The organism is Bradyrhizobium sp. UBA2491 (genome assembly GCF_002341725.1).
Classification (GTDB): domain Bacteria; phylum Pseudomonadota; class Alphaproteobacteria; order Rhizobiales; family Xanthobacteraceae; genus Bradyrhizobium.
This window is the reverse complement of sequence record NZ_DDOP01000103.1, coordinates 31,934-84,916: the sequence shown is the minus strand read 5'-3', so window position 1 is coordinate 84,916 and position 52,983 is coordinate 31,934. Positions and strand designations below refer to the sequence as shown.

Sequence of the window (52,983 nt, the reverse complement as noted above, 5' to 3'; positions counted from 1 at the left end):
CCCCGCAAGGGGGGAGGGAACCCGCCCACCTCCCGCACGGCCTTGGACAGAAATGAGCTCGACTGGGCCGACCGCATCGTCGCGGCGCGCAACCGCCGGCCCTTCACCTCGCTGGAGGCGTTCGCCCGCGACACCGCTCTCCCCAAGCGCGCGCTGATCCTGCTCGCCGACGCCGATGCGTTCCGCTCGCTCGGGCTCGACCGCCGCGAGGCGCTGTGGGCGGTGCGGCGGCTGCCTGACGACGTGCCACTGCCGCTGTTCGAGGCCGCCACCGCGCGCGAGCAGCCGGATGAAGGCACAAAACCATTGCCGGAGATGCCGCGCCCCGAGCAGGTGGTCGCCGACTACCAGACCATCCGCCTGTCGCTGAAGGGCCACCCGATGGAATTCCTGCGCGAGATGTTCACCAAAGAACGCGTCGTCGCCTGCCACACCATCAACCGCAGTAACGATCGCCGCCGCGTCCGTTGCGCCGGCGTCGTGCTGGTGCGGCAGCGGCCGGGCAGCGCCAAGGGCGTGGTGTTCATGACGCTGGAGGACGAGACCGGCATCGCCAACATCGTGGTGTGGCCGAAGGTGATGGAGCAGTACCGCAAGGAGGTGATGGGGGCGCGCCTGATCCTGGTCGAGGGCTATATCCAGAGCAGCCCGGAGGGTGTCACGCATCTGGTGGCGCAGCGCATGACCGACCGCTCCCACGATCTGATCGGCCTCGCCAATGAATCTCCTGTCAGCAAGCACCCGGTGCCCGCGGGTCCCGCGCTGATCGAGCCGCTCAACGACGACCGCCGCGATCACGGCGACAACTCGCCGCAGAAGATCCGTCATCCCCGCAACGTCCGCATCCTGCCGCCGTCGCGGGACTTTCATTGAGGGATACACGAATCGTAGGGCGGATTAGCCGAAGGCGTAATCCGCCGCTCAGTTCAACCAATGTGAAGCTCATGCCGAATTATCGTCGCGCATTCATCCCCGGTGGCTGTTGGTTCTTCACGGTAAACCTGCTGGACCGACGGCAAACCCTGCTCGTTGATTACATTGCGGAATTGCGCAGCGCCGTTGAGGCGACGCGTCGGGACTATTCCTTTACAATCGACGCATTCGTTGTCCTGCCCGATCATTTGCACGCGATCTGGACCTTGCCACTAGGCGATGCCGATTTCTCCACACGCTGGCGGCTGGTCAAGAACCGTTTCGCAAGAGTGCTTCCAAAGCACGAACAGCTCAGCGACGTTCGTATCTCTCGCAACGAACGCGGAATCTGGCAACGTCGGTTCTGGGAACACCTGATACGCGACGAGGCCGATTACGCGCGTCATATTGAGTACTGCTACATTAATCCGTTGAAGCATCGGCATGTCGCACGGGTATGCGATTGGCCACATTCTTCGCTTCATCGCGACGTGCGCGCAGGATTGTTCCCAGGCGACTGGGGTGGTGACGTCGCGCTGAGCGGCGACTTCGGCGAACGACAATGATCCCCGAGGGAATGGCGGATTATGCCTTCGGCTAATCCGCCCTACGATTCTCCAATCCTCACGCTATTTTCATCGCAGCCGAGCCCATACCGCGCCGCACATCGACCGCTGCCGCCTTGTACGCCGTGCGCCAATTGCTATCGTCCCGCCGCCCGGGCGATCGATCCGGGGTCTGCAACAACGACTGGGGAGGACTACATGCGTTATCTCACTGCGCTCATCGGCGCGGCATGCGTCGCGTTCGTCACCGCCACCGGCGCCTTTGCCCAGGTGCCCTCCAATCCCGACAATCCCAACGACGTCGTCCCCGATGCGCTGACGCCGCCGCCCTATGGCGAGCCGATCAACCTCGAAACCGCCAAGAAGGTCGCCGCCGCGGCGGTCGCCGAGACCCAGAAGCGGAACTGGAATGCATTCTGCATCGCGATCGTCAATCCGGCCGGCGAGCTCGTCTATTTCGAGAAGCAGGACAATTGCCAATACGCCTCGATCGGTGTCTCGCAGCACAAGGCGCGCACCGCGACCCGCTATCGCCGGCCGACGCTGACGTTCGAAAACCTGATCGGCAAGGGCGCCTATTTCAACTATCTCATGACGCTCGATGACGTGATCGCCTCGCGTGGCGGCAATCTGCTGATGGTCGACGGCAAGATCGTCGGCGCCATCGGCGTCAGCGGCGGCTCCGGCTCGCAGGACAACGTGATCTCGCTCGCCGGCCAGGCCGCGCTGAAGTGAGGTAACGCCGTGATGCTTCCGCCGCAGGATGGACCGTCCAGCCTGCGGCAGTTGCCGCAATTCATACGATTTGAGCTAAACCCCTAAGCAACCCGAAAGCGAGGCCGGATACTGATCGTCCGTCGAGCGGGCTTTCAGTACGGGTGATGCTTGCAGTTTTCGGAATCGCCGCGGAAATCGCGCGGCCTGGTCGTCGTCAGAACGCCGGATCGAAAGCCGGCCCGTATCAAGCGGCTGAATCTCTGGTTGTCGACAGGCAGCACCACCGATGGACTCTGGGTGGGCAGCCGCGAGAACAAGCCCTATCCGGGATTGCGTCGTGTCGAGCAGGCCTTGCAGCTGATCAAGGATAGCGACCCGCTCAACTATGCCCGTGTCGTGCGCAGTCTCGATCGCGTTTGGGTAGATCTGATCCCGGCGTCCGTTGCGCTTTACGATTCGTCATTGAACGCGTGCGTCATCGACGAGCGGCATGTCGTCGATCCCGCGACGACCCTCGAAAGAATCGCCTCCACGATTATTCACGAGGCGACCCATGCGCGGCTCGAAGGATGGGGCATCGCCTATGTCGAGCGGGATCGGTCGCGCATCGAGGCAATTTGCCAGCGCCGGGAGTTGAAATTCCTCGCCAGGTTGCCCGAAAGCGAGGCCTTGCGGGAGGAAATCGCGTGGTCGATCGAATGGTACGATTCCAATGTGGACGACCTTTCGGACGCGAGCTTTCGGCACCGCGATGATCAGGGCATGATCGAAGCTCTGCGCCATGTCAACGCGCCGAACTGGTTGGTCAGATTCGCTTTGTGGGTGATCTGGCGACGGCGCTTGCGTCGGTTCGCAGCGCAGGCCGCGAAATGAAGCCGCTGTGGGAGCAGCAGATGAAATCTTCCGCAGTTGCACACTATTCCACCGCGGCCCCCACCGGCGGCCCGCCGGGCGGGCGGTGCAGGAAGGTGATCGACGCATAGGCGCCGACCCACGAGCCGGCGGCGGCAAAGGCGACGTAGAGCCAGTTCTCGGTGTAGCTGATCACCGCGTAGGAGGAGAGCACATACCAGACGCTGCTCCAGGTCGCCGCCGGCACGCGCTTGCGCGCGACGACCGCCGAGGTGAACATGACATAGACGGCGTCGGTCGCCGCGGTCGCGAGGAACACGCCGCCGGCGGTGAAGGGATCGATGGCAGCCATGGCAACTCCTGCTAGGGTCCGGAGAAGGCATGATCCGGAAAGACGTGCAGCGGTTTTCCGAGGAGATCATGCCCAAACAAGATATGACGGCGAAAACGGGCGCCGCCTGTTTGTCATCATGCTCGGGCATAGGATAATCGCAACGAGGAATGCGCATGCAAGACGTCCATGAAATTCTGGCTGATATCTGGACTGGCGCCGGCGGTGCGCTGTCCGTGCTCGACGCGGTCAGGCTGACTGGCAGCGAGCCGCAGCTGCCGTCCTCGTTTCGTGTCGCGGCGGCGGCCCAGGCGCCGATCGCCGCCGCTGGCCTTGCGGCAGCCGAGATCTGGAAAGCCCGCAGCGGCGAGGCGCAGGACGTCGCGGTCGACATGCGCCATGCCGTGGTCGAATGCCGCAGCGAGCGCTATTTGCGTGTCGACGACAAGCCGCCGCCACCGGCCTGGGACAAGATCGCCGGCGTCTATCGTGTCCGCGACGGCCGCTTCGTTCGCCTCCACACCAACTTCCCGCATCACCGCGACGCCGTCTGCAAGGTGCTGGGCTGTGACGCCGAGCGCGATGCGGTCCAGGCCGCGCTGCTGCAATGGGATGGCGAGGCGTTCGAGACCGCGGCCTATGCCGCAGGCGGCGTCGTTGCCCTGATGCGCTCGCATGACGAGTGGTCGGCGACACCGCAGGCCCAGGAGCTGGCAAAACTGCCGCTGATCTCGATCGAGAAGATCGGCGAGGCCGCGCCGAAGCCGTGGCCCGCGGGCGACCGGCCGCTGGCCGGCATCCGCGTGCTCGATCTGTCGCGCGTGATCGCAGGTCCGGTCGCCGGCCGTACGCTCGCGGCGCATGGCGCCGATGTGCTGCTGATCTCGGGCCCCGATCTACCGGCGATTCCCTGGCTCACCATCGACACCGGCCGCGGCAAGCTGACCACGTTCCTCGAGCTGCGCAGCGAAGAGGGGCGGGGCGTGATGCGCGGCCTCGTGGCGCAGGCCGACATCCTGTCCCAGGGCTATCGACCGCAGGCGATCGCGCGGCTCGGCTTCTCGCCGGAAGAGGCGGCGAGCATCAACCCCGGGATCGTCTATGTGACGCTCTCGGCCTATGGGCATGCCGGGCCATGGGCGGACCGCCGCGGCTTCGATTCGCTGGTGCAGACCACGACCGGTTTCAATCATGCCGAAGGGCAGGCGGCCGGTATCGAAGGGCCGAAGGAACTGCCGGCCCAGATGCTCGACCACGCCACCGGGTATTTGATGGCATTCGGCGCCATGATGGCCAAGGCGCGCCAGGCCCGCGAGGGCGGCAGCTGGCACGTCCGGGTGTCGCTGGCGCAGACCGGGCGCTGGCTGTGGAATCTCGGCCGCCTCCAGGGCGGCCTTACGACCGAGGACCTGAAAGCGGACGCGGTGCAGCCTTTCATCGAACAGCTTCCGTCCGGCTTTGGCATGCTGAGTTCGGTTCGGCACGCCGCCGTGCTGTCGAGGACCCCGGCGCAATGGTTCCGTCCGGCCATGCCGCTCGGCAGCCATCCTCCGGAGTTTCCTGTCCCGGGGTTTCCCGGATGAGACATTCAGCCGCTGTTCACGCTACCCGAACTTTAACCACAGGCGTCATCGAAGTGCGATTTAGTGGTTGTTTAGAACGCCAATTCGGCACTATTAGCGCGCCGCTGGGGCTACCCCGCCGGAAACTGCAACGATCGACCCTGCGGACCGCATGTTGAAAGAGTTTCGCAAAAAAATGCAGACGCTTAGCCGCCCACGCCTGGTCGTGGCCGCTGCGGTGCTGGTGGCCGCCTGCGCGGGCGCCTATGGCTACACGCGTCTCGGCGCGGACAAGCAGCGGCCGTCGGAAGTCTCCAGCCAGTCCCGCAAGGGCGGGACGCGCTATGCCCCATCGCCGGCCGAGTGGGCCAGCCTGACCTTCCAGACCGTCACCGAGCACACCTTCCGCTCCGAACTCATCACCGAGGGCAAGATCGGGATCGACGAGGACCGCTCGACCCCGGTCTATTCGCCCTATACCGGACGCGTCACCCGGCTGCTGGTGCGGCCGGGCGACGCCGTGGTGAAGGGGCAGCCGCTGTTCGTGATCGAAGCGGCCGACACCGTGCAGGCGCAGAACGACTACGTCGCCGCGACGACCGGCCTCAACAAGGCGCAGTCGGCGCTCGATCTGGCGCAGATCCAGGAAAGGCGCGCCAAGGACCTGTCCGATGGCAAGGCGATCCCGCTGAAGGATTACCAGCAGGCGCAGGCGGCGCTGGTGCAGGCGCAGAACGATGCACGCTCGGCGCAGACGCTGCTGGAAGCGGCGCAGAACAAGCTGCACATCCTCGGCTTCGGCGATGACGACATCACCACGCTGCAGCAGAAGGGCCGCCTCAATCCGGAAACGACGGTGTTCGCACCGATCGGCGGCACCGTGGTCCAGCGCAAGGCCGGCCCCGGCCAGTATGTCTCGACCGGCGCCAGCGATCCGGTCTACGTGATCGGCGATCTCTCGACGGTCTGGCTGATCGCCTTCGTCCGTGAATCCGATTCCGACAATGTCGCGGTTGGGCAGGACCTCAGCTTCAGCGTGATGGCGCTGCCGGGCAAGGTGATGAATGCCCGGGTCAACTATGTCGCCGCCGCGATCGACGCGACCTCGCGCCGGCTGCTGGTCCGCGCCACCATCGACAACGTCGACAAGCGGCTGAAGCCCGAGATGTTCGCCAATGTGACGCTGTATTCGAAGGGCGACCATCCGGCGGTCGGCGTGCCGAAGCAGGCGCTGATCTACGAGGCCGACCAGGTGCGAGTCTGGGTCGCGCGGCCCGACGACAAGACGATCGAGCTGCGCCAGATCAAGCCCGGGCTCGTCAATGGCGATCTCGTCGAGGTCGCCGGCAATCTCAAGCCGGGCGAGCAGATCGTGACGAAGGGCAGTCTCTTCATCGACCGCGCCGCGTCCGGCACCTGAGAGCATGATCCGGAACAGCGGGAACCGGATTTCCGACCAGATCATGCTCAATCACCAAGTCTCTTGCAGTTGAAAGTGCCGATCTGAATGGATCGCCTCGTCGCCCTTGCCGTCAATCGCCGCTACTTGATGGTGGCCATGTTCGTCGTCGTCATGATCGGCGGCCTGCTCGCGTTCAGGCAGCTCAACATCGAGGCCTATCCCGATCCGACCCCGCCGATGGTCGATATCGTGACACAGAGCCCGGGTCTCTCGGCTGAGGAGATCGAGCGCTACATCACGATTCCGATCGAGACCCAGGTCGCCGGCATCAAGAACCTGCGCACGATCCGGACCATCTCGCTGTACGGCCTTTCCGACGTCAAACTGCAGTTCTCGTTCGACTACACCTATGACGAGGCGCTGCAACAGGTGCTCAACCGCCTGTCGCAGCTCGCGCCACTGCCCGGCAACGTGCAGCCCGGTATCTCGCCGGTCAGTCCGATCGGCGAGATCTTCCGCTATCGCTTGAAGGGGCCGCCGAACTACAGCGTGCTCGACCTCAAGACGTTGCAGGACTGGGTGCTGCAGCGCCGCTTCCGCGCGGTGCCCGGCGTGATCGACGTCACCGGCTGGGGCGGCAAGACCAAGACCTATGAGATCCAGGTCGACTTCAACAAGCTGGTGGCCAACGGACTGACCTTGCCGCAGGTGCTGCAGGCGGTCTCCAACGCCAACATCAATGTCGGCGGCAACACCGTCAATATCGGCTCGCAGTCGGCCGTCGTGCGCGGCGTTGGCCTGATCCGTTCGATCGACGACCTCGCCAACACCATGGTTTCGCAGTCCGGTGGCAATCCGGTGCTGGTCAGGGATATCGCCACCGTCACGGTCGGCGAGAAACCACGGCTCGGCATCGCCGGCATCGACAATGATGACGACATCGTGCAGGGCATCGTGCTGATGCGCCGCGGCGAGCAGAGCTCGCCGACGATCGCCCGCGTCGAGCAGCTCGTCAACCAGATCAACAACTCCTCGATCCTGCCGCCGGGCGTGAAGATCGAACGCATCTACGACCGCAAGGACCTGATCGACCTCACCACCCACACCGTGTTGCACAACATGGTGGTCGGAATCCTCTTGATCGTGCTGTTGCAGTGGATATTCCTCGGCGACCTGCGCAGTGCGCTGATCGTCGGCGCAACGATTCCGTTCGCGCTGTTCTTCGCAGTGGGCATCCTGGTGTTGCGCGGTGAATCCGCCAATTTGCTGTCGGTCGGCGCGATCGATTTCGGACTGATCGTCGATGCCACGGTCATCATGGTAGAGGCGATCTTCCGCCGGTTGTCGCAGACCACCGCGCTGTCCGACGCGGAGCAGGCGCACATCTCCGACGACACCGTGATGGGGATGAAGAGCCACGCGATCCTGTCGGCCGCGGCAGACGTCTCGCGCTCGATCTTCTTCGCCGCCACGATCATCGTCGCCGCGTTCCTGCCGCTGTTCACGCTGGGCGGCGTCGAGGGCAACATCTTCGGCCCGATGGCGAGGACGTATGCGTATGCATTGGCGGGCGGGCTGCTGGCGACGTTCACGATCACGCCGGCGCTGAGCGCGATCATCCTGCCCGCTCATATTCACGAAACCGAGACCTGGATCGTCAAGAAGCTCGACCAGATCTATCTGCCGGTCCTGAATTGGGCGATCGCCAACCGCAAGGTCGTGATGACCGGCGCCGCCGGGCTCGTGGTCATGACCATCGTGTTCGCGCGGTTCCTCGGTCTCGAATTCCTGCCCAAGCTGGAAGAGGGCAACCTGTGGATCCGCGCCACGCTGCCGCCGACCATCTCGCTGCAAGAAGGCAATGCCTATGTCAACGAGATGCGGCGCCTGATCCGCAGCCGGCCCGAGGTCGTCTCGGTGGTTTCGCAGCATGGCCGGCCCGATGACGGCACCGACGCCGCCGGATTCTTCAATGCCGAGTTCTTTGCACCGCTGAAGCCGGCGAGCGAATGGCCGAATACGCACGACAAGGACGAGCTCACCGCGCAATTGCTGGCGCAATTGCAGGATAAGTTCCCGGGCGTCGAATTCAACTTCTCGCAATATCTGCAGGACAACGTCTCGGAAGCCGTGTCCGGCGTGAAGGGCGAGAACTCGATCAAGCTCTACGGCAGCGACCTGCAGGCGCTGAGCGACACCGCCAACAAGATCAAGTCCGTGCTGTCGACCGTGCAGGGCGTCACCGATCTCGCGGTGTTCACCTCGCTCGGCCAGCCGACCATCCAGATCGACGTCGACCGTGCCCGCGCCGCGCGCTACGGCCTGTCGCCCGGCGACATCAACGCCACCATCAAGGTCGCGGTCGGCGGCGATGCCGCCGGCGACCTCTATGAATCCGGCAGCGACCGGCACTTCCCGATCATCGTCCGGCTCGCGCCGGAATTCCGCAAAAGCGCGGAGGCGATCCAGAACCTGCGGATCGGGGTCACCAACGCCAATGGTGGCATCACGCAGATCCCGCTCAGCGAAGTGGCCTCGATCAACCTGATCTCGGGCGCGGCCTACATCTACCGGGAACAGCAGGAGCGTTACCTGCCGATCAAGTTCTCGGTGCGCGACCGCGACCTCGGCAGCGCGATCCTGGAGGCGCAGCAGAAGGTCAACGAGCAGGTGCAATTGCCGCCGGGATCGCGGCTCGAATGGGTCGGCGAGTTCGGCAATCTTCAGGACGCCATCAAGCGGCTGTCGATCGTGGTGCCGATCAGCCTCGTGCTGATCGCGGCGCTGCTGTTCTTCAATTTCGGCTCGATGGTCGACACCATGCTCGCGATGAGCGTGATCCCGATGGCGATCTTCGGTGGCGTGCTCGGGCTGTTGATCTCGGGCATCCCATTCAGCGTCTCGGCCGCGATCGGCTTCATCGCGTTGTTCGGCATCGCCGTGATGGACGGCATCATCATCCTGTCGCAGTTCAACCAGCTGATCGACGAGGGCTACGACCGGATGCGCGCGGTGATCCGCACCGGCGAGCTGCAGCTTCGCCCGGTGCTGATGACCTGCGTGGTCGCCGGCATCGGCCTGCTGCCGGCCGCGGTGTCGGAGGGAATCGGCTCGCAGGTGCAGAAGCCGCTGGCGATTGTCGTCGTCACCGGCATGATGCTGGCACCGATCGTGATCCTGATCACGCTGCCGGTGCTGATCTCCTATTTCTCGCGCCGGCCGAAAGATAACGTCAGGTGAAGCCGTAGAGCCGTGCCGGATTGTCGACCAGGATGATCTTGCGGATTGCAGCGTCCGGCGCCCACACCGGAAGCTGGTTGAGGAGGCGGCCGTCGTCGATCTGGTACAGCGGCGTCACGTCGGTGACCTTCTTGCCCGCCGGCGTCACCGAATCCGGGTGTGGCCAGTCGGTACCCCAGACGATGCGCTCGGCATTGGCGGCGATCAGTGCCTGGGCTAGCGGCGCGGCGTCCGCATAGTCGGGCGCAAGCCTGGAGGCGCGGTAGGCGCCGGAAATCTTGACATGGGCCTTGCCGGATTTGACGAGGCCGAGCAGGTCGGCGAACCCGGGTTGGCCTGTGCCGAGTGCGGCCTCGGCGCCGCCGAAATGGTCGAATACGACCGGCACCGGAGCGGTGGCGACGAGGTCCTTGATTGCGGTGATCATGGCAAGGTTGGTGAACAGCTGCACATGCCAGCCGCGCGCCTTCATGCGCTCGACCGCGGCCGAGAAGCGCTGCCGTCCGACATTGGGATCGTTGACGCCGCCGGTCGCAAGGTTGAGGCGGATGCCGCGGAAGCCGGCCTTGTGCATCGCGTCGAGATCGCTCTCGCTGGTCTTGTCGTCGATCACGGCAACGCCGCGCGCCGTCGGTCCGCGCGCGGCCATGCCGAACAGCGTCGACGAATTGTCGGGGCCGTAGACGCTCGGCGTCACGATCACCACGCGCTCGATATGCAGCGCCTTGTGCAGCGCGCTCATCTCCTCCGGCGAGGCCGGTTCCGGCGTGTAGACGCGGCCGGCGAAGAACGGGAATTTGGCGGGGTCGCCGTGGATGTGGGTGTGGCAGTCGCACGCACCGGCAGGCACGTCGAAATTCACCGGCGTCGACGGTTGCGATGCCCTGGAGAATGCGCTGCTGCTGGTCATGGTCGCTCCTGCTGCGATGGAAGCTAGCATCATACCGCGTCGCGTCAGCATTGGACGTCTCCCTGCGTGCTCGGCTGTTATACGCGCACTCCGCGCGCCGGCATTGTCGGGCGCCGGCGGGGCGGAAGGTTATCGGCGGAGAGGGGTTGCGGAAAGGGCCGCTTCGGCGCGCGAGTGGTTCCGCTGGGCCTATTGTCCCGACGGCGTGCGCAGGCCGTGCCAGGCGTCGCGGACCTGGTGGTAGTGCACCTCGGGCAGGTAGTCCGGCGTCTTGAGGTTGAGCGTCTTGACGTCGAGCCGTCCGGTCGCGCTGAGCAGCGTGTAGGAGGCGATCACGCGGTCGCGCTGTGCGCCGATCAGCCGGGCCCGGGCCGTGATCAGGTCCTGCTGGGCGTTGAGCACGTCGACCGTGGTGCGCTGGCCCCCGGCGGCTTCCTTCTGCACGCCGGCGAGCGCGACCTCGGCGGCCTTCACTTCGGACTCGGAGGCCGAGACCGCGATCTTGGCGCCCTCATTGGCAACCCACGCGCTGACCACGGCGGTCTTGGCCTGGTTGCGGACCTGATCCAGCACCAGCCGGCTCTGCGTCGCCACTTCCTTGGCCTGCCGGGTCTGCGAGGCCGCGGTGCCGCCGTCATAGATCGGCTGCGTGACCTGGCCGATCACCGAGGCCTGATCGGTGCCGAAGGTGCCAAGCGTGGAATCGGTGTCACGGCTGCGACTCACGCTGCCTTGCACGCTGACATTCGGCATCAGGCTGCTTTCGGCGACGCGGATCGAGGTCGAGGCCACGTCGACGTCGTAGCCAGCCGCGGTCACCGCAGGATGCTCGCGCAACGACAGCGCGATCGCATCCTCGCGGCTGCGCGGCAGCAGCCGGTCGATGGTCTCGGCCGGCCGCAACTGGGAGGGCGAGTTGCCGATCACCTGCGCGTAGGTCGCCTGGCTGATCGCGAAATTGACCTCGGCGGCGTTGAGATCGGCGAGGCCGCGGTTGAGCCGGGCCTCGGCCTGGGCGGTATCGGTCGGCGTGACGTCGCCGGCATTGAGCCGGCGTTGCGTGATCGCCTGGGTCTCCTTCAGGGAGGCGACGTTGGCGCGCTGCGCCTCGACCAGCGTCTGGTTCGCGAGCACGTTGGTATAGGCGGTGACGGCGTCGAGCAGCACGCCCTGGCCGACATTGCGCAGCGCCTCGCGGCCGGACTGCACCTGCAACTCGGCGACGCGGACGCTGTTGGCGGTCTTGAAGCCGTTGAACAGGGTCTGGGTCACGGTGACGCCGATCTGCCACGGCTTCAGCGTCGCGGTCTGGATCACATTGCCGGGCAGCTGGTCGCGCACGGCCTGAAGGCCGACCGAGAGACCGGCGATGATCTGCGGCCGGTAGCCGGCCAGTGCCTGCGGCACATTCTCGTCGGTCGCACGCTGTCGAGCCCGCTCGGCATTGAGCTGTGGATTGGTCTGATACGCCTTCACGAGGGCTTCGGGCAGGCTCTCGGCGCGGGCAGCGGCGCTTGCCAGCACGGCACACGCGAACGCAGCAGGACCGATGCCCGACAAAAGCACGCGCCTCGCTACATCGCCGATATCGGCAGCACGCCCAACCATGTGATCCCGCAACCAAAACCCCGGCAGTCCGCTCTCGCCGACGCCATCGACACGTCTACCTGTTTACGGGGCGACGCCGCCACAGGCAAACCGCCGCACGACATCTGCACATCATTTCACGCCTTGTCTGTTGCCGGTTCGTCACAGGCGAACATGTCAGTCTGATGAAGTATAAGCTCGAACCGCCGGCCGCCGATCGGTGCCGCCAGTTGTCCACCGCCTGCTTCGGGTCCATTGTCGATGCCCAAATTCTTCTCTGACCCCGAGGCGATTGCGGAACAGATCGTTCGCGACGTTGGAACCGAACTGGTGGTCGGGCTGCCGCTCGGCCTCGGCAAGGCCAATCACATCGTCAATGCGCTGTATGCGCGCGCGGTCGCCGACCGCTCCATCAACCTGACGCTGTTCTCTGCGTTGACGCTGGAAAAGCCGAAGCCGAAAAGCCTGCTCGAACGGCGTTTCATCGGCCCGGTCATCGACCGCCTGTTCGGCGGTTACCCCGATCTCGCTTATGCGGATGCGCTGCATCGGGGGGCGCTGCCGCCCAACATCAAGGTGATCGAGTTCTTCTTTCTCGCGGGGCAGTGGTTGTATCAGCCATTCGCCCAACAGCATTACATTTCGGCCAATTATACCCACGCGGCGTCATACCTGTTGTCGCGCGGGCTGAATGTCGTGCCCCAGCTCGTTGCCAAGCGCGCGGTCGACGGCGTGCCGCGCTACAGCCTGAGCTGCAACACCGACACGACGCTCGATGTGCTGCGTGCCCGCGCGCAGGGGAGGGCGTCGTTCAAGCTGATCGCCCAGGTCAATTCCGAGCTGCCGTTCATGCCTGGACCCGGCGACCTGGCGGCGGATGAGTTCGACGCTGTGCTCGAAAGTCCCGAGACTGATTTCCCGCTGTTTGCGCCGCCGTCCGAGCCGGTCAGCGACACCAAATATGCGATCGGATTGCACGCCGCCGGCCTGGTCCGTGACGGCGGCACGCTGCAGATCGGGATCGGGCAGGTCGGCGATGCGCTGGCGCAAGGGCTCGTGGTGCGGCATCGCGACAACGCCCAATTCCACGGCATCATGCAGCGCCTTACGCCCGGTACCGAGCAGCTCGTGGCGGCCGAGACCGGGCCGTTCGAGAAGGGTCTCTATGGTGTCAGCGAGATGCTGTTCGAGGCGTTCCTGGGGTTGATCGATGCCGGCATCCTCAAGCGCGACATCGACGGCGTGATTCTGCACGGCGCGTTTTTCCTCGGGCCGCAATCGTTCTATCGGGCGCTGCGCGAGATGCCGCCGGAGCAATTGGCGCGCATCCAGATGATGCCGGTGTCGTTCACCAACGAGATCTTCGGCGACGAGGCGGGCAAGCGCCGCGCGCGGGTCGATGCGCGCTTCGTCAACAATGCGATGATGGCGACGCTGTTGGGAGCGGCGATCTCCGACGGGCTCGAGAATGGCCAGGTCGTGAGCGGCGTCGGCGGCCAGTACAATTTCGTGGCGCAGGCGTTCGCGCTCGAAGGCGCGCGCTCGGTCTTGGCGCTGGAGGCGAGCCATCAGTCCGGCAAGCAGACACAGTCGAACATTCGCTGGTCCTATGGCCACGAGACCATCCCGCGTCACCTGCGCGATATCTTCGTCACCGAGTATGGCGTTGCCGACGTCCGAGGGAAATCCGATGCCGACGTGGTCGCCGCGATGTTGCAGGTGGCGGATTCACGCTTCCAGGACGAGCTGATGCGGCAGGCCAAGGACGCCGGCAAGCTGCCGCGCAGCCATGAGATATCGGCCGCCCATCGCGAGAACTATCCCGAGCGCATCAGCGCTGCGCTGAAGCCGGCGCGCGATGCGGGCCTGCTGCCGTCATTCCCGTTCGGCAGCGATTTCACCGACGTCGAGCAGCGCTTGATTCCCGCCTTGCAGATCTTGCAGCAGGCGCAGCGGACACCGCTGCAACTCGCAGGGTTGCTGTGGCAGGGCATGCGGCAACCGCCCGATGCTGCCGACCGTGAATGCCTGGCGCGGCTCGGCCTCGACAAGCCGACGCATGTCGCCGAGCGCGCCTATCGCGCGCTCGTCACCGCGGCATTGCAGAGAAGTCGGATGGCTTAGCGGTTCTTGTTGACCGGCTTGCGCTTCTCGATGAAGGCCGCCATGCCCTCGGCGCGATCCTCGAGCGCGAAGGTCGAGTGAAACAGGTTGCGCTCGACATTCATGCCTTCCGACAGCGGCGTCTCGAAGGCGCGGTTGATGGCTTCCTTGGCCATCGCGGCCGTCGGGCGCGACATCGAGGCGATCTTCTCCGCCGCGGCGAGCGCCTCTTCCATCAGCTTGTCGGCCGGAACGATCCGCGACACCAGGCCCGAGCGCTCGGCCTCGGCGGCGTCCATCATCCGCCCGGTAAGACAGAGGTCCATCGCCTTCGACTTGCCGATCGCACGCGTCAGGCGCTGGGTGCCGCCGATGCCGGGAATGGTGCCGAGCGTGATCTCCGGCTGGCCGAACTTGGCGGTGTCGGCGGCGATGATGATGTCGCACATCATCGCCAGCTCGCAGCCGCCGCCGAGCGCGTAGCCCGCGACCGCCGCAATGGTCGGCTTGCGGCAACGGGCAATGCGATCGCCGCCGATCGCGGCGAAATCGCTGGTGAACATGTCGATGAAGCCCTTCGGCTGCATCTCCTTGATGTCGGCGCCGGCGGCAAAGGCCTTCTCGCTGCCGGTGACCAGCAGGCAGCCGATCTTGTCGTCGGCCTCGAGATCGTCGACCGCCGCCGCGATCTCGCGGAACACGCCGAACGACAGTGCATTCAGCATTTTCGGCCGGTTCAGCGTGATGACGCCGACCGGTCCCTTGCTTTCGACGATGATGAATTCGAACGTAGCCATGGACGCAAACCCCGTGCCTGATTTGGCCGGCAATGTGCCCGCTGGCGGGATGCGCTTCAAGAGGCTGAAACGAGGCTTTGGGCCGCGGCGCGGCGCTCCCGGCGCCGCAAGCCGCGAATGACCGGTCAGGCCATGAACATGCGTGCGGCGGAGGCCACCGTGAGCAGCGCGCCGAAGCCGATGAAGATCTTGCCGATCAGCGACGTCTGGTCCCAGCTCGCGCTGTCGCTGCTCGCCAGCACCGGCTTGGGTGGTGCCGGTGCCGGTGCGACGGCCGGCGCCTGGGCCGGCGGCGCCCCCTGTTGGGCGGCCATCGGTTGGGCCGGTTGCGGCTGTTCCGCAGGCTGCCCCTGTTGCAGGGCACGGTCGACGTCGTTGAGCTGGTCGGATGCCACCACATTACCGTCAGCCTGCGCGTCGGCAGGCTTGTCGGAAGCGGCCATCATTGAATTGGTGCTGGCGGGTGGGGGGCTCGCATTGCCGTCGCTAGCGGTCAGCTCCGCATTGGCGTTGGCGACCGTGGCAGGCATGCCTGCCGACGTCACGCTGCCGGCATCCTTGCTGCTGGCCTTGCTGTCGGATTTGTCGGCCGACCTGTCGGCGGTCTTGGACGAACCGTGGCGCGCATGGCGGCGGCCATGCCGCGAAGTCTGCTGAGCCGACTTGTCGGTCGTTGCGCTGTCGGATTTCGATGCCGACGTGTCCGAACCGGCCGCCTGGGCCGGCAACGGGCCGGCGAGAGCCACAAACAATCCTGTCAGCCCTGTCGCAACCATCAAGGCCAAGCGCCCACTGGCTTTGATCTTCATTCTGATGATCTCCCCATTTCGCCCGCCCGACGGCGAAATGAGACCCCGCTGCGTGTCCACACCGGGGCAAAAAAAGGGAATCTTCGGGCCTCTGGGGGCGAAAGCTGGGCAATTTCCGTCGTGGCGGATCATCGATGGCAGCATCGCCGATGCTTGTCGGACCGATCGGTGTTATGAGCCGTTACGTCTGGAACCCCCGCCGGAGCGATTCCTTGAGGCCCGGTCTTGCTGGAGCATTGCGATCACGAATTCGTGAGCTCTGGACTTGCCGCGTAACGAATTGAAAGATCGGCCGAATTGCAAATCAGGAGCCTGCGTGCGCGAACGTGAGGATGAATGGACCGACCTGATGCGGTCGGCCATTTCGGGTGATGATGCCGCCTATCATCGCCTGCTCAAGGCCATCACGCCGGTGCTCCGTGCCGCGGCGCGACGTGGCCTGGCGCGCGCGGGACAACCGGTCGATCAGTCCGAGGACATCGTGCAGGACATCTTGCTTGCAGTGCATTTGAAGCGACAGACCTGGGACACGAGCGCGCCGTTCGCGCCGTGGCTGTTCGCGATCGCGCGCAACAAGCTGATCGATGCGCTGCGCCGCCGCGGCAGGCGCATCTTCGTCAATATCGATGACTTCGCCGAGACGCTGCCGGGGGAGACGCCGGAGCCGACGGCGTCGCCCGGCGAGGTCACCGCCCAGTTGCAGGCGCTGCCGGCCCGGCAACGTGATGTCCTGCAGTCGATCGCGGTCGACAGCGCCTCGATCAAGGATACGGCGACGAAATTCTCGATGAGCGAAGGCGCCGTGCGGGTGGCGCTGCATCGCGGGCTTGCGAGCCTCACGGCAAAACTGCGGGACCGGTGAGCATGGATACCGATCAACTCATTCGAACCCTTGCCGCCGACAATGCCTATCGAGCGCGGCCGGTCGGTCTTGCGCTGATGCTGGCGCTGCTGGCGGCGGCGCCGGTTTCGCTGCTGATCTTCTTCGCCGAGCTTGGTGTGCGGCCGGACGTGATGACGGCGATGCACAATCCGTTCTTCGACCTGAAATTCGCGGTCACGCTGGCGCTTGCCGCCTCGGCGATTGCCGTCAGCCTGCATCTGTCGCGGCCGGAGGCCTCGCTGCGCGGCTTCGGCTGGTGGTTGCTGATCCCGGCCGGCATCCTCGTGGCCGCCATCAGCGGCGAGATGATGATGCCGCAGCGGACGCCGATGATGACGCGGCTGATCGGCAAGAATTCGATGGCGTGCATGTCCGCCATCCCCGCGATGTCGCTGCCGCTGCTGGTCGGCGCGATCTACGGGCTGCGGCAGGGTGCGCCGTCGCGGCCGGCGGTCGCGGGCGCCGTCGCGGGGTTGCTGTCGGCGGGCCTGGCGGCGACCATCTACGCGTCACACTGCACCGATGACTCGCCGCTGTTCGTCGCCACCTGGTACACGCTGGCGACCGCGATCGTCGCGAGCGTCGGTGCGCTGATGGGAAAGCGGGCGCTACGCTATTAGCCTGTAGCCCGCATCAGCGAAACGACATGCGGGGCAGTCGTATCGGCCGGTGGTGCCGGCCCCGGATGCCGCTTCGCTCATCCGGGCTACATCAATAATCAGGCAGCGGGCGCGGATTGCTGCATGCGATGGAAGCGCAGCACCTGTTGTGCGGTGGACGGCCGCAGCCGCTCGTAGGTGTCCTTGCAGGCCTGCAGGTCGGTCGGCTCGCCGCCCGAGATGTCGTCGCGCAGGTTGATGATCGCCCGCACCGTCGACCATGACAGGCCCGAGACCTTGGCCAGGATCATCACGCCCTCGGCACGGGTTTCGATCATCATGTTCTCGGCGACACCGACCGAAACGTTGGCGAGCGCAGCCAGCGAAGCATTGGTCTCGTCGAACTTGCCGGCCTCGGCAAAGGCTGCGAGCTGGAATTCGTCGAGCCGGCCGTCCTGGTAGAGCGACTTGACCAGCGCATGCGCGATCGTGGTATCGGGCGTCACGGCGGCGGGCGCCGAGCGTGCCCGCCGGGTCGCTTCCTTGACCGCAATCGGGATCTCCTTGGCCTGCTGCGGATTGGCCGCCTCGAGCCGCTGCCTGACCGCGTCCGACGCCTTGGCGACCAGCTTGAGATAGAGATGCCGCGGGATGTTCGGGCGCAGGCCGACGCAGGTCGACAGGTTGTCGTCGCCTTCGGCGCGGCTGACCAGCCGGGTGAAGCCGCGCTCGGTGAATTCCGCGCCGGGATTGTTGACGGCGCTCTGGATCACCTCGTCATTGCCGCGCAGCACCAATACGTCGGTGACGGCGCCGCTCAGCGTCTTCCGGTTGGAGATCGCGAGCAGGTGGGCCTGGCTCTTGCTGCGCGCCGTCTCGATCAGGGTGTCGTCGTCGAGTCGCGGCGACAGGGTCAGCACGGGGCCCGCGACCTCGATCAGGTCGTCGAATGCCAGGGTCCGGATGGTTTGCGGCGGGGCGGTGTCGACGGGGGCGAGGCGGTTGGCAAGCAGCGACTTGGCCGAGCTCTCGATGTGCTCGAGCAGGCACTGGAAGACATCGTCGAACAGGACGATCTGCTCGTCCGAATAGTTCACCGAACCGTTGATGAAGAGGTCGGTCACGCGGCGCAGCGTCTCGACACGGCGTGCGACGGTGCCGTGGGCAAGGGTCGTCTGCAACTCGTCGAGCAGACTTTCTGGGGCGGTCGCGGGCTTCGAACTCATGACTCTGTCCTGGAGCAATGGCGACGGATTCTCCGGCGCCGAACTTGGAAAAAATGAAAGGATCAGGCGCTGGCGATGCGGTTGCGTCCCTTCGCCTTGGCTGTGTAAAGCGCGCCATCGGCGCGTGCGAGCAACGTGTCGGAGTTTTCGCGCGGCTTGAGTGTCGTGACGCCGGCGGAGATCGTTACCTGCATCCCTGGCGAGAATGCGCTCCAGTCGAGATCGGCGATGATGGCGCGCAGCCGTTCGAGCGCGCGGATCGCCTGGTCCTGCGACAGATCGGGCAGCACCAGCAGGAATTCCTCGCCGCCATAGCGGCCGAAGCGGTCGATGCTGCGCAGATTGGCGAACATGCCGATCGCGAAGGTGCGCAGCGCCTCGTCGCCGATCGGATGACCGTAGACGTCGTTGATCCGCTTGAAATGGTCGAGGTCGATCAGCGCGACCGCGCAGGAGCTGCCGTTGCGGGCGCAGCGCGCGATCTCCTCTTCGAGCGTGCGCATGATGCTGCGGCGATTGGAGGTACCGGTCAGTTCATCGAGCTCGGCGAGCTCCTCGATGCGCCGGTAGGCCTCCTTCAGCTTCACGCCGCTCTGATACAGCGATTGCTGCATCGAGCTCGAAACGATGCCGAGATACATGCAGCGCCCGATCGTCAGCGCGAACACCAGCATGGTGGCGAGGCGGTCGACCTTTGTAGCTGTCGGCATCCCGATCGCCTTGTCGGTGCCGAGGAACAGCGCGGCCAGACCCAACACCATGACGGTCCAGACGACAGCACTCTGTCGCGCCGAGGTGCGCAGCGCGCCGAAGCCGAACACCACGAACAGGTTGCAGAGGAACAGCACGCCGACTTCCGGCGCGATGTAGGTGAACATCAGCAGGTTCACCATGTTGATGGCCGATTGCGGCGCGACCAGATAGTGATCGTGGAAACGCTCGTGAAAACCTCGCTCCGAGAGCAGCACATAGATGGCCACCAGCGAGAGACCGGTCAGGGCATAGCCGGCGGCGACCAGAACCGACGTGGTGCCGGCCTGTGCGTAGATCAGCAGCACGACGGCATCGAGCAGGAAGCAGGAGGCGATCATCGATTGGATCTGGCGGCGCTGCCTGGCGCGGCGCGCCAGACGCTCGATCGTCAGCTTGGGACGGCCGCTTTCCGATGCGCCCGCGATCGGGCTCAGAAGTGACGACGCAGCGCTGCCCATGGTCTCGCCATTGGTGGAATCCGGCGAAAATCTACGTGGGAAAGCCTTTAGGTTTGGTATCTTTTGGAACCGAATCTGCTCCGGTGTAATCCAGTCATCACCCTTGTTTCGTAAGGGGAATCCGTGCACCGGAACGGGATGGGAGCGATCATGCCGCGCGTCTCTTGCCGCTGCTCGCTTCGTGGTGGTGCTGGCTTGCCGCCAAAGCCTTGATATGGTCCGCCGACGGCGGGCGTTTGTGAGAGTTCTTAGTGCTATGATACCGTTAGACGAACCTTCGGCGATTCTTCCTTATTTGGATCGTCGACTGTGTCATAGATCACACATGCAGCCACGGCATTGCCGTAATGTGAAGAATCTTGGCTCTCGCGTCGAACCACGCACCACCCCCCTCAGACCAACTTTGCGAGACGGCCATTGAGCGCGACACAGGCGGCTTCAGACGAGGTTCTGATCGCTCGGATCGCTCAAGGCGACCGGCTTGCCATGCAGGTGCTGTATGGACGGCACCATGTCAGGGTGTACCGCTTCGGGCTTCGGCTGGTGCGGAACGAACAGGTGGCAGAGGACCTCATCAGCGAGGTCTTTCTGGACGTTTGGCGTCAGGCGGGGAAATTCGAGGGACGATCCGCCGTTTCAACCTGGCTCCTGGCGATTACCCGGTTCAAGGCGTTGTCTTCGCTGCGGCGACGGAAAGACGCCGAACTGGACGATGAGGCCGCGAACGCGATCGAGGACACGTCCGACGATCCGGAAACGGTGGTGCAGAAAAAGGACACGGGTGACACGCTGCGGAAGTGCCTGGCGGGACTGTCGGCGGAACACCGGGAAATTGTCGATCTTGTCTACTATCACGAGAAATCCGTCGAAGACGTCGCAGGAATCGTGGGGATTCCGGAGAATACCGTGAAGACGCGCTTGTTCTATGCGCGCAAGAAACTTGCCGAGTTGCTCAAGGCAGCCGGCGTCGAGCGAGGTTGGCCATGACGGCTGCGAGCAAGAAGGTGCTGGGTCAAGAGCCTGATGATGTCGAGATGCTGCTGCCCTGGCATGCGGCCGGCACGTTGAGCGCGCGCGACGCGCGCCGTGTCGAGGACGCGCTGGCGAGCGATCCGGAACTGGCACGGCAATATGCCGTGATCCGCGAGGAATATGCCGAGACCATCGGCCTCAACGAGAGTCTCGGTGCGCCCTCGGCACGCGCCATGCAGAAGCTTTTTGCGGCGATCGATGCCGAGCCTGAACGCAAGCCGTCTGTGGGGACGCGGATGTCGGCCCGCATCTCGGAGTTCTTTTCGAGATTGTCGCCGCGGACGCTGGCCTGGTCGTCCAGCCTCGGTGCGGTCCTGGTGTTGCTGCAGGCGGGCGTGATCGGCGCGGTGCTGATGCGCAGCGAGCCGGCCGCATTCCAGACGGCGTCGTTCGATGCCACTGAACAACGCAGCGCGCCGAGCGCAGCCGTTGCACGCTCCAGCCCGGCACCGAGTGCGCCGATCACCCGTGACCTCGGCGGCGGCGTGGCGGCGGCGCCGACGCGGATCCTGGTACGTTTCACACCGGATGCCAGGATCGCCGACATCACTGCGCTGCTCGACAATTACCAGGGCTCGATCGTCGACGGGAAGGGCGGCATGTTCCGCTTGCAGTTCCGTGCCATGGACAAGGACAGCGTCGCTTCGCTGATCGCCCGTTTGCAGCGGGAGAAGATCGTCAGCCTCGCGGTCGAAACGCCGTAGCCGGCGCCCGGACAACTCCGCGTCGACGTCGCCGTGACGACGTCTACCGCAGTGGCAACGGACAATCCGTCGCAGCCTCGTTCACACCGGACGGCAATAACACTTCCGTGAGCCGCCCGTGGGGCGATACCGCAGCGCCGGCTGCATTGAACGATTTCCTTGCAAATCACCGTGCTCCACAGCGATTTTCGGCATCGATTGCCTGCAATGGTGCGATGAAACCGCGTGGCGAAATCGTTAAAAAAGATCGCCGGCGATTTGAACGTCCGCCTGTCTCTCACGACTTATGTGTGTGGGAGCGGTTTATCCCTCCCCGGCTATATCAGGCGCGAGCGCCCATCCACCCCAAGCGCCCATATGGCTTTGACCCGTCCGGTTGTCCCCCCGGACGGGTCTTTCATTTTGGGGGTACCCCAGCATGACTGGCTCGCTGAACCCGACCAATGACGGGGAGCGCGGCGGGGTGGCGAGCGTCGGCTTTCAGAGTTTACTGTGGATCGTTTCGCCACGCCGGGGCCGGCAAGCACCGCGCATCGCTTCCATGCAACTCGATGACTTGACGAGGGTTCGGGCGAGAAACTCCGTATTCAAGCGGACTTCTTTCATCGCCCGTCGGCGATTGAGAATTTAGTTAGACTTTATTTACCTTTTCCACAGAATATCGATGTCACGTCCAGTTGATTCGGTTCGGTTGCGTCTGCGTCCGTTTCTCTCTTGCGGGCAAGTTGAATGACACATCGGACTGACGTGGCCAGGGGCCAGGAGATCGTTGCGCGCTGGTGCAACCTTGCCGAGCAAAGGCTGGAGCATCTCACCGAACTATTCGAGACTGGACGCTGGCGCCGCTATCACAGCGAGCAGGCCTTTCTCGAGAACATCAGGGAAGCACGGGCCGCGGTCGATATCTGGCGCGAGCTGCTGACCCGCGAAGCCTCGCTCGACAATTCGCCGATCGACCTGTCCTGGCTCGGCCGTGGCAAATCGATCCTGCCGCCGCGCCGCCTCTCGCTGACGCCGGAGCGCCGGTCGGAGGCCACGGCATTGGCGCAGGCTGCGATGACCGCGGTCGCGGCCGCGCTGGAGACCGCGGCAGACGTGCTGGAAGATCCGCCGATCGTAGCCGACGCGCCGCCGCTGGAGATGCCTCCTCCGGCGCGGCCGCCGGTGCTCGATCTCGACACCATCCAGCGGCGCTATCCGCTGCTGCGCAACGCGCTGTAAGCGGAAGGCTATGCGCCCCTCCGTCGCAGTGGCCGGGTGTTTTCTCAAAAGTGAGGCTTTCTCAACGGCGGATTGTTAAGCGCCGTTGCGGATAGTCCGCCTGGTCGCCAGATCGACCAGCGCGGTTTCTGTCATGCCTTACGCCATTCTTGTTGCCGTCCTGGGCGGCATCGTCTCAACGGGCTTCGCACTCGTTGTCTTGCGCTCATCTTCAGCGACGGTGATAGCACCGCTTCTTGGTGCCATTTTGGGTCTGCTGGTGGGGACTGCATCAGTCAGGCAGCGTGGTCTGTCACTTGGCGCTAGCCTCGAAGAATATCGACGTGCCGCAGGCGTTCGTTCCCTCAATCAAGTCGCTACACGTTTCATCGGTATCGCGCTTGGCGCGGCCGCAATCGTATCTATCGTGGAACTGCTTGGTCTGCTGTCAGGGCCGGGTCTTGTGATCGCCATGGTGCCGGCAGGCTGCGTTCTTGTTGTCGTCTATACGCTCTGTCGATGCTGGCAGGTTTCCGATTCGGGGCAGTTCGGCAAACTTGACGTGATCCAGGCGACTGGCGGCGTCATGGGCATGCTGTTGGTTGGTCTCATGCTGTATCCTTTCATCACAAGAGTACCTGATGGAGACATGGCGGTGCCGGATGTTGTCCGCTTCGTATTCGTTGCGAACGCGACAGCTGCACTGGAAGCCGCGATGGTCGCCGCTCTGGGTCTCAGCCTTGTCTACCGGATGCTGGATTTGCTCGCACCGCGGCGCTAGCGCCGGACCGCGTTCGCGCCGACCACGAGCTGCGTATATTGCTGGGCGCCACCGGCCGACAGGTCCGATGTGACCGGGCGGGCGTGATCGAGGCCGACCACCGCGCCACGCGGGGTTTCCGCGATCATGTTGTTGTTGATCAGCGCCGAGCCCGCGCCGGGCACGACCGAGACGCCGATGCCGATCAGGGCGTTGCGGATCACATTGCCTGATATCGCGACGTCGCGCAGATATTTACCCCAGCCGGCGACGATGCCGAAGCTCGGCGCGTTCTCGATCACATTGCCGGTCACTGAGGTGTCGGCCTCGACATAGATGCCGATGCCAGCGCCGTCGTTCGGGTCGGTGCCGACGGGACGCTTCGGCAACAAATTGCGGATGATGTTGCTTTGAACCACCGCGATGCGGCCGCCTTCGTTGAAATTGCAGACGGAGACACCGAGGGCCGCGCCGTCGACGCTGTTGTTGGCGATCACGGCGGCCTCGAACGAGAACTCCGAGTAGAGCGCGACCTCGCGGACATTGCTGACGCTGTTATCGGTGATGTGGATGTTGGAGGCCGAATTGCCGCGCACCGCAGAGAAGTCGCAATTGCTGATGCGGTTGCCGCGCACGATCACATTGCCGGCCCGGAACGTGTTGATGGCGTTGCCATACTGTCCGGAGCCGCCAGGGCCGGCCTTGATGTCCTCGATCCGGTTGTCGGCGACGATCGATCCGTCGTCGCCGATCGCGGTGCGCAGGATCTCGATGCCGTTGTCGTTGGTGCCCTTGATAGTGTTGCGCGAGACGATCAGGCCGAGCGCATCGAACGACACCAGCGCTGTGGTCGCGATGCCGGTGAAGACATTGTTGCTGACGTCGCCCGACATCTGCTCGAACCAGATGCCGCTGCCGCCGCTTGCGGTGAACTGGCAATCGGTGATGCGGATGTCGCGGCCGGACAGGCAATGGACGAGGCCGCGCCGCGTCGGTAGCGGAACATTGCCGCCGTCGAAGGAAAGGCCCATCAGCACGATGCCGCCGGCGCCTTCGCCTTCCAGCAGTGAGGCGCCGCCATTGAACACCAGCCGGCTGGCGCCGCGCACGCCGATCAACTGGCTGCCGGGCGCAAGCCGCAGCAGCCCGGTGCGGTAGACGCCGGGCGGGAATGCCAGCGGCACCTGCGCGCGTGCCGCATCGTCGATCGCACGTTGCAGGTTGCGGGTCTGGTCGTCGGGGCTGCCGGGGCGGACGCCATATTGCGTGACGTCGCGGCCGAGCGAGCCGGTAGATTGCGCGGCGCGCGCCGCGTCCGGCGACATCGCAATCGCGCCTGCGACGCCGGCGGCGGATGCTCCGATCAGATGGCGGCGGTTGACGTCCATGGGCATTGCCCTCGCAAAATACTCGCGAGCGGTTGCGTTCGCGCCCGATCAGTAGCGCGAAAGGCGGCGCAGCATGGTGAACACGCCGACGCAGCCCTGCGATTGTTGGCGGTAGGGTTAACCCCGGGTGCAGCCGCTTCACGCCGTCAAAGCCATGCAGGAGACGCAGCGCGCCGCGCGGACACGAACTGTCTTGCGCGGTTGCCATGGGCCGCGCCCCGGCCGATGATGCGCAAAACAAGTCAAAGCCAATCGAGAGGAAACGAATGCGCGGGCGTCGTGTACTGATGGAATCGTTCGTGTCGCACGGCGTGCGTCATATCTTCGGAAATCCCGGTACCACCGAAACACCGCTGCTCGACAGCCTGCCGGCATTTCCGCAACTCGAATACATCATGGCGCTGCATGAAGGTGTCGCGGTCAGCGCGGCCAGTTTCTACGCGCAGGCGGCGGGGCGCGTCACCGTCGCCAATCTGCACGTCGCTCCCGGCCTCGGCAACGGCATCGGCTCGCTCTACGGCGCGCTGAAGGCAGGTTCGCCCGTGGTGGTGACCGCCGGCCAGCAGGACACGCGGATGCGGCTCAAGAACCCGCTGCTCGGGCACGACCTCGTTGCGATGGCGGCGCCGGTGACGAAGTGGAGCGTGCAGATCGAGCGCGCCGACGAGATCGCACCGATCATGCGACGCGCGTTCAAGGTCGCAACCGACGCGCCGCAGGGGCCGGTGTTCGTGTCGCTGCCGATCGACGTCCTGGAACAGGAGACCGCGGTCGATGCCGCGACGCCGGACAATCTGTGGCGATCGACACGTCCCGACCCGGCAGGCATCGACGCGCTGGCTGCGTTGCTGCTGAAGTCGAAAAATCCTGCCATCATCGCCGGCGACGACGTGGCGAGATCGGGCGGCGAGCAGGCACTGGTGGCGCTGACGGAGGTGATCGGCGCCACGGTGTGGTTCGAGGGCCTGCGCCATCACGCGCCGTTTCCGACCAGCCATCCAAGTTACCGGCAGTCGCTCCCGGGCGACGCCCGACAGGTGCGGAAGGCGCTCGGCGACACCGATCTCGTGCTGCTGATCGGCGGTCCGTTCTTCGAGGACATCTGGTTCGCACCCGGCGGCCACATCCCCGACGGCGCGGTCTTGCTGCAGATCGAAGCCTCCGCCGAGCGCCTCGCGCTCAACAACCGGATCGATGCCGGCGTCGTCGGCGACATCGCCGTCAGCCTCGGTGCGTTGACGGACGCGCTGCACGCAACGGCGGATGCGGAGTTCAGGCAGGCCGCGCAAGGCCGCAATGCCATCCTGGCCGAATTGCAGCGGAAAGAGAAGGAAGCCTACCGCGCCCGCGTCGAGAAAGGCTGGGACCGCGAGCCGAGCTCGATGCCGCGCGTCACCGCCGAGCTTCGTCGCGGGCTGCCCGACGATGTGGTGATCGTCGATGAGAGCATCACGGCGAGCCTCGACCTCGCGCGGGCCTTCGATTATAGCGGCTTCGGCGATTATTTCGGCGGCCGCGGCGGCGGCATCGGGCAGGGCCTCGCCGGCGCGATCGGCGTCAAGGTCGCGATGCCGGATCGTCCGGTCGTCGCCATCTCCGGCGACGGCTCGGCGATGTACGCGATCCAGGCGCTGTGGACCGCCGCGCACCACAAGCTGGCGATCGTGTTCGTGGTGCTTGCGAACCGTGAATACCGTATCCTCAAGCATAACGTGGATGTCTGGCGGCAGAATTTCGAAGCCGGCACCCAGCACCCGTATCAGAACATGGATATCACCGGTCCCGCGCTCGATTTCGTGCATCTCGCGGCCGGGATGGGCGTCGAGGCCGTCAGGGTCGAGAAGGCCGACGAGATCGCCGGCGCGGTTGCGAAAGCTGTCGCGACCGGGCGGCCATACCTCGTCGAGATCGCAATCGAAGGAAAGCGCTAAAGCATGATCCGGAAAAGTGCGAAGCGGTTTTCCGAGAAGATCGTGCTCAAACAGAGAACAATGAAGTAGTCACGATTCGATCTATTCTCTTTGCGCTCTAAAGGAGCTTCTGATGACGGGCATTCTGGACGGCAAGGCCGCATTGGTGACGGGCGGCGGCTCCGGCATCGGCCGGGCCACGGCGATTGCGATGGTGCGCGAAGGCGCGCGCGTGGCGGTGTCCGACCTCTCGAAAGACGGCATCGACCAGACGGTTGCGCTGATCAACGCCGCCGGCGGCCAGTCGATCGCGATCCAGGGCGACGTCACCGATGAGGCAGATGTCGCGAACATGGTGGCGTGCACGGTGTCGGCGTTCGGGCGCATCGATTGCGCATTCAACAATGCAGGCGTTGCCGGACGCTCGGTCGGGCCGCCCGGCCAGCGCATTCATGAACTCACCCAGCCCTCCGTCGCGAAGATGTTCTCGGTGAATCTGATGGGCGTGTTCCTGTGCCTGAAATACGAGATCGCGCAGATGCTCAAGCAGGGCGGCGGCGGCGCGATCGTCAACACGGCTTCGATCGCAGGGCTGGTCGGCCTCGCGACGTCCGCCCATTATGTCGCGACCAAGCACGGTGTCGTCGGACTGACCAAGTCCGCGGCGATCGAATATGCCGAGGACGGCATCCGGGTGAACTGCGTCAATCCCGGCTACATCAAGACGCCCATGACCAAGGAGACGATGGACGAACGTCATGACGAGATCATCGCCAAGGTGCCGGTGCGGCGCCTCGGCGTGCCCGAGGAGATCGCCGAAGCGGTGGTCTGGATGTGCTCGGACAAGGCCTCCTTCATGACCGGCGCATCGCATGTGATCGACGGCGGCTACAGCGCCGCTTGAAGAGCCTTGCTCGGCACGGCACCTCAAAGTAGATTGTAGCGGTGTAGGCACGCTTGGGGCGTCTCGGATACACCAAGTCATGAGAGTACTGATCCTCACCGCTGCGCTGGCTCTGGTCTCGCCTATGGTGCTCGCCGAAGACGGCAAGGATAGTAACCTCTGCAATGCGGCCGACGATACACCGGAAGCCGCCGTTATTTCCGACTGCACGCGGCTGCTCGATAGCGGCAAACCGGATCAGGTTGAGCGCGCCAACCTTTATTATAGTCGCGGAGCCGCGCACTGGCGCAATCGTGAGTACGATGCGGCAATCAATGACGAAAACGAAGCCCTCAGAATCAATCCGATCCTATCGGACGCCTATATGCGACGCGGCGCAGCATATTTTGGAAAGGGCGACTACGACCGGTCAATAGCCGATAGTACCAAAGCCATCGAAATCGACCCTGTCAACGTGCGCGCTTTTTCCAACCGCGCCATCGCGCGTCAGAGAAAGGGAGACCGTCTCGGTGCAATCGCCGACGAGACCAAGGCGATCGAAATAGACCCGCAGTTCGTGGCTGCTTATCTCATCCGGCAGGAAAACTACGGCGCGTTCGGTGAGTGGAAACTTGCGCTAGCGGACCGTGAGGCGGCGGCTCGAATTGAGCCGCGAGGTGGTTACGAAGGTTACCGTCTTCGGGCCATCGCCTATCTGCAAAGGGGTGATTATGATAGCGCAGTCGCCGATATCGACCGCTGGATTGCGGTCAACCCAGACAGCGCGCTCGCATATGAGCTTCGTGCCGACGCGTATTTGAACAAAAGAGACGCTGCGCAAGCTATCGCCGACGCCAGCAATGCGATTAGGCTAAGTCCTAAGCATGCCTATGCGTATCGACTTCGCGGCCGTGCGTATGCGCTGAGCGACGACCTCGATCATGCAATCGCCGACTTCACAACGCTGATTGCACTCGATCCCGAGAACGAACAGGCCTATCGCTCGCGTGGCGCCGTGTACGAGAAAAGGAAGGACCATGCTGCGGCGAGTGCCGACTATGCCGCAGCGATGGCTATATCCATGCAGCGACAGCCAGCCTCCAGCCCCTTACCCCCTGACGTTGCGAGAGCGCTCGATAAGAGGCGCCAGCGGCTTCCAGATGCGAATGACGCGAAGTAGTCGCGCGTCGCGGATTTGGGCGCGGGAACGACCTAATACCACTGCCCGACGAATGGCTTGTCGTCACGGATGAATTTCCGCGCGAGATCGTCAGGATATTCAGGCAACGTCCTTTCAACTAGCTTGGCTCCTCTGAGGCGTGCCTCCCGTCCAGGCTTCCGGAACACGGAATCAATCCGCAGCGCTCTCGCGCGCAGCCTGCCGGGTGAGCTTGACCAGCTCCAGCAGCATGGCCTCGCCGGCGTCGACGAGCTGCTCGAGGGTAATCGACGATTTTCCGCGTGCGGCCGTTCCATCATGGGCGAGCGGTGGAACATGGACGAACTGTGCCAGACGGAGGCTGTCGTCGCCATCCATAGTTTCGATCGCGCGCCAGCTCAGATAGTTGCAGAGATAGCTGCCGGCATCGCGTGACATCCGCGCATCGATGCCCGTCGCCAACGCAGCGCGCAGCAGCCTTTCGCTGTGCGGCCCGAACCTGCGCGCATCGGCGCCGTCGACAATCGATCCTTTGCGCGCATGCTGGCGGCCGGCGTCGGGAAAGCGCGTCGTCACCGCGTTGCGGGCGCGGCTTTCGATCCGCAAATGCGCGGTGCGGCCGGCGAGGCCGAACATCAGCAATGCCTGCGGGCGATGCTGCGCGATCAGCTCCGGCAGCTCGCGATCGACGGTCGTATAGGTGACGTCGAAGACGTGGCTCGTCAGCGCGACGTCGTCGAAGGCAGGCCGGCGCAACGTAGACAGCCGCTTCAACAGTGGCATGGTGGGGTTGTACGGCGCACCCGGAAACGGTCCGAAGCCGGTGAGCAGGATGCGCAGGCGGCCGTTCAATGCAGCATCTCCGCGATCTGCTCAGCGGCGACCGCGGGCGAGATGCGGCCGGCGGCGACTTCGGCCTCCATCTTCTTCACTCTGGCGCGGATCGCTGAGTCCGAACGCAGCCGCGCCATCATCCGGCTCTCCAGCATCGACCACATCCACTTCACCTGCTGGTCGCGGCGCCGCGCCGCGAACTCGCCCGAGGCGTTCATCGCGGTGCGGTGATCGAGGATCTTCTGCCACAACTGCTCGAGCCCCGTGCCGGTCAGCGCGGAATAGGTCACGACCGGCGGATGCCAGTGCTCGGAGCGTGGCGCGAGGATGTGCAGCGCGCTGCGATAGTCGGCCGCTGCATGGTTGGCGCGCTTCACGTTGTCGCCGTCGGCCTTGTTGATCGCGATCATGTCGGCGAGTTCGACGAGGCCCTTCTTGATGCCCTGCAACTCGTCACCGGCGCCGGGCAGCATCAGTGCCAGGAAGAAATCGGTCATGTCACAGACCGCGGTCTCGGACTGGCCGATGCCGACGGTCTCGACCAGCACGACATCGAAGCCGGCCGCCTCGCACAGCAGCATCGCCTCGCGGGTCTTCGCCGCGACGCCGCCGAGTGTGCCCGAGGACGGCGAGGGCCGGATGAAGGCTTGATCGGAGACGGCAAGCCGCGCCATCCGCGTCTTGTCGCCGAGGATCGAGCCGCCGGTGCGCGCCGACGACGGATCGACCGCCAGCACCGCGACCTTGTGGCCGCGCTCGATCAGGAACATGCCCAGCGCATCGATGGTGGTCGATTTTCCGACGCCGGGCGAGCCGGTGATGCCGACCCGCACCGCCGTGCCGGTGTCGGGCAGCAGCGCCTGCACCAGCTCGCGCGCCGCGGCCTGGTGATCGCCACGCCGGCTCTCGACCAGCGTGATCGCCCGCGCCAGCGCGGCGCGGTGACCGGCACGGAGGTCACGGGCGAGGGCGGCGGTGTCAGGAGAGGCAGGCTTCGGTGAGGTCATGGTCTTGGTTCTACATCGGCTGTCCGTGACAGGCGATAGCGGAATGCCCTGCCACGCTCTCCTCGGCCGCTTGCCAAATGCGGTATCGCCCGTGATCGTTCGGACTGGCGACCGCCTAACCTGGATTGGTGCAAAGGCCTCTGGCATTCAACTTCGCATATACGTCCGAAGACGTGTCATGGCATGCTGCCGATGCGATCTCCCTGGCCTCACCAGCGCGATGTTCGTCGAGCAGGATGATTGCAAGGGTACCCTGCAGGGCAAGCCTCACGGAGGAGGGAAGTGATTCCTCCAGCGCCCGCTTCTGATCAAGCGCGGTCCGCAACTCGCCCTCGGCACCAGCCAGGTCGGACTTCCTCGCCAGGTAGATCGCCTTGTAGAGGTGTGAGCGCGGATCAGACGGGTATTTGGCCACGTACCACCACGCCGAAGCTTCATGGATGTCCGAATCCCGCTGCGGAAGATATTCGGAAGGGATCAGGACGATCTGGTTCGCTACGGCTATTTCCTGGTTGCGGGCGTCAGCAATTCCTTTTCCGCCAACGGCCACACCCAGCAGGCCAAGCGCCGCGACGGAGGCGGCTGCCCAGCGCAGGCCTGGTTGCGTCTCTTCCTCGCGCCACAGGCCGACGAGCAACAGGCCGACAACAATGCCACCGCCTGCGCCGGCGATGTGGGCCGCGAAATCGACCTTGCCGGAATGCAACGCCGACGCCAACGGCAACATTGATGGAATCAAGACCCCAAAGGCTCGCTTTTGAAGCGAAGCGCGGACCTGCGGATTGGTGTAGTGGGTGCTCACTGCCAGCATCGCTGCGAACAGCCCCATGATGCCGCCGGACGCCCCCACTGAAACCAGCGAATGCGGATTGAAAAGCAGCGAGCCGCAGGCGCCGGCCAGCGCGCTGATCACGAAGATGGCGGCGAGCCAGAGCCGCCCCACGATGCGTTCCAAAACGCTGCCGGCGAGCAGCAGCACGAAACAGTTGATCGCGAGGTGAAACGGGCTGCCGTGCAACAGAGGGCCAGTGAACAGACGCCACCATTGGCCTTGGCCGGCGACAAGAAGCTGTTGCAAGCCGCCAAGCGAAATCAGCGTCTTGATGCCGGGCTCGAACGCCTTGCCGGAAGCCTCGACGCTGAACAGAACTTCGCCGACGAAGATCAAGGTCAGTGCCGCAATGATGCCGACCGTCAGATAGGGGAACACCGCGGGCGGCAGCTCGGCCAATGGGTTGAGCTCGGCGGCGTGTTGTCGTTGAATCCGCAGCAGTCCCGCGACAAATGCCCGGTCGAAGCCGTCTTCAAGATCGGCCTCCCGCAGGATCTGGTTTTGCGCGGTGTCGATCACCAGCGCGATCGTTCGATATTCGGCATCCCGCGGCGAGTTGAGGCGCCGCAACTCCCCCAATCGCTGGTCAGTCGTCGGTCCCACTTCGATCACGCGAATCACAACCGAAGATGTGGGGCCGCCAAATGGCGCGGCGGCCTGCGAGTATTTCGCGCAGTCACGACCGACGCGTTCCAGCTCCTGATGCGAGAGGTTGAAGGTTCGTTCAGGATGGCTCTCTCGATCGATCAGGCACAGTATTGTGAAGGGCGCACCGACCCGGTTGAGGGTCAAAACGATATCGCAGGCAGCGGCCAACTCTGCCGCTTCCGGCACGGGACCGACCGCAAAACCCTGCATCGCGCATAATTGTCGGGCAAGGTACTGACAGTAGGTATCGGTCGAATTGGAAGCGTCGGCGGGGGCGGAGCCTTCTTGGGCAATCGTCGTTTCGGACATGGCTGCTGACTGTGGCGCGGCGCTCGACCATAGCGGCGGTCACCACACCTCGCAAGCCAGCTCTACCTCCGGTTTACTCCGCCGCATGCCGCTTCGCTCGTGCGGGCCGCGAGCTTGGTTTGCTTCGCCGGCCGGTTGCGGGAGAGGACGGAGTCCGCGAGATCGGAAATCGGGTGGGCATACCCGACGTCATACGGTTGATCAGGGCGCGTTCCACATCACAGCCGAACAGCATTTCGGAGCCTGCCATGACCGTTGCCTACTATAGCGCCGTCCTCGACCATCCGCTCGATACCGTGTGGTCCTTGATCCGCGACTTCAACAACTATCCAGCCTATATCGATGGCGTCAGCGAAAGTGTGATCGAGGACGACAGGCGTGGCGACGAGGTCGGTGCGATCAGGCGGTTCTGCTATCTTGGCCTCTGGGTTCGCCAACGCCTGGCCGGCCATTCGGACCGGCAGCACTCGCTGACTTATGCCGGCATCGAGCCGCTGCCGTTTCCGCAGGATGGCGGTTCGCAGGTGCCGCAGCCGACCCAGTACGAAGGCACCATGCATCTGCTGCCGGTCGTCGAGGGCAACCGAACCTTCATCGAGTGGTCGGTCAAGCTCGACACCGCGCCTGACGATGCCGATCGCTGGCAGGTCCAGTTTCAGCAGTGGATTCCGGACTGGACCAACTCGCTGGTGAGGGCGCTGGCGCGTCATGACACCGCGGCGCGTTGAAACCCGCGACTACGGATCGTCGGCATCGCCCTTCGGACGTGCGCCGCCGAAGATTTTCGCGCCCTCTGCCGTGAGATATGGCTTCAGCGTTTCCCAGGGCACGAAGATCACGTACTGGCCTTCGGCATAGGGGCCGACGGCGTAGGGCGGATAGTGAAAGGTGAGGCCGGAGCTTTTGCCGGCTTCGGTCGATGGCGCCAGGGTCACCGCGCCGATCCGGAGCAGGGTCGGCTTCAGCTCCTTGTACCAGTCGGCGTTCGCGGTCTCGCCGGCGCCGCGCCGCTTCTTCTCGACGTTCAACGCGCTGACGATGGCCTTGCGCAGTGCGGTCAGGGTCGGGCCGTTGTCGGCGGTCTCGGTGAAGAACGGACGGATGCTGATGCGTTTGTGGTCCGTCGTGTCCCACAGGATGGTGTTGACGTCGGTGTTCGGATGGGCGCCGTGGGTGTCCATGTAGTCGTCGCGCAGCACGCTGACATAGCGGCCGTCGACGACCGACCGCACCGAATATCTGCGCTCGATCGAATAGCCGCCGCGGTCCTTGAACAGCACAGGCTCCTGCTTGCGGTCGGTCGCTGCCTCGGCGGCCTGCGTGTCGATCCATTTCCTGCCTTCGGCCAGGCAATTGGCCGCCAGCGCGCTATCGGCCTTGATCTTGTCGTCGAGATAGACGCCCGCCTCGATGCTGGCGTTCTTGATCGCAGCGTCGGGCTTGGGATCGGCGGCGCGCGCCGGCAGGCAGAGGCAGGCCAGCAGGCCGGCGAGGCCCATGATGCGGCCAGGCGTCATCGAGCGTGCGGCGCGCATGGAAAACTCCAGATGGGAGGAGACGACGACGGCGGCGTTACTCCGCCGCCGCCTCGCTGTGGCCGAGCCGGGCATTGAGCTTGTGGATCAGCTCCTCGGCGGCATCCGAGATCACCGTGCCGGGCGGGAAGATCGCCTCGGCGCCGGCCTTGTACAGCGCGTCGTAATCCTGCGGCGGCACCACGCCGCCGATGATGATCATGATGTCCTCGCGGCCATGCTTCTTCAGCGCCGCCTTCAATTCCGGCACCGCGGTGAGATGGGCGGCGGCGAGCGAGGAGACGCCGAGGATATGGACGTCGTTCTCGACCGCCTGGCGGGCGGCCTCGTCGGCGGTTGCGAACAGCGGCCCGATGTCGACGTCGAAGCCGACATCGGCGAACGCCGATGCGATCACCTTCTGGCCGCGGTCGTGGCCGTCCTGGCCGATCTTGGCGACCAGGATACGCGGGCGGCGGCCCTCGGCCTCCTCGAACGCGTCGATCAGCTCCTGCACCTTCTCGACCCGGTTGGACATGGTCGCTGCCTCTCGCTTGTAGACGCCGGTGATCGACTTGATCTCGGCGCGGTGACGGCCGAACACCTTCTCCATCGCGTCCGAAATCTCGCCGACGGTGGCCTTGGCGCGCGCGGCGTCGATCGCCAGCGCCAGCAGATTGCCGTTGCCTTCGCCGGCTGACCGGGTCAGCGCGGCCAGCGCCGCATCGACGTCCTTCTGGTTGCGTTCCTTCTTCAGGCGGCCGAGCTTGTCGATCTGCAAGCGCCGCACGGTGGAGTTCTCCACTTTCAGCACGTCGATCGGTTTCTCGCTCGCAGGCTTGTATTTATTGACGCCGATCACCGCCTGGCGGCCGGCATCGATCCGCGCCTGGGTCTTGGCGGAGGCCTCCTCGATGCGCAGCTTCGGCACGCCGGCCTCGATCGCCTTGGCCATGCCGCCGAGCTCCTCGACCTCCTGGATATGACCCCACGCCTTGGCCGCGAGATCGCGGGTCAGCCGTTCGACATAATAGGAGCCGCCCCAGGGATCGATGATGCGGTTGGTGCCGCTCTCCTGTTGCAGGAAAAGCTGGGTGTTGCGGGCGATGCGCGCCGAGAAATCGGTCGGCAGTGCCAGCGCCTCGTCGAGCGCGTTGGTGTGCAGCGACTGGGTGTGGCCCTGGGTCGCCGCCATCGCCTCGATCGTGGTGCGCATCACGTTGTTGAACACGTCCTGCGCGGTCAGCGACCAGCCCGAGGTCTGGCAATGCGTGCGCAGGCTGAGCGACCGCGGGTCCTTCGGATTGAACTGCTTCAAGAGCTTGGCCCACAAGAGCCGCGCGGCGCGCATCTTGGCGACTTCCATGAAGAAGTTCATACCGATCGCCCAGAAGAACGAGAGGCGGGGAGCAAAACGATCGACGTCGAGGCCGGCGGCAAGGCCCGCGCGCAGGTATTCGACGCCGTCGGCCAGCGTATAGGCGAGCTCGAGGTCCTGCGTCGCGCCGGCTTCCTGCATGTGATAGCCGGAGATCGAAATGGAATTGTACTTCGGCATCCGCTGCGAGGTGTAGGCGAAGATGTCGGAGATGATCCGCATCGAGGGGCTAGGTGGATAGATGTAGGTGTTGCGCACCATGAACTCTTTCAGAATGTCGTTCTGAATGGTGCCCGACAGTTTTTCCGGTGGCACGCCCTGTTCCTCGGCGGCGGCGACGAACAGTGCGAGGATCGGCAGCACCGCGCCGTTCATGGTCATCGACACGCTCATCTGGTCGAGCGGGATGCCGGCGAACAGCGTGCGCATGTCGTAGATGGAATCGATCGCGACACCAGCCATGCCGACGTCGCCGGAGACGCGCGGATGATCCGAGTCATAGCCGCGGTGGGTGGCGAGGTCGAACGCGACCGACAGGCCCTTCTGTCCCGCCGCGAGGTTGCGGCGATAGAAGGCGTTGGAATCCTCCGCCGTGGAGAACCCGGCATATTGCCTGATCGTCCAGGGCTGGTTGACATACATGGTCGGGTAGGGGCCGCGCAGATAGGGCGCAATGCCCGGCCAGGTATCGAGGAAGTCGATGCCGGCGAGATCGGCCTCGCCATAGATGGATTTCACCGGAATGCCTTCGGGCGTCAGCCACGGCTCGGCGCTCGCAGCTTGTGCCGCGACGGCGGTGGGCTGGAAGGCGACATCGGCGAAATTGGGAATGCGGGTCATTCCTTGGCTTCCTTAATCATGGTCCGGATGCTGGTGGCTGGCGATCGCCGCCATCTGCTCCGGTCCGTAATTCTGCATCGTGGTCTGGCTTGGCAAATTGGCGATGCCGACCACCCAGCCGAGCCGGGATTCGGTTCCATATTGCCGCGTCGGCACCACCCGGTCGGGCCGGTCGAAGGTGCCGGTCATGATCTCGATGCGGGGGCCGTCGATCCGGCGGAAGCTCAGCGGCGTGCCGCAGGCGGCGCAGAAGTCGCGCTCGGCGATCGAGGAGGATTTGAACGCCGCGGGCTTGCCGCGGGTCCAGGCAAAATGCTCCTTGTTGATGTCGGCGAACGACGCGAATGGCGCGCCGGACGCCTTCTGGCACATCCGACAGTGGCAGATGCTGACCCGGTTCGGTGCCGCGGACACCGCGAAGCGGACGGCGCCGCATTGGCAGCCGCCGGTCAGAACGGGGGTTGATGGGGTGTCTGCCGTCATGTCTGCTCCGTCAGCCGATAGGCGTCGCGCAATGTCGCCAGCGCGTCACCGCCGGCGAAGACGAACTCACCGATGCCGGCCGCCCGCAGCGCCGCTTCCTGATCGCCGGGCCGCCCTGCCAGATAGATATGCCTTGCGCCGGCGCCGTGAAGGGCCTTGGCGGCGTCCGCCGCGCTCACGGCATAGACCTTGTCCGAGGAACAGATGCAGGCCATCGCGGCGCCCGAGGCCTTGAAGGCCGCGGCAAGCGCCGCCGGATCGGCAAAGCCCTCGCTGTCGATAGCCTCGATTCCGCCGGTCTCGAAGAAGCTCTTCGCGAAGGTCGCGCGGGCCGTGAAGTCCGCGGGCGTGCCGAGGTTGGCGAGGAAGATCCTTGGCCGCGCGCCATGCGCCTTCAGCGCCGCATCCGACTTGTCGCGCAACGCCTCGAACGGCTCGGCGAGCCGCATCGGCGACAGCGCATCGAACTTGATCTTGGCATCGGCCGGTGACACCGGCGCCGCGGGCTTCACGTCCAATACCGCGAGGTCGGCCTCGTGCAGGTTAGGGAATTCGCTGGCGCCGGTCAGCACGTCGCGGCGCTTCGCGACATTGGTTTCGCGCTGCGCCCGCGTCGCGGCGACTTTCTCTTGCAGCAGGCCTTGCTCGAGCGCGGCGAAGACGCCGCCGGCCTTTTCGATCTCCTGGAACAAGGTCCACGCCGCGTCGCAGAGCTGCGAGGTCAGCGTCTCGATGCCGCCTGAGCCCGCCGCGGGATCGGACACCTTGGCCAGATTGGACTCATCGAGCAGCACCAGTTGGGTGTTACGCGCAACGCGGCGGGCGAAGTCATCGGGCAGACCGAGCGCCAGCGTGTGCGGCAGCACGGTGATCGCGTTGGCGCCGCCGAGCCCGGCCGCGAATGTCGCGATGGTCGCGCGCAGCATGTTCACATTGGGGTCACGCTGGGTCAGCATCCGCCAGGCGGTCTGTGCATTGATGAAGATCGGCTTCGGCGCCAGCCCGCAGGCCTCTTCGACCTGTGCCCACAGCCGGCGCAGCGCGCGGAATTTCGCCATGGTCAGGAACTGGTCGGCATCGGCGCTGAGGCGGAACGAGATGCCGGTGCGCGCTGCGTCGAGATCGATCCCGGCGGCTTCCAGCATACGCAGATAGGCCAGCGCCAGCGCCAGCGTGAAGGCGAGTTCCTGCACCTCGGAGCCGCCGGCGTCATGCACCGGCCGGCCATCGGCCAGCACGAACGGTCCCTTGAAGCCGCGCTTGATCAGGCCGTTGACCACCTGGCCGAACGGCTTCTCGTAGTCGGCCCAGGTGATGGCCGCAGCACCCCGCACGGCGATGGTGCTGAGCGCCTGGTAGTTGAAATGAAGATCGAGCTTGGCAGGATCGAGCTTCTGGGCCTCGATCATGTCGGCAAACGTCTCGCCGGCGTTCTCGCGTCCGATCACCGGGTTGAGCGCGATCATGATGCCTGCATCGAGATAGATGCCGTCGCAGACCTTTGCCAAGGTTTCCTTGCTGGCGTTCGCAAGGCCGAAGCCGCGCGTGCCCGGACCGCCGGCGAACTCGAATTCGAGGCCGGTCGCGCCGTTCTCGAGATCATGCAGCGCCTGCGCATTGGCCTGCGCGGCGTCCGGATGGTCGACCCGTTGCAGGATCTGCCACGGGGTGGCGGCGGCGCGGCCCGGAAGCGGGCTCGCATTGGTGGCGCGACGGTAGATCGGATCGATCTTCAGGCCATCATAGGTCTTGCCGACCAGCTTCTCGAACGGCGCGCCTTTGAGCACGCCGTCGACCAGCTTGCGCCAGTCGTCGTAGGTCGCAGCCGGAAAATCCGAAGCCAGGGTGAGATCGTCAGTCGAGGTCGTCATCCGCCCAAATCGTCCTTCATCGGCCCCCGTGTGGGGCACCTTGATTTGGCCGGAAATTGCCACGGGCGGGCGGCCAAGCCAAACTTTTGTTTGCGGCCGCTGGGCTTTTAATCGAGGTCCGCTAGACGGAAAATACCGTCTGTCGAGACCCCTGCCAGCGCGTCAGCGACGCGGCGCCCGGCGATGACGCGGTCGGGAACGATCTCGGCCAGCGGCACCAGCACGAAGGCGCGCTCGAACAGCCGCGGATGCGGCAGCGTCAGTTCCGGCTTGTCGAGTGTGACGTCGTCATAGGCGATCAGGTCGAGATCGAGGGTGCGCGGGCCGTAGCGCGTTTGCCTGGCGCGATCGCGGCCGAATTTGGTTTCGATCTTGTGCAGCGTGAACAGCAGCGCATGCGGATCGAGACTGGTCTCGACCTCGATACAGGCATTGATGAAACTGTCCTGCTGTTCGTCGCCCCAGGGCGGCGTCGAATAATCCGACGAGCGCGCCAGCAGCGCCGCCTGGGTCATGCCCAAGATATTGGCGATCGCCTTGCGAAAGGTGCTGCGGACGTCGCCGACATTGCCGCCGAGCGCGATCAGGACGTCGGCCATCGGCGCTCAGCCCTGCGACGTCGGATGGCGCGAGCGCGTCAGCACCACGCCAACATCGTCGAAGATCGCGGCGATCGGCGCGTGCGGCTTGTGCACGGTGACCTTGACCGCCCTGACGCGCGGAAAGCTCGTCAGGATGTCCTCGGCCACCGCGCCGGCGGCGCGCTCCAGCAGCTTGTAATTGGTGTTCTTGAAGGCCGACGTCGCGGTCGCCACCACGTTGGAATAGGAGACGGTGTCGGAGAGGCGATCGGTGCGCGAAGACTCCGAGAGGTCGGTGTAGAGCTCGAGGTCGATGACGAAGCGCTGCCCGACCTCGGTCTCATGTTCCATCACGCCATGGCGGGCATGGATGACGATCCCGGTGATGAAGATCGTATCGGTCATTGCTGTTCCTCGATTGCTGCGGCCACGCGCAGCGCCTGGACGGTCTCCGCGACGTCGTGGGCGCGGATGATGCGGGCGCCATTCTGCGCGGCGATCAGATGCGCCGCGAGCGAGCCGCCGATCCGCTGTTGCGGTTCCGACGGCACCACCGTGCTGATGAAGCGCTTGCGTGAGGCACCGACCAGCACCGGCAGGCGGAATGCGTCGAGCTCGGCGAGCCGCGCCAGCGCCATCATGCTCTGCTCCGGCGTCTTGCCGAAGCCGATACCGGGATCTAGCACGATCTGGTCGGACGCAATGCCGGCGCACGCGGCGATCTCGAGCGAGCGTTCGAAGAACGTCGTGATGTCCCGCATGATGTCGATCGAAGCATCGGCCCGCTCGCGATTATGCATGATGATCACGGGCACGCCGCGCGCGGCGATCAACGGCGCCATGCCCGCATCACGGTGCAGGCCCCAGACGTCGTTGGCGATCGCTGCGCCCCGGTCGAGCGCCCACGCCACGACCTCCGATTTCATGCTGTCGATCGACACCGGCACGCCGAGTGCGATCACCTCCGCCAGCACCGGCTTCAGCCGCGCCAATTCGTCGTCGGCCGTGACCGGCAGCGAACCGTAGGGGCGGGTCGATTCCGCGCCGATATCGATGATGTCGGCGCCGTCGGCGATCAGCTTGCGGGCCTGCGCCAGCGCCTGCTCGGGCGTGATGAACTGGCCGCCATCGGAGAATGAATCGGGCGTCACGTTCAGGACGCCCATCACGGCCGGATATGGCCTCGACAGCAGTCCCGGCAGCACCGTGCGTCCGGCTGAGCCGGCCACCCTCGATGCTATGGGCTGGGTCGCCATCATGCGCTGCCTTTGCGCTGACCGTAACGGCAAGTCAAGATGTGGCGATGACGGCTTGGCGCCGGCGCCGCGGATTGCCGTTAAGACAGGCTAATAGGGGCGCTAATAGGTGATCTTCGGGGGCAGCTTGCGTGCCTGTTCGATAAGCAGTTCGACCGATTTCTCCGACGGCATCACCCGGACGAGCTTGCGCCGTACATTGGCGTCCTTCATGCTCTGGGCCAGCCGCGACGGGTTGCGGTGCGCGAGTTCTCGCACGGTGGTGACGCCGGCGGCGCGGACCAGGCCGACCTTCGCCTTGCCCATGCCGGGAATCCGCATGTAGTCGGAGATGTTGGCCCATTCGAGCAATTGTTGTTCGCTGATCCCGGTCTTGGCGGCGAGCGCCTTGCGTCCCTTGACGGTGCGGGCGGCTTCAAGCAGCGCGTCGGTCGTGCGGATACCCTGCGATTTCAGTTTGGTGGCGCAATAGGCGGACAGGCCTTCGATCTCGGAGAGGGGGTATGTCATGATACTCGTATGCAGGTAGAAGGGAGCGCGCGTGCAGGGGCGTGGGGAGAAGCGCTTCAGGCAAACTGGCTGAGGCCCGGCGTCCCCGAGATGATCTCGCCCATTTGATCCGCTCCGATTTTGTCGCGGCCAAACCTGAAAAGTTCACGCGCCACGTTCTGAATTTCACTCATGCTCAATCCAAGCGCCATCAGCCGGGTGCCGACAGCCATCAGCCCGCCGCCCATCAACCGCGACAGACCACCGCTGTTGCTGGACGCGGCGATTGCCGCTTCGGCGCCGGGGATTTGGTCGATCAGAGCCTGGACTTTGTCGGAAGGGCCCTCGTTACGGAGGAAACCCAGAACGATGCCGACGGTTTTTTCAGCGACAGCACCATCGATGCCGGCCTTCGCAGCCAGCTGTCCAACCAATTCGTCCATATTGCCCCGCCTCAACCGGTTTTTGCCGGGTCGTTCTTGAAGATTTATCTTGAGCGCCTGTGTCACGAAATACAAGCGATCCGCGCATTTCAGTTCGTTTTCTTTTGCGATCGCGTTGTGACTGTTGCACCTCTGCAAGAGTGAGCGGCGGATTCACACCATCTTCTCGCAATGCGCAATGCCTTTCGTCACTTGGCTGGGAAAAAAGTATGAGGAACCAGTTGGGGCGACAATACGCATCAGTATCCGGCAATGGTTTCAATCGACCTGCAACATGCAATATGATGGCATCGGTTCGAACGATGGATGCCGGATTTCGATATTCGAACTGATCCAATCTGCGCGAAGAGGCGATGCGATGACGACCTCCGACAACAAGTTGGCCGACACGGACGAGAAAATTTTTATCGGCAAGGGCGAGGAGACGGCCTGGCTGACGCTGGCGCTGGCCAATCGGCATGGCCTTGTCACCGGTGCGACCGGAACCGGCAAGACCGTCTCGCTTCAAGTCATGGCAGAAGGATTTGCGCGCGCCGGCGTTCCGGTTTTCGCAGCCGATATCAAGGGCGATCTCTCCGGCATCTCCGAAGTCGGCGAGGCCAAGGATTTCATCGTCAAGCGCGCCAAGGAGATGGGGCTGACCTTCCAGCCGGATCAGTTCTCGACCGTGTTCTGGGACGTGTTCGGCGAGCAGGGCCATCCGGTGCGCGCCACTATCACCGAGATGGGACCGCTGTTGCTGTCGCGGATGCTCGACCTGAACGATGTGCAGGAGGGCGTGCTCAATGTTGCCTTCCGCGTTGCCGACGAGAATGGCCTCGCGCTGATCGACATGAAGGATCTGCGCGCCCTGCTGGATGCGATCGCGCCCGACAGCAGCAAGAAGGGGGCGGACGAGGGCGAAGATCCGCTGGCCTCGATCCGCAAGGCCGCGCAGAGCTACGGCAACGTGTCCAAGGCGACGGTCGGAACCATTCAGCGTCAGCTGCTGGTGCTCGAGAACCAGGGCGGCACGAAGTTCTTCGGCGAACCGGCGCTGACGCTGAAGGATTTCATGCGTACCGACCGCGACGGTCGCGGCATGGTTAATATTCTCGTCGCCGACAAGCTGATGCAGAGCCCGCGGCTTTACGCCACGTTCCTGCTCTGGATGCTGTCGGAACTGTTCGAGGAATTGCCGGAGGCCGGCGACCTGCCGAAGCCGAAGCTGGTGTTCTTCTTCGACGAAGCGCATCTGTTGTTCAACGATGCGCCGAAGGCGCTGATGGACAAGATCGAGCAGGTGGTGCGCCTGATCCGCTCCAAGGGCGTCGGCGTCTATTTTGTCACGCAGAATCCGATCGACGTGCCGGACAAGGTGTTGGCGCAGCTTGGCAACCGCGTGCAGCACGCGTTGCGCGCCTTCACGCCGCGTGATCAGAAGGCGGTCGCGGCGGCCGCACAGACCTTCCGGCCCAATCCGAAGCTCGATACCGCGCGGGTGATCATGGAGCTCGGCAAGGGCGAGGCGTTGGTGTCGTTCCTCGAGGGCGCCGGCACACCGTCGATGGTCGAGCGGATCCTGGTGCGTCCGCCGTCGGCGCGGATCGGGCCGATCACACCCGAGGAGCGCAAGGCGATCATGGATGCGAGCCCGGTGAAGGGCAAGTACGACACCGCCATCGACGCCGAGTCGGCTTACGAGATCATCCAGAAGCGGCTTGCCGGGGCGGCGGCACCGGCCGATGGTGGTGATGGCGGTAGCGGTGGCGGCGGCATCCTCGGCCAGATCGGCGCGATCGCCGCTACGATCTTCGGGACCAATGTCAAGCGCGGTCGGCTCTCCACCGGGCAGGTGATCGCGCGCAACGTCACGCGCTCGGTGACGGACAAGGTGGTCGGCGGCGTGGTGGCTGACCTCGGCAAATCGGTCGGTGGCTCGGTCGGCGGCTCGATCGGCCGTGCGCTGGTGCGGGGCGCGCTCGGCGGAATTCTGCGCAGGTAGATCGCCGCGGTTCGTCGGGAACGGGCAAGCGGCTTTGCCGCGGGCGGCCGGCCGCGCTACAACCTGCGGCAACGTCCAACGAAACAGGATATCCGCGATGTCCAATGCCAAGCTGCAATCCGTCCTCGACCGCATCGATGCCGATTTCGACAACAGCCTCGAGCGGCTGTTCGTGCTGCTGCGGATCAAATCGATCTCGGCCGATCCGGCATTTGCCGATGACTGCAAGGCGGCTGCCAATCACCTCGCCAAGGACATCGCGACGCTCGGCTTCAAGACCGAGGTGCGGCCGACCGCCGGCCATCCCGCCGTGGTCGGCAAGCTGAACGGCTCGACCGACGGGCGCCCGCACGTGCTGTTCTATGGCCACTACGACGTGCAGCCGGTCGATCCCCTGAGTCTCTGGCATCGTCCGCCGTTCGAGCCTGTCGTGACCGACCATGCCGACGGGCGCAAGATTATCGTCGCGCGCGGGGCCGAGGACGACAAGGGACAGTTGATGACCTTCGTCGAAGCCTGCCGCGCCTGGAAGAATGTCACGGGATCGCTGCCGGTCGACATCACCATCATCATCGAGGGCGAGGAGGAGGTCGGCTCGAAGAATTTCGTGCCGTTCCTGGAGGCGAACAAGGCCGAGTTCAAGGCCGACTTCGCGCTGGTCTGCGACACCGGCATGTGGGACCCCAACACGCCCGCGATCACCACCGCGCTGCGCGGCTTGGTCTATGACGAGGTCAAGATCAAGGCCGCCAATCGCGACCTGCATTCCGGCGTGTTTGGCGGCGGCGCGCAGAATCCGATCCGCGTGCTGACGCGGATCCTCGGCGGCCTGCATGATGACAACGGCCACATCACCATTCCCGGCTTCTATGACGGCGTGAAGGATCTTCCGCCGGATATTCTGGCGCAGTGGAAGCAGCTCAATCTGACGCCGGAGAGCTTCCTCAAGCCGATCGGCCTCTCGGTGCCGGCCGGCGAGAAGGACCGGCTCCTCATCGAGCAGGTCTCCTCGCGTCCGACCTGCGACATCAACGGCATCGTCGGCGGTTACACTGGCGAGGGCTCGAAGACCGTGATCCCGGCCGAGGCGTCGGCGAAGGTCTCGTTCCGCCTGGTCGAAGGTCAGGATCCCGAGACAATCCGCAAGTCGTTCCGCGACTATGTGAGGGCGCGCGTGCCGGCGGACTGCAAGGCCGAGTTCATCGATCATTCCGGCGCGCCGGCGATCGCGCTCGACTGGAACATGAAGCCGCTCGCGGCGGCCAGGCAGGCGCTGACCGACGAGTGGGGCAAGGAGGCGCTGCTGGTCGGCTCCGGCGCCTCGATCCCGATCGTTGCCGACTTCAAGCGCACGCTCGGCCTCGACAGCGTGCTGGTCGGCTTCGGGCTCGACGACGACAACATCCATTCGCCGAACGAGAAGTACGACCTCAAGAGCTACCACAAGGGCATCCGCTCCTGGGCACGGATCCTCGCGGCCTTCGCCGAGGCCAAATAAGCGAGAGGCCCCGAACGTGAAAACGTCGCCCGGAATTGGGCGGCGTTTTGTTTGAGTGTAGGATGGGTAGAGCGCAGCGAAGCCCATCACTTCTTCTTGCGATCAGTATGGTCACTTACCGTCGCAATTTTATTGCTGGAGGCAGTTTCTTCTTCACGGTCAACCTGGAGAACCGTCGCCTGCGATTGCTCACGGAGCACATTGATCAACTGCGCGCGGCTTTTCGCGAAACGCGCCGAAAGGCATCCTTTCTTTCAGGACCGAGGCGATTGTCATTCTTCCCGACCACCTCCACGCAGTCTGGAGCTTGCCGGAAGGCGACGGTGACTTCGCAACCCGCTGGCGACAGATCAAATCGGCCTTCTCGCGGCGTCTACCGATCGGTGAGCCGGTCTCGGGTAGCCGTGCCGCAAAAGGAGAGCGCGGCATTTGGCAGCGGCGGTATTGGGAGCATACGATCCAGAATGAGGACGATTTCTCCCGTCACATCGATTACGTGCATATCAACCCGCTCAAGCACCGCCTTGTGAACCGGGTGAGAGATTGGCCGCATTCATCGTTTCACCGCATGGTCGAGCTCGGAATCTATCCCGAGGATTGGGCTGGCGATGGGACGACGCTGGATGGAGCGTTCGGCGAGCGGTCTTGATGCGGAGGCGTGATGGGTTTCGCTGCGCTCTACCCATCCTACAGAAGCCCACCAGCTTCCCGGACGTGAAAACGCCGCCCGGAATTGGGCGGCGTTTTGATTCAGGCCGTGTAGAGGGTGTTGGCGGTTAGCTTACCCCAGGATTGTGTAATTTCAATCACGGTAGCCGGGATTGACCCGGTCGAGCTTGCGCAGCAGCGGCGGCCAGACCAACTGGGTCGAGCGCAGCTCGGCGCGGTCCGGGTTGGAGAGCAGCTCGGTGTTCTTGTCGATCGCGTGCTGGTCGACCGGATAGGCGGTGCCGCCGAGCGCGCGGGTTGCCACCTGCATCGAGCAGGCGCGCTCCAGATGGTACATCCGCTCGAAGGCGGAGGCGACCGAGCGGCCGACCGTCAGCGTGCCGTGATTGCGCAGCAGCATGTGGTTCTTGCTGCCGAGGTCGCGTTGCAGGCGCGGGCGCTCGTCGTGGTCGAGCGCGATGCCTTCGTAGTCGTGATAGGCGAGATCGTGGGTGACGAGCTGCGCGGTCTGGTTCAGCGGCAGCAGCCCGTCGGGGCCGCTCGACACCGCGGTGCCGTCGACGGTGTGCAGATGAAGCACGCAGCCGGCGTCCTCGCGCACCTCGTGGATTGCCGAGTGGATGGTGAAGCCGGCCGGGTTGATGCTGTAGTCGCTCTGCGAGAGCTGGTTGCCGTCGAGGTCGACCTTGACCAGGCTCGACGCGGTGATCTCGTCGAACATCAGCCCGTAGGGGTTGATCAGGAAGTGATGCTCGGGTCCCGGCACGCGGGCGGAAATGTGGGTATCGACCAGATCGTCCCAGCCGTAGAGCGCGACCAGCCGGTAGCAGGCAGCGAGATTGATCCGCTGCTCCCATTCCGCCGCACTCATGTTCGACGGCACTTCCTTCAGACGCGCTTCCGCGGGCGACATGGCCGATTGCTCCGTTGATCGTTGTTGCTTGGAACCAAGCCTAGCCCTGCGGCCCGGTCGCAGCAAGGCAGCGTAACGGCGTGACAGTCATGCCGGCATGCGGCCCACGATCCGAAAGCTGATGGTCGGTGGGCAACCGCGCGGTGGATGTTCCGGCGCTACGGCGCGGGAATCGAGAGCAGGCTCGAGATGCTGCGGCCGCGGATGTCGTAGACGCGGGCGAACACGACGTCGTCGCGCTTGATCTCGACCATCACGGGCGCGGCCAGGCCCTTGCAGTAGAACTCGCCGAGCGTCATCGCGAAATCGGCCGCGTTGCTGTCCCAGCCGATCGTGAAGTCGGGGCCGAGCGCGACTTGCGCGGGACGCTGTGGTCCGCACACCGCGACCTTCCACTTGCGATGCTGCGGCGGCACTTCCTGCCGCTCCGCCAACTGCTCGCGCAGCCCGTCGGATGCCTGCTTCAGCGCCAGACCCCAATAGTCCAGCATGAAGAAATTGTCGGCGGTCCGCACCGTGCCGGCGATGTGGTTGAAATGCGTATACTGATATGGATGCAGTCGGATCATCTCGCTGAGCGGCAGCAAGAGGCCGAATGCGAACACCGCGAGCGCCGCGGGCTGCCAGACGCGGCGGTTCTCGCCGAGCCAGTCCATGCCGCGGGCAAAGGCGACGCCGGCGAGCACCGTCATCGGCGGGATCACGAAGATGAAGTGGCGGATGCCGTTGTAGAGCGCCGGCCGCTTCACCATCGCGATCACCAGCGGCAGCATCGCCGCCAGCGTCAGCATCAGCATGATCGACTTGCGCTTGGCGGTGACGTCGGTGCGCGACAGCGACATGAAGGTGGCGATGACGGCAGCGGCCAGCAACGCCAGCAGCACTTCGGGGAGTTGCAGCGCGAACAAAGTGGGCAGATAGGACCACGGCATGTCCGGCACCGACACCAGGGCGCCGTCGAACATTTCCTTCCAGGGCTTCTCGAAGAAGTGCGAGAAATAGGTCACCGCTTCCAGCGGATGTCCGGGCTCCATGATCGACCACGGCCAGATCAGGCCCATCACGAGATAGCCGAACGCAAGTCCCGGCAGCAGCACATAGGCGACATGGGCAAAGCGGTGGATCGCCTCGCGCGCTCCCTGCTTGCGGAATTCCTCGATCCAGAGCGGGATGAAGCCGATCACCGCATAGATCAGCGCAAGCCCGCCGAGAACGCGGCAGCCGAGCGACAGGCCGGCGCCGAAGCCGACGAGCAGGATGGTGCGCGGCGAGGGGGCCGGATATTCCTCGATCAGACGGACCAGGCCCATGATCAGGACCATCATCGCCACGGCGAACGGCGCGTCCTTTGGATTCATGAACATGTGGCCGTAGAAGGTCGGGCACAGTGCCAACAGCAGCAGCGCCGCCAGTCCCGCCAGCGGGCCGCCAATACGGCGCGCCAGGCGCCAGGTTATGGCCAGCCCGATGACGCCGACGATCGCACCGAGCAGCCGGCGCGTCTCGAACAATTCGAGCGGAATGACCTTGTGCAGCAGGGCCGCAGCCATGTCGAAGCCGCCGCCGTACATATACAGGTTGGCAAACGACAGCGCGCCGGTGTCCTTGAACCCGGATTCGTACATCCGCAGCAGGAGATCGGCATATTCAGCGTGGGTGTAGTCGTCCCAGCCCAGGCCGTAATCGCGGAAGGTGAGGCCGGCGACGATGGCGACCACGCCGAGGACGAGGAAGGCGAGATCGTCGCAGGTCTTCTCCACCGAGCGCCGCGCAGGCGCCTCGAGGGCAGACGTCGTAATCGATGACATGGCTAGTGATACCGGCGTGCCTGTGGCCCAGATTGGCGCTTTAGGGCCTCATTCCCCGGCATCCATAGCGCAGTTCCATTTCTGAGTAATTGGGAATTGTGGCGTAATTTCCCAGATGCGTTGCAATAAATTGGCAGCAATTCGTCGTCAGTAAATCTACGGGAGCCAGGTTTCCACGCGTGTTGCGAGTGCGACGAAACGGCCCCACGCCCGGTTAATCGGGATTTTAGGGAACTCCGCTTACAATTGGCGGTTGGCGGTGTGGGCAATATGACGGTATCGTGGCAACGGTGGCTCGCGCGCCGATTTTCGGTTGGGTCTCCCGGGGGTTAGTTCGATGATGGTTGGTCTGATGGTCGTCGGCGTGGGCCTGGTCTTGGCGGGCCTTGCCGCGCTCGGCCTTGGAATCCCCAATAAGGAATTCAGCGTCGGCGGCACGTTGATCATGGCGGGCGTGACCGGGATATGCACCGGCGCGATCGTGCTGGCGCTCGCTGCGATCCTGCGGGAACTGCAGGTCATCGCCGGGCGGCTCGAGTCCGTCGGCACGGGCGCCCGGTTCGACGTCCCGTCGCCGTCCGCAACTTCGCCGCGCGGCGTGCCTGACGATGTGGCGGCGTTTCCGCCGCCTCGCGAGCCGAAGCTCGCCGTGCCGCCTCCGCCGGTCCCGCCATCGGCACCCGCAGCGGCGCCGCCCTGGCACGATGAAATCGCCCAGCGTGGCGTATCTGGCGAGGCGCCGCCCACCGTGCCGGGCGTCGCGCCGCCGGATGCCGCGGCGCCAGCCAAGCGGCGCAACCTGCTGTTTTCCTCGTCGCGGAAGGAGCGTGAGCGCAGCCAGACGCGCGCCGCCGAGCCTCTGACGCCGGACCTGTTGTCGCCCGAGTTGCGCCCGAACCCGTCCGCGGCGGCGGAGCCGGCACCGCCGGCGTTCGACGAGGCCTGGCCGAAGGCCGAGCGGCCGAAATCTGTCGATGTCGCCCCGCGGCGCGGAGTTCCGCGGACGCCGTCGACCTTCAGTGAGGGGCAGTCGGCCGCGGCGCCGTCGTCGTCAGGCCATCCGCCGCCGCCGCAGGAGCAGCCGCCGGTGACCGTGCTCAAATCGGGCGTCGTCGACGGCATGGCCTATTCGCTCTATTCGGACGGATCGATCGAGGCGCAGATGCCCGAGGGCATGATGCGCTTCGCCTCGATCGACGAGCTCAGGTCGCATCTGGAGCAGCGGCCGTAGATCCACGCCAATACTTGCGTGCGGCCGGTGTGGGGCCACAAACGCCGGCGTTCTTGTCAGGTTTGCTGTAATCCGATCATATTCGCGAAGTAGTACGCGATTCTGCTAATGTATTGCGACGCCCGGATACTGTCCGAGCGGTCCGCAACGGCGCGCCGTCGAGCGCGCGGGGAAGGTTGTGTGATGTCCGATCCGTCAGGCAAAACGCCGGTCGAGCTGACCGCAAACATCGTTTCGGCCTATCTCAGCAACAATCCGACGCCGGCCTCGGATATTCCGGGCCTGATCAGTCAGGTCCACGCCGCGCTGCTACGTGTGTCGAGCGGGCGCGCCGACATGCCGAGTGAGCCGGCCAAGCCCGCGGTGTCGATGAAGAAGTCGATCACGCCCGAATATCTGGTGTGTCTCGAGGACGGCAAGCGCTTCAAGTCGCTCAAGCGACATTTGCGCACCCAGTACAACATGACGCCGGAGCAATACCGCGACAAATGGGGACTGCCGGCCGACTATCCGATGGTGGCGCCGAACTACGCGGTGGCGCGCTCGCAGCTCGCCAAGAAGATGGGCCTCGGCCAGCAGGCACGGAAGCGGAAGTAGAGAGCGTTTTCCAGCGAAGTGGACACCGGTTCGCGTGAAGAAAACGCGTCAAGCAAGAAAGCTCTACGCGGCCGACGCCAGCGCCTCGCGCGCATCATTGTGGATGCGATCGACCATCGAGCGCAGTCCGTTGGAGCGCTGCGGCGTGAGATGGTCGCGGAAGCCGAATTCGTCGAACAGCGCGAGCGCATCGGTGGCGAGGATTTCCTTCGGCGTGTGCCCGGAGAACAGCGTCAGCACGATCGCAACCAGGCCGCGCACGATGTGGGCGTCGCTGTCGCCGAGATAGATCAGGCGCGGTTCGCCATTGCCGTCGCGCTCGACCCGCTTCGTCAGCCAGACCTGGCTGACGCAGCCCTGCACCTTGTTCTCGGCCGAATGTTCCGCCTCCGACAACGGCTCGAGCGTGCGGCCGAGTTCGATGACGTAGCGATAGCGGTCGTCCCACTCGTCGAGCAGCGCAAAATTGTCCCTGATTTCGTCGATCGTCGTCATCGTGGCCCGCGTCCTGTCCTTGACGGCTTATATAGGAAGGTGGGCCGCGAAAGCGACGAAAATGGAACCGGTTCCCTGTCGTTTTGAAGCGTTTTCTTGGCGCGAACCAGTGCCCACTTCAGGTGAAAGCGCCCTGGCTGGCGCTCACGGCGTCGGCGGCGGGCGGAATTCGATCGACTGATCGTCCGCCGTCAGCGTGTCGCGGGACGCGACAGCCGACGTATCGACCCCGCCGATCGAGCTGGTGTGATCGGGCTTCTTGTCGGTGATCATCTGGTACAGCTTGCGCGCGCCGTCGGTCGCGCGCTGGCCGATCGCGGTCGCAGCCTGGCCGCCGACTTCGCAGGCCGAGGGCTGACGCTTGCAGAACTGACCCATGTCGTTGATCGTCGCGGTCGCGGCCGATACCGCGTCCGATGCGCTGACCTGCGGCGTGTTGTCCGCTTCAGGTGTCTTGTCTCTGGGCAGCAGCACGAGCACAAGCCCGAGCCAGAATGCCAAACGCAACAGGAAGAACATGGCGCGATCCCGGTCGTCTATCTGGTCTTTTGCTTCTTGAGCGGTCGATGCCGCCGTTGCCCTCGGCTTAGCATCGGTCGATAAACCGGACGTATCCGCATTGAAGTAAATCCGCCGAAAAATCGCGGAAAATCCGCCTGAATTGATTCGCCGTAAATTTTCGATTGATGGCGGCTGACGGCTCTCACATGCGCTTGATGCACCGCGTCCACCATTTCGAAACCATAGATCGCCGCATCCGGAAACCAGCCGTTCACCATCCCGGACAAATGCCCGGTGAATAGCCGCGTCGATACCTCGGCAATGCACGGTGTTTGGCAGCAGGCCGGCCCGCCTTAGCGTTCGCTTAAGTTCGCTCTGACACGTTGACCTGCAATCACGAAGGAGGCGTTCCGGCGCGTCTGTCCGACGATCGAGCCGAAGCGCGAGTGCTGTGAATAGTTTGAGTTTGTTCCGCGATTGCCTGGATGCGCTGCTGCATCCGTCGGCGCAATATGATGCGCTGACGCGTGCGCGGCATCGTGCCTTCATGGCGCCGCGGCTGCTCGGTAGCCTGGCGGCGCTGGCATCCTTCCCGGCCTTCCTGGCGATGCGCGGCGCGCCGTCGGCGATCGAGGTCGCGGCATTCGCCTGGCTGATCGCACCGATCCTGTTGTCCTGGTTCCTGTCGCGCACCGGCCGCTACGAAGGCGCGCATGTGCTGTCGTCGCTGGCGCTCGCCGGTCTCGTGATGATGATCGCGGCAACCACCGGCGGCATCACGTCGTTCGCCGCGGTCTGGCTCGTCGTGATTCCGATCGAGGCGGCGCTGTCGGCCTCGCGGCGCGTGGTCGCCTTCGCGTTCGCGCTGGCGATGACCTGCGCGGCGCTGCTGAGCGTGCTCGGCCACTACCATGTGCTGCCGCTGGTCGATCCCGCGGTTGCGTCAAACACCACGCTGGTCGGTTTCGGCCTGGTGTCGGCGGTGTTCTACGCGGCCGGGCTCGCCTTCGGCGCGGAGTCGCTGGCGCGCACCAGCGTCGCGCTGCTCTATGTCGAGGAAGAGCGTTACCGCCTGCTCGCGCATAACATGAGCGACGTGCTGTCGCGGCACCGCCGCAACGGCGCCGTGCGCTTCATTTCACCCGCCGCCGAGATCATGCTCGGCGTGCCGGCCTCGCGGCTGCTGGGCCACGGCCTGTTCGACCGCGTTCATGTCGCCGATCGCCCGGCCTATCTCACCGCGCTGTCGGACGCGGCTCGCGGCGAGCCCCGCAGCGTCGAGTTCCGCGTGCGCCGGGATGCTGCGCGGGGCGAGAGCGCGGCCGAATTCATCTGGGCCGAGATGCGCTGCCGCGCGCTCGATCAGGCCTCGGCCGATGCCGAGGTGGTTGCCGTGATCCGCGACGTCACCGATCGCAAGGTGCAGGAGCAGGCGCTCGAACAGGCCCGCAACGCGGCCGAGCAGGCCGACGCGTCGAAGACCCGCTTCCTCGCCACCATGAGCCACGAGCTGCGCACGCCGCTCAATGCCATCATCGGCTTCTCCGAGATGATCGCGCAGGAGGACGTGCTCGGGCTCGACGTCGCCCGCCGCAAGGAGTACGCGCAGCTCATCAACGATTCCGGCCAGCACCTGCTGTCGGTGGTCAACGGCATCCTCGACATGTCGAAGATGGAGTCCGGCAATTTCGAGATTTCGCCGGAGCCGTTCGCGCCGCGGCCGGCGCTGCTGAATTGCTGCAACCTGGTGGCGCTGAAGGCGCGCGAGGTCGGCGTCGACCTCGTCACCCGCGTGCCCGACGACCTCCCGATCGTGAACGGCGATCCGCGCGCGTTCAAGCAGATCGTGCTCAATCTGGTCTCCAACGCCATCAAGTTCACCGAGCGCGGCGGCAAGGTGACGGTGTCGGCCAGTGCCGAGGGATCGCGGCTGGTGCTGCGCGTCTCGGACACGGGCGTCGGCATCGCCGCCGACGACCTGAAGCGGATCGGCGATCCGTTCTTCCAGGCCGGCAAGACCTATCAGCGCCGCCACGAAGGCACCGGCCTCGGCCTGTCC

General features: G+C 64.7%; 47 protein-coding genes and 1 pseudogene. 24 read left to right on the top strand and 24 right to left on the bottom strand.

What is annotated here, in order from left to right; translation table 11 throughout:
* The 4 genes from B2W55_RS33735 to B2W55_RS33720 all read left to right on the top strand — a co-directional run.
* On the top strand, positions 1-873 hold an 873-nt coding region (locus B2W55_RS33735), incomplete at its 5' end, for an OB-fold nucleic acid binding domain-containing protein (protein ID WP_291532741.1).
* A 71-nt stretch (positions 874-944) separates the two neighbouring features.
* Positions 945-1,478, top strand: coding sequence for an REP-associated tyrosine transposase (locus B2W55_RS33730; RefSeq protein ID WP_080891054.1), 534 nt, complete (start codon positions 945-947; stop codon positions 1,476-1,478).
* 198 nt (positions 1,479-1,676) lie between these two features.
* Positions 1,677-2,213 (top strand): GlcG/HbpS family heme-binding protein, encoded by a 537-nt coding sequence (locus B2W55_RS33725; protein ID WP_024579474.1) that lies wholly within the window; start codon positions 1,677-1,679, stop codon positions 2,211-2,213.
* Positions 2,214-2,363: 150 nt separating this feature from the next.
* A complete protein-coding gene (locus B2W55_RS33720) occupies positions 2,364-3,068 on the top strand; it encodes a hypothetical protein (RefSeq protein ID WP_024579475.1) in 705 nt (234 codons plus the stop codon).
* Positions 3,069-3,111: 43 nt separating this feature from the next.
* Here the strand turns inward: B2W55_RS33720 and B2W55_RS33715 are convergent, their stop codons facing one another.
* The gene (locus tag B2W55_RS33715; RefSeq protein WP_024579476.1) at positions 3,112-3,399 is read right to left on the bottom strand and encodes a hypothetical protein; all 288 of its coding nucleotides are present in this window, start codon (positions 3,397-3,399) and stop codon (positions 3,112-3,114) included.
* A gap of 155 nt (positions 3,400-3,554) precedes the next feature.
* On the opposite strand from B2W55_RS33715, the gene B2W55_RS33710 reads away from it, so the two are divergent.
* From B2W55_RS33710 to B2W55_RS33700, 3 genes are all read left to right on the top strand, one after another.
* Positions 3,555-4,961 (top strand): CoA transferase, encoded by a 1,407-nt coding sequence (locus B2W55_RS33710; protein ID WP_024579477.1) that lies wholly within the window; start codon positions 3,555-3,557, stop codon positions 4,959-4,961.
* A gap of 151 nt (positions 4,962-5,112) precedes the next feature.
* Positions 5,113-6,360 (top strand): efflux RND transporter periplasmic adaptor subunit, encoded by a 1,248-nt coding sequence (locus tag B2W55_RS33705; protein WP_024579478.1) that lies wholly within the window; start codon positions 5,113-5,115, stop codon positions 6,358-6,360.
* Between the two features lie 87 nt (positions 6,361-6,447).
* Complete coding sequence (locus B2W55_RS33700; RefSeq protein ID WP_024579479.1) at positions 6,448-9,582, top strand: efflux RND transporter permease subunit; 3,135 nt, start codon at positions 6,448-6,450, stop codon at positions 9,580-9,582.
* On the opposite strand, the gene B2W55_RS33695 is transcribed toward B2W55_RS33700, so the two are convergent.
* Together B2W55_RS33695 and B2W55_RS33690 are read right to left on the bottom strand one after the other, a co-directional pair.
* Positions 9,575-10,543 carry an amidohydrolase family protein gene (locus B2W55_RS33695; protein WP_024579480.1) on the bottom strand — a complete coding sequence of 323 codons (969 nt, stop codon included), beginning with the start codon at positions 10,541-10,543 and terminating at the stop codon, positions 9,575-9,577. The two genes, B2W55_RS33700 and B2W55_RS33695, sit on opposite strands and share 8 nt — an antisense overlap.
* Positions 10,544-10,681: 138 nt before the next feature.
* A complete protein-coding gene (locus tag B2W55_RS33690) occupies positions 10,682-12,100 on the bottom strand; it encodes a TolC family outer membrane protein (RefSeq protein WP_024579481.1) in 1,419 nt (472 codons plus the stop codon).
* A gap of 240 nt (positions 12,101-12,340) precedes the next feature.
* Here B2W55_RS33690 and B2W55_RS33685 point away from each other — a divergent pair, with 240 nt between their 5' ends.
* On the top strand, positions 12,341-14,203 hold the full coding sequence (locus B2W55_RS33685) for an acetyl-CoA hydrolase/transferase C-terminal domain-containing protein (RefSeq protein WP_024579482.1): 1,863 nt from the start codon (positions 12,341-12,343) through the stop codon (positions 14,201-14,203).
* Here B2W55_RS33685 and B2W55_RS33680 read toward each other — a convergent pair.
* Positions 14,200-14,979: an enoyl-CoA hydratase gene (locus B2W55_RS33680; RefSeq protein ID WP_024579483.1), complete on the bottom strand. Its 780-nt coding sequence runs from the start codon at positions 14,977-14,979 to the stop codon at positions 14,200-14,202. The two genes, B2W55_RS33685 and B2W55_RS33680, sit on opposite strands and share 4 nt — an antisense overlap.
* A 125-nt stretch (positions 14,980-15,104) precedes the next feature.
* Positions 15,105-15,932: a hypothetical protein gene (locus B2W55_RS33675; RefSeq protein ID WP_244442133.1), complete on the bottom strand. Its 828-nt coding sequence runs from the start codon at positions 15,930-15,932 to the stop codon at positions 15,105-15,107.
* 172 nt (positions 15,933-16,104) lie between these two features.
* Here B2W55_RS33675 and B2W55_RS33670 point away from each other — a divergent pair, with 172 nt between their 5' ends.
* Positions 16,105-16,650 (top strand): sigma-70 family RNA polymerase sigma factor, encoded by a 546-nt coding sequence (locus tag B2W55_RS33670; protein ID WP_024579485.1) that lies wholly within the window; start codon positions 16,105-16,107, stop codon positions 16,648-16,650.
* Positions 16,651-16,652: 2 nt separating this feature from the next.
* A complete protein-coding gene (locus B2W55_RS33665) occupies positions 16,653-17,291 on the top strand; it encodes an NrsF family protein (protein ID WP_024579486.1) in 639 nt (212 codons plus the stop codon).
* Positions 17,292-17,389: 98 nt separating this feature from the next.
* On the opposite strand, the gene B2W55_RS33660 is transcribed toward B2W55_RS33665, so the two are convergent.
* Together B2W55_RS33660 and B2W55_RS33655 are read right to left on the bottom strand one after the other, a co-directional pair.
* Entirely contained in the window at positions 17,390-18,496 is a 1,107-nt protein-coding gene (locus tag B2W55_RS33660; RefSeq protein ID WP_024579487.1) for a DUF2336 domain-containing protein, read from the bottom strand.
* A gap of 62 nt (positions 18,497-18,558) precedes the next feature.
* Entirely contained in the window at positions 18,559-19,707 is a 1,149-nt protein-coding gene (locus B2W55_RS33655) for a GGDEF domain-containing protein (protein ID WP_024579488.1), read from the bottom strand.
* A gap of 417 nt (positions 19,708-20,124) precedes the next feature.
* On the opposite strand from B2W55_RS33655, the gene B2W55_RS33650 reads away from it, so the two are divergent.
* From B2W55_RS33650 to B2W55_RS33635, 4 genes are all read left to right on the top strand, one after another.
* On the top strand, positions 20,125-20,694 hold the full coding sequence (locus B2W55_RS33650) for a sigma-70 family RNA polymerase sigma factor (protein WP_024579489.1): 570 nt from the start codon (positions 20,125-20,127) through the stop codon (positions 20,692-20,694).
* Positions 20,691-21,443, top strand: coding sequence for a hypothetical protein (locus B2W55_RS33645; RefSeq protein ID WP_024579490.1), 753 nt, complete (start codon positions 20,691-20,693; stop codon positions 21,441-21,443). The genes B2W55_RS33650 and B2W55_RS33645 overlap by 4 nt, the downstream gene beginning before the upstream one ends.
* Before the next feature lie 729 nt (positions 21,444-22,172).
* A complete protein-coding gene (locus B2W55_RS33640) occupies positions 22,173-22,664 on the top strand; it encodes a TIGR03809 family protein (RefSeq protein ID WP_024579491.1) in 492 nt (163 codons plus the stop codon).
* Positions 22,665-22,797: 133 nt separating this feature from the next.
* Positions 22,798-23,424, top strand: a complete 627-nt coding sequence (locus tag B2W55_RS33635; protein ID WP_024579492.1) for a hypothetical protein — start codon at positions 22,798-22,800, stop codon at positions 23,422-23,424.
* Here B2W55_RS33635 and B2W55_RS33630 read toward each other — a convergent pair.
* Positions 23,421-24,791, bottom strand: coding sequence for a TIGR03808 family TAT-translocated repetitive protein (locus B2W55_RS33630; protein WP_024579493.1), 1,371 nt, complete (start codon positions 24,789-24,791; stop codon positions 23,421-23,423). The two genes, B2W55_RS33635 and B2W55_RS33630, sit on opposite strands and share 4 nt — an antisense overlap.
* A gap of 266 nt (positions 24,792-25,057) precedes the next feature.
* Between B2W55_RS33630 and B2W55_RS33625 the strand changes: the two genes are divergently transcribed.
* From B2W55_RS33625 to B2W55_RS33615, 3 genes are all read left to right on the top strand, one after another.
* Complete coding sequence (locus B2W55_RS33625) at positions 25,058-26,722, top strand: thiamine pyrophosphate-binding protein (protein WP_080891055.1); 1,665 nt, start codon at positions 25,058-25,060, stop codon at positions 26,720-26,722.
* Positions 26,723-26,834: 112 nt separating this feature from the next.
* A complete protein-coding gene (locus B2W55_RS33620) occupies positions 26,835-27,605 on the top strand; it encodes an SDR family NAD(P)-dependent oxidoreductase (protein ID WP_024579495.1) in 771 nt (256 codons plus the stop codon).
* Between the two features lie 79 nt (positions 27,606-27,684).
* Complete coding sequence (locus B2W55_RS33615; protein ID WP_024579496.1) at positions 27,685-28,764, top strand: tetratricopeptide repeat protein; 1,080 nt, start codon at positions 27,685-27,687, stop codon at positions 28,762-28,764.
* A gap of 171 nt (positions 28,765-28,935) precedes the next feature.
* Here B2W55_RS33615 and B2W55_RS33610 read toward each other — a convergent pair whose 3' ends face one another.
* The 3 genes from B2W55_RS33610 to B2W55_RS33600 form a co-directional block, all read right to left on the bottom strand.
* Positions 28,936-29,595: a pyroglutamyl-peptidase I gene (locus B2W55_RS33610; protein ID WP_024579497.1), complete on the bottom strand. Its 660-nt coding sequence runs from the start codon at positions 29,593-29,595 to the stop codon at positions 28,936-28,938.
* Positions 29,592-30,584 (bottom strand): methylmalonyl Co-A mutase-associated GTPase MeaB, encoded by a 993-nt coding sequence (meaB, locus tag B2W55_RS33605; RefSeq protein ID WP_024579498.1) that lies wholly within the window; start codon positions 30,582-30,584, stop codon positions 29,592-29,594. The genes B2W55_RS33610 and meaB overlap by 4 nt, the downstream gene beginning before the upstream one ends.
* Before the next feature lie 115 nt (positions 30,585-30,699).
* Positions 30,700-32,373, bottom strand: a complete 1,674-nt coding sequence (locus tag B2W55_RS33600; protein WP_080891056.1) for a rhomboid family intramembrane serine protease — start codon at positions 32,371-32,373, stop codon at positions 30,700-30,702.
* A gap of 248 nt (positions 32,374-32,621) precedes the next feature.
* Here B2W55_RS33600 and B2W55_RS33595 point away from each other — a divergent pair, with 248 nt between their 5' ends.
* Positions 32,622-33,101, top strand: a complete 480-nt coding sequence (locus tag B2W55_RS33595) for an SRPBCC family protein (protein ID WP_024579500.1) — start codon at positions 32,622-32,624, stop codon at positions 33,099-33,101.
* 9 nt (positions 33,102-33,110) lie between these two features.
* Here the strand turns inward: B2W55_RS33595 and B2W55_RS33590 are convergent, their stop codons facing one another.
* The 9 genes from B2W55_RS33590 to B2W55_RS33550 all read right to left on the bottom strand — a co-directional run bounded on the left by B2W55_RS33590 (position 33,111) and on the right by B2W55_RS33550 (position 41,228).
* Positions 33,111-33,908: an RsiV family protein gene (locus B2W55_RS33590; protein WP_024579501.1), complete on the bottom strand. Its 798-nt coding sequence runs from the start codon at positions 33,906-33,908 to the stop codon at positions 33,111-33,113.
* Between the two features lie 37 nt (positions 33,909-33,945).
* Positions 33,946-36,105, bottom strand: coding sequence for a methylmalonyl-CoA mutase (gene scpA / locus B2W55_RS33585; protein WP_024579502.1), 2,160 nt, complete (start codon positions 36,103-36,105; stop codon positions 33,946-33,948).
* 12 nt (positions 36,106-36,117) lie between these two features.
* The gene (locus B2W55_RS33580) at positions 36,118-36,588 is read right to left on the bottom strand and encodes a GFA family protein (RefSeq protein WP_024579503.1); all 471 of its coding nucleotides are present in this window, start codon (positions 36,586-36,588) and stop codon (positions 36,118-36,120) included.
* Positions 36,585-38,459, bottom strand: a complete 1,875-nt coding sequence (locus tag B2W55_RS33575; protein ID WP_024579504.1) for a methylmalonyl-CoA mutase family protein — start codon at positions 38,457-38,459, stop codon at positions 36,585-36,587. Before B2W55_RS33575 ends, B2W55_RS33580 begins: the two co-directional genes overlap by 4 nt.
* Before the next feature lie 107 nt (positions 38,460-38,566).
* A complete protein-coding gene (folK, locus tag B2W55_RS33570; protein WP_024579505.1) occupies positions 38,567-39,058 on the bottom strand; it encodes a 2-amino-4-hydroxy-6-hydroxymethyldihydropteridine diphosphokinase in 492 nt (163 codons plus the stop codon).
* A gap of 6 nt (positions 39,059-39,064) precedes the next feature.
* Positions 39,065-39,445 carry a dihydroneopterin aldolase gene (folB, locus tag B2W55_RS33565; protein ID WP_024579506.1) on the bottom strand — a complete coding sequence of 127 codons (381 nt, stop codon included), beginning with the start codon at positions 39,443-39,445 and terminating at the stop codon, positions 39,065-39,067.
* Complete coding sequence (gene folP / locus B2W55_RS33560; protein WP_192827260.1) at positions 39,442-40,296, bottom strand: dihydropteroate synthase; 855 nt, start codon at positions 40,294-40,296, stop codon at positions 39,442-39,444. Before folP ends, folB begins: the two co-directional genes overlap by 4 nt.
* A gap of 102 nt (positions 40,297-40,398) precedes the next feature.
* Positions 40,399-40,806 (bottom strand): DUF4332 domain-containing protein, encoded by a 408-nt coding sequence (locus B2W55_RS33555; RefSeq protein ID WP_024579508.1) that lies wholly within the window; start codon positions 40,804-40,806, stop codon positions 40,399-40,401.
* Positions 40,807-40,862: 56 nt separating this feature from the next.
* Entirely contained in the window at positions 40,863-41,228 is a 366-nt protein-coding gene (locus tag B2W55_RS33550; protein WP_024579509.1) for a hypothetical protein, read from the bottom strand.
* 358 nt (positions 41,229-41,586) lie between these two features.
* Between B2W55_RS33550 and B2W55_RS33545 the strand changes: the two genes are divergently transcribed.
* The 3 genes and pseudogenes from B2W55_RS33545 (at position 41,587) to B2W55_RS33535 (ending at position 45,359) form a co-directional block, all read left to right on the top strand.
* A complete protein-coding gene (locus tag B2W55_RS33545) occupies positions 41,587-43,212 on the top strand; it encodes a helicase HerA-like domain-containing protein (RefSeq protein WP_024579510.1) in 1,626 nt (541 codons plus the stop codon).
* A gap of 97 nt (positions 43,213-43,309) precedes the next feature.
* A complete protein-coding gene (locus B2W55_RS33540) occupies positions 43,310-44,710 on the top strand; it encodes a M20/M25/M40 family metallo-hydrolase (RefSeq protein ID WP_024579511.1) in 1,401 nt (466 codons plus the stop codon).
* Between the two features lie 107 nt (positions 44,711-44,817).
* A pseudogene (locus B2W55_RS33535) lies at positions 44,818-45,359 on the top strand (REP-associated tyrosine transposase).
* Between the two features lie 153 nt (positions 45,360-45,512).
* On the opposite strand, the gene B2W55_RS33530 reads toward B2W55_RS33535, so the two are convergent.
* Positions 45,513-46,292, bottom strand: a complete 780-nt coding sequence (locus B2W55_RS33530) for a class II aldolase/adducin family protein (protein WP_024579512.1) — start codon at positions 46,290-46,292, stop codon at positions 45,513-45,515.
* A gap of 158 nt (positions 46,293-46,450) precedes the next feature.
* Positions 46,451-48,100: a glycosyltransferase family 39 protein gene (locus B2W55_RS33525; protein ID WP_024579513.1), complete on the bottom strand. Its 1,650-nt coding sequence runs from the start codon at positions 48,098-48,100 to the stop codon at positions 46,451-46,453.
* A gap of 337 nt (positions 48,101-48,437) precedes the next feature.
* On the opposite strand from B2W55_RS33525, the gene B2W55_RS33520 reads away from it, so the two are divergent.
* Positions 48,438-49,331, top strand: coding sequence for a hypothetical protein (locus B2W55_RS33520; protein WP_024579514.1), 894 nt, complete (start codon positions 48,438-48,440; stop codon positions 49,329-49,331).
* Positions 49,332-49,514: 183 nt separating this feature from the next.
* Positions 49,515-49,928 carry a MucR family transcriptional regulator gene (locus B2W55_RS33515; protein WP_024579515.1) on the top strand — a complete coding sequence of 138 codons (414 nt, stop codon included), beginning with the start codon at positions 49,515-49,517 and terminating at the stop codon, positions 49,926-49,928.
* 63 nt (positions 49,929-49,991) lie between these two features.
* On the opposite strand, the gene B2W55_RS33510 is transcribed toward B2W55_RS33515, so the two are convergent.
* Both B2W55_RS33510 and B2W55_RS33505 read right to left on the bottom strand, forming a co-directional pair.
* A complete protein-coding gene (locus tag B2W55_RS33510) occupies positions 49,992-50,423 on the bottom strand; it encodes a SufE family protein (RefSeq protein WP_024579516.1) in 432 nt (143 codons plus the stop codon).
* Between the two features lie 144 nt (positions 50,424-50,567).
* Positions 50,568-50,942 (bottom strand): DUF5330 domain-containing protein, encoded by a 375-nt coding sequence (locus B2W55_RS33505; RefSeq protein ID WP_024579517.1) that lies wholly within the window; start codon positions 50,940-50,942, stop codon positions 50,568-50,570.
* 442 nt (positions 50,943-51,384) lie between these two features.
* On the opposite strand from B2W55_RS33505, the gene B2W55_RS33500 reads away from it, so the two are divergent.
* Positions 51,385-52,983, top strand: a 1,599-nt coding sequence (locus B2W55_RS33500) for a PAS domain-containing sensor histidine kinase (RefSeq protein WP_291532740.1), incomplete at its 3' end; no start/stop codon positions are given.

Excerpts from the sequence above, each read along its gene's own strand:
- B2W55_RS33730 (WP_080891054.1), top strand. The coding sequence starts at position 945 with ATGCCGAATTATCGTCGCGCATTCATCCCCGGTGGCTGTTGGTTCTTC.
- B2W55_RS33725 (WP_024579474.1), top strand. The coding sequence starts at position 1,677 with ATGCGTTATCTCACTGCGCTCATCGGCGCGGCATGCGTCGCGTTCGTC.
- B2W55_RS33715 (WP_024579476.1), bottom strand. The coding sequence starts at position 3,399 with ATGGCTGCCATCGATCCCTTCACCGCCGGCGGCGTGTTCCTCGCGACC.
- B2W55_RS33710 (WP_024579477.1), top strand. The coding sequence starts at position 3,555 with ATGCAAGACGTCCATGAAATTCTGGCTGATATCTGGACTGGCGCCGGC.
- B2W55_RS33705 (WP_024579478.1), top strand. The coding sequence starts at position 5,113 with ATGTTGAAAGAGTTTCGCAAAAAAATGCAGACGCTTAGCCGCCCACGC.
- B2W55_RS33700 (WP_024579479.1), top strand. The coding sequence starts at position 6,448 with ATGGATCGCCTCGTCGCCCTTGCCGTCAATCGCCGCTACTTGATGGTG.
- B2W55_RS33695 (WP_024579480.1), bottom strand. The coding sequence starts at position 10,543 with ATGCTGACGCGACGCGGTATGATGCTAGCTTCCATCGCAGCAGGAGCG.
- B2W55_RS33690 (WP_024579481.1), bottom strand. The coding sequence starts at position 12,100 with ATGGTTGGGCGTGCTGCCGATATCGGCGATGTAGCGAGGCGCGTGCTT.
- B2W55_RS33685 (WP_024579482.1), top strand. The coding sequence starts at position 12,341 with ATGCCCAAATTCTTCTCTGACCCCGAGGCGATTGCGGAACAGATCGTT.
- B2W55_RS33680 (WP_024579483.1), bottom strand. The coding sequence starts at position 14,979 with ATGGCTACGTTCGAATTCATCATCGTCGAAAGCAAGGGACCGGTCGGC.
- B2W55_RS33675 (WP_244442133.1), bottom strand. The coding sequence starts at position 15,932 with ATGCTGCCATCGATGATCCGCCACGACGGAAATTGCCCAGCTTTCGCC.
- B2W55_RS33665 (WP_024579486.1), top strand. The coding sequence starts at position 16,653 with ATGGATACCGATCAACTCATTCGAACCCTTGCCGCCGACAATGCCTAT.
- B2W55_RS33660 (WP_024579487.1), bottom strand. The coding sequence starts at position 18,496 with ATGAGTTCGAAGCCCGCGACCGCCCCAGAAAGTCTGCTCGACGAGTTG.
- B2W55_RS33655 (WP_024579488.1), bottom strand. The coding sequence starts at position 19,707 with ATGGGCAGCGCTGCGTCGTCACTTCTGAGCCCGATCGCGGGCGCATCG.
- B2W55_RS33645 (WP_024579490.1), top strand. The coding sequence starts at position 20,691 with ATGACGGCTGCGAGCAAGAAGGTGCTGGGTCAAGAGCCTGATGATGTC.
- B2W55_RS33640 (WP_024579491.1), top strand. The coding sequence starts at position 22,173 with ATGACACATCGGACTGACGTGGCCAGGGGCCAGGAGATCGTTGCGCGC.
- B2W55_RS33635 (WP_024579492.1), top strand. The coding sequence starts at position 22,798 with ATGCCTTACGCCATTCTTGTTGCCGTCCTGGGCGGCATCGTCTCAACG.
- B2W55_RS33630 (WP_024579493.1), bottom strand. The coding sequence starts at position 24,791 with ATGGACGTCAACCGCCGCCATCTGATCGGAGCATCCGCCGCCGGCGTC.
- B2W55_RS33625 (WP_080891055.1), top strand. The coding sequence starts at position 25,058 with ATGCGCGGGCGTCGTGTACTGATGGAATCGTTCGTGTCGCACGGCGTG.
- B2W55_RS33620 (WP_024579495.1), top strand. The coding sequence starts at position 26,835 with ATGACGGGCATTCTGGACGGCAAGGCCGCATTGGTGACGGGCGGCGGC.
- B2W55_RS33615 (WP_024579496.1), top strand. The coding sequence starts at position 27,685 with ATGAGAGTACTGATCCTCACCGCTGCGCTGGCTCTGGTCTCGCCTATG.
- meaB (WP_024579498.1), bottom strand. The coding sequence starts at position 30,584 with ATGACCTCACCGAAGCCTGCCTCTCCTGACACCGCCGCCCTCGCCCGT.
- B2W55_RS33600 (WP_080891056.1), bottom strand. The coding sequence starts at position 32,373 with ATGTCCGAAACGACGATTGCCCAAGAAGGCTCCGCCCCCGCCGACGCT.
- B2W55_RS33595 (WP_024579500.1), top strand. The coding sequence starts at position 32,622 with ATGACCGTTGCCTACTATAGCGCCGTCCTCGACCATCCGCTCGATACC.
- B2W55_RS33590 (WP_024579501.1), bottom strand. The coding sequence starts at position 33,908 with ATGCGCGCCGCACGCTCGATGACGCCTGGCCGCATCATGGGCCTCGCC.
- scpA (WP_024579502.1), bottom strand. The coding sequence starts at position 36,105 with ATGACCCGCATTCCCAATTTCGCCGATGTCGCCTTCCAGCCCACCGCC.
- B2W55_RS33580 (WP_024579503.1), bottom strand. The coding sequence starts at position 36,588 with ATGACGGCAGACACCCCATCAACCCCCGTTCTGACCGGCGGCTGCCAA.
- B2W55_RS33575 (WP_024579504.1), bottom strand. The coding sequence starts at position 38,459 with ATGACGACCTCGACTGACGATCTCACCCTGGCTTCGGATTTTCCGGCT.
- folK (WP_024579505.1), bottom strand. The coding sequence starts at position 39,058 with ATGGCCGACGTCCTGATCGCGCTCGGCGGCAATGTCGGCGACGTCCGC.
- folB (WP_024579506.1), bottom strand. The coding sequence starts at position 39,445 with ATGACCGATACGATCTTCATCACCGGGATCGTCATCCATGCCCGCCAT.
- folP (WP_192827260.1), bottom strand. The coding sequence starts at position 40,296 with ATGGCGACCCAGCCCATAGCATCGAGGGTGGCCGGCTCAGCCGGACGC.
- B2W55_RS33555 (WP_024579508.1), bottom strand. The coding sequence starts at position 40,806 with ATGACATACCCCCTCTCCGAGATCGAAGGCCTGTCCGCCTATTGCGCC.
- B2W55_RS33550 (WP_024579509.1), bottom strand. The coding sequence starts at position 41,228 with ATGGACGAATTGGTTGGACAGCTGGCTGCGAAGGCCGGCATCGATGGT.
- B2W55_RS33545 (WP_024579510.1), top strand. The coding sequence starts at position 41,587 with ATGACGACCTCCGACAACAAGTTGGCCGACACGGACGAGAAAATTTTT.
- B2W55_RS33540 (WP_024579511.1), top strand. The coding sequence starts at position 43,310 with ATGTCCAATGCCAAGCTGCAATCCGTCCTCGACCGCATCGATGCCGAT.
- B2W55_RS33530 (WP_024579512.1), bottom strand. The coding sequence starts at position 46,292 with ATGTCGCCCGCGGAAGCGCGTCTGAAGGAAGTGCCGTCGAACATGAGT.
- B2W55_RS33525 (WP_024579513.1), bottom strand. The coding sequence starts at position 48,100 with ATGTCATCGATTACGACGTCTGCCCTCGAGGCGCCTGCGCGGCGCTCG.
- B2W55_RS33520 (WP_024579514.1), top strand. The coding sequence starts at position 48,438 with ATGATGGTTGGTCTGATGGTCGTCGGCGTGGGCCTGGTCTTGGCGGGC.
- B2W55_RS33515 (WP_024579515.1), top strand. The coding sequence starts at position 49,515 with ATGTCCGATCCGTCAGGCAAAACGCCGGTCGAGCTGACCGCAAACATC.
- B2W55_RS33510 (WP_024579516.1), bottom strand. The coding sequence starts at position 50,423 with ATGACGACGATCGACGAAATCAGGGACAATTTTGCGCTGCTCGACGAG.
- B2W55_RS33505 (WP_024579517.1), bottom strand. The coding sequence starts at position 50,942 with ATGTTCTTCCTGTTGCGTTTGGCATTCTGGCTCGGGCTTGTGCTCGTG.